A 43653-nucleotide genomic window follows, 5' to 3' on the forward strand; every position below is an offset into this window, starting at 1 on the left:
TCGCCAATCAGTACCAATAAGGTACCACAAGTGGTACTATTGCGGTACTGATTGAGAGGAGGCGGCATGCCCGCTATGAACGTGGAGTTCACCGAAGACGAGCTGGCAGCAGTCCGTTCGGCTGCAAGCGACGCCGGATCGTCGATGCGAGCTTTCGCGAAGCAAGCGATCCTGGACAAGGCGCGCAATCGGGAGGGGCTGGTCCGAGCAATCGCCGCTCGCACAGCTGAGCGCTCCGCCGAGCTGAATCGGCGGCTTGCGTGACCGACTTCCCTACGGCCGATGAGGTTCTGATCGCCGCGGAGTACGCATGCGGATTCAGGCCGATCTCTGGCGACCCCGGGCTGTTCGAGTCGTCGATCATGCGCGCATCGGCCACAGTGTTCGGACAAGACGCCTACCCGAGCGTGTGGGATAAGGCGGCCGCCCTGCTGCACTCTCTCGTCACGACCCAGGCACTCGCCGACGGCAACAAGCGAACCGGATGGGCGGGCTGCTGGCTACTGCTGGGGCTCAACGGATACAGCGTGTCCAACACCCTGGACCCGGATGCTGCGGAACAGTTCGTGCTCGCGATCGCTGCGAACGAACTCACCTGGGAGCAGATCTCCGCACGGCTCCCCGAGTTCGCTGCGGCTGGGCAAGAATCCAATTAACGAAGAATTGGAGACGAGATGCAGAAGTTAGTGGGCTTTACTGTCGCAGCTGCGGTGGCGTTCGTTCTCTACGCGCTTCTCACGTATGTGTGGGCTGATAATGGGCGCAGCGTGTCTGGTGTCCTTGTGCAAGCGGCTGTGTTCACTGCCATCTGGTCGGTCCTGATGGGGATCGGGAGCTGGGTTAGTAGCCGATCACGCCGCGCGGCCCTAAGACGACGAGAGGACTCGCAAGTCTGAAATACGAAGGAGCAGCGCTGATGCCGAAGACGATCCCGAGCGTGAACCAGCTCAAGAAGGCCATCGACCCGGAGGTGTGGAAGGTGCGCTACGAAGACCTGCCCAACATCGGTGCTCAGTGGTCGTGGGAGCGCCGACGCGACTCCTCGACCAAGGCCGCTGAGCGTGTGCACCCGCTGCTTTCCGCGCGGGCGTAGTCCAGAATCCGAACGAAGGGAACAAATGTGAAAGGCGATAAAGATCGTAGTCCAGCGTTGCTGGACAGGGCACCTGATGAGCGCTTCGAGACCCCCTCGGCGTTAGGCGTAGGCCCACATCTTGGGTGGGAAGTAGGGACCAACCGACCAGTGTTCTTCTCGCCGGGAGCCTGGTTTCGCGCCGGAATCCTTTCTGCGGCCACTGTGGGGATGGACCCCATAGCTCGTGGCTGCTTTTCGTTTGCAGATGCCCCGCCCGTGACGAGCTTGGGGCTTTACGAACCGGGCCCTATACCCTCAACTGCGTTCGCCACGTCGATCGTAGATCCCGTCGATGATCGCGCCCGCGTAACGCTCGTTGGGTCGGCGCCATACGCGGACGAGTTCGTGCTCACCGTTCGCGGATCGGACACGCCTATACGGTTCCGCATCGGTCTGCCTACGGTCTGAAGTACGAAGGAGATCGACGTGACGAACATCGAGGACACCGTGCAGCTCGACGAGGCCGGGCAGTACGACCCGGCTGCCGAGACCGCGCTGAGCACCGACGAGGTCACGCTGCTGAGGCTGCGTACCGACGGCCCGCGCGGCGTGCTCGCCGTGGACCTTCTCGCGCGCGGTGAGGACGACACGCTGATCTGCGTGACCAAGCCCGGTCCCGGAGAGTTCTGGGGGCGGTTCTTCATTGGCACCGGTTCGCCGCTGCGCGAAGTGAAGGTCCACATGATGGACGGACGCTGGGGCCGGCTCATCGAGACCGCTGAGGGCGACTTCACCACGCCCGAGCCCTTGGGGCCTCACGGTGCCCGCTTCGCGGGACGCCCCTTCACGCTGATGGATGCCAAGGGGCTCGACGGCGTGCCCACCCCCGCAGGCCTGGTCCTGCGGTAGTCCACTAAACGAACCTGCTGGCCGAAAGGCTGCTGAGCGGATGCTGTGGAGCAATCCGCATCTGCAGGTGAAGTCAAACGCGGATCGAGGAATAGTCAAATCCTGTGGATTGCCTAGTGTTAGCGAAGGTGCGTGCCGGCGAGGTTGGTGACGGTGGTCTTGGTGTGGTCGGCCCAGGCTGCCAGGACGGCCGTGACGGCGAGAGCGGTGCCGTAGAGGGTGGTGTGGCCGCCGTGGGCCGCGATGATTTTGCCGTGGCTGAGGTGGGCTTTGTTCTTGCGGGCCAGGGCGAGGAGGTCGATGGCGGCGCGTTCTCCGTGCCATCGTGGGGGTCGGATGACGATAGTTGCTGCCGCGGTTTTGTTGATGCCTGCCGGTGGTGTGGTGAGCCAGGAATCGAGGAGCTGGGCGCCGACGCCGATGACGCCGGCGACTGTGGCTTTGCCGTCGGGTGATTCCGGGGGGACGGTTTCGAGGATCCCTTCAGCGAGGTCGAGATTGTCGGTATCGATGGATTCGGCGAGCAGCCGGAGGGTGGAGGTGCACCAGCTGCGTTGCTCACCGGTCGGGGTGGCGAGCGTGTGGTTGTGACGTGCGACGGCGCGGTCGAGGGCCGCTTGCAGGGTCGCCAGGTCGGTGTCGAGGGCATCGGCGGTGATGTCGATGCCGTCCTCGGCGAGCAGCGGTGCCAACTCACGCAGCATCTGATCGGCCATGCCGGGCATCCACTCGATGGTGGGGCCATCGGTGAGGGGCTGGCCGAACGCACCGAACAATGCATCCGGGTCGAGGTCCCCGAGATCGCCGCGCGGCTGCCAGGGGCGGCCGGCGTTCCCGCCAGGAACGTGGTCGTCGGGGAAGCGGTCTTGCCGGTCGTGGCCCATACTGTCGATCATGGCACGGCCGCAGCGGGGCAGCCACGGCCACGAGGGTCAGGCGGCAGCGTCGTCGGCAGCCGTGGTTTCGGGTGTGGTGGCGGCGCGTTCAACGAGTCGGCCTTGGTCGAAGCGGGCTCCAGCGCGGACGAGGGCAACCAGGTGCGGTGCGTTCACTGCGCGCCAGCGAGTTTGGGCGGCTTGGATGAGTTTGAACGCCATAGCGATCCCCGCCGCCCGTGATCCGGGACCTTTGGTTACCTTGGTGCGCAACCGGACGGTAGCGAAAGTGGACTCGATCGGGTTCGTCGTCCGCAGGTGCACCCAGTGCTCGGCGGGGTAGTCGTAGAACGCCAGCAGTACATCGAGATCGTCGGTGATTTTCGCGGCCGCTTTGGGCCACTTAGCGGCGTAGTCGGCGACGAACACCCGCGCGGCCTTCTCGGCGTGCTCGCGGTCTTGCGCGTTCCAGATCTCCGTCAGCGCGGCTTTCGCGCTGCGCTGCACCGACTTCGGCAAAGCGTTGATAACATTGGCGATCTTATGGAACCAACACCGCTGCTCCCGAGTTTCGGGGAACACCTCGCGTAAGGCCGCCCAGAACCCGAGCGCGCCGTCACCGACCGCCAGCACCGGTGAGCGCATCCCACGGCGCTTGCAGCTGCGGAGAAGATCGAGCCAGGACTGCGTGGATTCTCGGTACCCGTCATCGAGCGCGATGAGCTCCTTCGAACCATCAGCACGCACCCCGATCAGCACCAGCAGACACACCTTCTCCTGCGCCAGTCGGACTTTGAGGTGGATGCCGTCAGCCCACACATACACGTAATCCGTCTCGGCCAGCGATCGAGTGCCGAACGCTGCTGCTTCGGCCTGCCAGTCCCGGGTCAGCCTGGTGATCGTGGCAGGTGAAAGCCCTGCACTGGTCCCGAGGAACTGCGTGAGCGCCGGGGTGAAATCGCTGGTCGAAAGACCATGCAGATACAGCAGCGGCAACACCTCCGCCACCTGCGTGGACTTGCGAGCCCACGCAGGCAGAATCGACGAAGAAAAACGCCGCCGCTCGCCCGTGACCTCATCCACACGTTTGTCGTTGACCCGCGGCGCCTTCACCGGCACCGCTCCCGCTGCCGTCACCACCTCCCGGGCCGCATGATGGCCGTTACGGACCACCAGCCGCCGCCCCGCCTCATCAACCTCCCCGGCACACGAAGCCACGTAGGCAGCGACCTCTGCCTCCAACGCCGCCGCCAGCATCCGCCGCGCACCGTCCCGGACAATCTCATCCAACAACGACCGCGGCGCCTCCGAGTCGCCGGTCTCGCCGGAGCCGTCGCGCTTATTCTCCACCACCGCGAGCACGGGCATGCCCTTCCCGCCAGCCATGACGAGCTGGACTTGATCAGATTCCTGCGACCTCGCAAATCATCCTCCGGGAAGACACACTTCCCGGGGTGATCCACAGGTTCTGATCATTGCTCCGTTTCACTCTGTAGCGGACGGTGTTCTGTAGTGGAGCGGTGTTCGTCTGCGTCAGTGTTATCTGAGCTGTAGCGGACGGTGGTGCGGGTGGTCAGTCGTTGCTGAGCTGTGCTTTCCAGTCGTCTCCGTCGGGGCGGCTCTCGCCGCGGGCTGTGCGGTGGCGTGTGCGTTCCTGAGCGAACCAGGCTTCGACCTAGGGCGGCAGCACAGTGACTCCGTCAAGCGCGTCGACACCTACGCCACCGCCCTGCACCACGGAATGACCGTCGACGGCCTCTCCGAGCTGGACCTGTCCTACACCCCGCCCCTCGGGTCCCCGTGGGACGCTGTGCAGGTCGCCGCCCAGAACTGGGGCCGCGAGCACCAGCTGCAGCACCAACGCAGCGCTCTTACGTTCAATCGGTAGTCATTCCTTCCGACGACAGCGATCATTGACACACCTGACGAGGTCGCAGTCGTAAGGAGGATCCACTGCAACGGGTGCCGCTCGACACCCACGGATGAAACTTCCCTTACGAGAGGGTAGGGTGTGGTGCAGCTTGCGCGGACGAACCCGCGCCGTCACCGCCCATCCGTCGCACCTCTGCTCTGCAGTGCCGTGCGACCGATTCATGGAGGATCCCCGATCTCGATGGCAGTACAGACACGTGCGAAAGAGGCCGTGCAGGGCAGCGATGTCGTTGCGGCGCTACGGAGCCCGAAACGTCTCGAAACCGAGTCCCTCGCCGGTCTCGTCGTCGCATTGGCGCTGATTCCGGAGGCGATCTCGTTCTCGATCATCGCCGGCGTCGACCCGCGGGTCGGCCTGTTCGCCTCCTTCACGATGGCAGTGACGATCGCGATCGTCGGGGGCCGCCCGGCGATGATCTCGGCCGCGACCGGCGCCATCGCCCTGGTCGTCGCGCCGATCGCCCGTGAGCATGGGCTGGACTACCTGCTGGCGACGGTGATCCTCGCCGGCATTTTGCAGGTCGTGCTCAGCGCACTGGGGGTGGCGAAGCTGATGCGGTTCATCCCCCGGTCGGTGATGGTCGGCTTCGTCAACGCCCTGGCGATCCTGATCTTCCTGGCCCAGGTGCCCCACATGACGGACGTGCCGTGGCTGGTGTATCCGATGATCGCCGCAGGCTTGGTCATCATGGTCGGTCTGCCCAAGCTGTCGAACGCGGTGCCCGCACCCCTGGTGGCGATCGTGCTGCTCACCGCCGTGACCATGGCCTTCGGGCTGGGAGTGCCGAACGTCGGCGACGAGGGCGAGCTGCCGAGCACCTTGCCGCAGTGGCTCATCCCCGATGTCCCGCACAACCTGGAGACCCTGAAGTTGATCGCCCCGTACGCGATCGCGATGGCCCTGGTCGGCCTGCTCGAATCGTTGATGACCGCCAAGCTCGTTGACGACATCACCGACACCCACTCCGATAAGACCCGCGAGGGCTGGGGGCAGGGCGTCGCGAACGTCGTCACCGGATTCTTCGGCGGCATGGGCGGCTGCGCGATGATCGGCCAGACCATGATCAACGTCAAGAGCTCCGGTGCGCGGACCCGGATCTCGACCTTCCTCGCCGGCCTGTTCCTGCTGATCCTCGTCGTCGGGCTCGGAGACCTGGTGGCGCAGATCCCGATGGCCGCACTGGTCGCGGTGATGGTGATGGTCGCCGTCGGCACCTTCGACTGGCACAGCATCGCCCCGGCGACACTGCGGCGGATGCCGCGCAGCGAGACCGCAGTCATGATCGTCACCGTCGTGATCACCGTCGCCACCCACAACCTCGCCTACGGCGTGATCGGCGGCGTCATCGTCGCGACCCTGCTGTTCGTCCGCCGCGTCGCGCACTTCACCGAGGTCACTCCCGCCGTCGCGTCCGACGATGCGGGCACCCGCACCTACCGTGTGCGAGGCGAATTGTTCTTTGCCTCCAGCAACGACCTAGTCTACCAGTTCGACTACGTCGACGACCCCGAGCACGTGATCGTCGACCTCTCGGATACGCACGTGTGGGACGCCTCCACCGTCGCGGCGCTCGACGCGATCGAGACCAAGTACCGCAACAAGGGCAAGACGGTCGAGTTCGTCGGCCTCAACCCGGCATCCGCGGAGCGGCACGGCAGGCTCAGCGGCCATCTCGGCGGCGAACACTAGGCTCACGATCATGGCTGACGAACCCGAAGGCGGCCGGCTGCTGCAGATCGGCCAGGTCGCCGAAGCAACTGGACTGTCGCTGAAGACGATCCGGCACTATGACGAGATGGGGCTGGTCGTCCCGTCCGAACGCAGTCCCGGGGGCTTTCGCCTCTACACCGCGGCCGATGTCGGCCGGCTGCTGGTGATCCGCCGCATGAAACCCCTCGGCTTCACTCTGGAGCAGATGCGGGACCTGCTCGCCGCCCTCGACACCCTCGCCGCCCTCGACACCCTCGCCGACCCGGCGGCAACGACAGCGGTGCGGGCCGACGCCACGGCGTTCGTCGACCAATGCTCCGACGCCGCGCAGCAGCGCTGCGCCGAACTCCGCGCCCAGTTGGCGATCGCCGAGGAGTTCGCGAACACACTCACCGCCCTCGCCGGCCGCCACTGACCCACAAGCTCGGCGCGTGACCGCGCGGCCGACCGGGGTGAGCCGCCGGGGTGGCTACGTGCCCGCGAGGACGTCATCGAGATGCATCGACGCGACGTCGAGGGCCTGGGTGGCGGTCCTGTGCCCGAGCAGCACGCTCGTTCCCAGGCCGTTGACCAACGCCACCAGCCGGTACGCCTCCACTGCCGGATCCCGGCTTAAGCTCTCCACATCGGCCTGGCGGAAGGCTTCTTCGACGTCCGTTTCCAGTCGTGTCAGCCCCGCTGCGCCGTCCTTGAGTGCCGGGTCAGTCACCGCGAGCATCGCGAACGAGGTCCCCACCAAGTGAAAGACCCGGCTCGCCTCGTCGTCGGGGATCGCCTCGGCGAGGAACGCATCGAGAACAGTGCGCCCGCCGCCAGCGTTGGCGGCCTGGATGCGGTCGTGCCAACGCTGAATACTCAGCTGCTCTAGATGATTCATCAGCCCTAGGAGCAGGCCCTGCTTGTTCGTGAAGTAGTACTGGACCAGGGTCACCGACATTCCCGCTGCCACCGCTGTGGTGCGCATAGACACCGCATGCAGGCCCTGCTCGGCCGCGACGGACGCTGCTGCCTCAGCGATCTGCCGCCGCCGCACCGCGTGATCAACCCGCTCCGCCATCCGCACCCTTTCGCTCGACACCACCAGACTAATACACTCGTACAATACGAGTGTATTATTCGATCGAGTGTGATTGAGGTAAGTGGATGCGGCAACGATCACGCGAGGCGACCGTGCTGGCGGTGGCCTGTATCGCCCAGTTCATGGTGGTCCTCGACATCTCAGTGGTGAACGTCGCCCTCCCGTCTGGTTGTGACAGCTTGAGTGGGCCCCGGCTCGACGGCTTGACTTGGCCCCGTTCGCGACTCGCCGGTGGTGTTGCGACGGTTTGATCTGGCCCCACTTGATGGTTGCTCGTGAACTGATTTTCACGAGCCGAAACAGGTGGTTGCCAATGATGGGATCGAAGGTGGAGCTGTTCGCGCAGATCCGGCGGGATGCCCGAGTCGAGGGCATGAGTATCCGGGCGTTGGCACGCAAGCATGGCGTGCACCGGCGGACGGTGCGGCAGGCCTTGGCCTGCGCGGAGCCGCCGCCGCGGAAGACTCCGGAGCGCTCGTCGCCGCGGTTGGATCCGTTCAAGGCAGCGATTGATGCGATGTTGCGGTCGGATCTGGATGCTCCGCGTAAGCAGCGGCACACGGCGACGCGAATTCGGGAACGGTTGGCGATCGAGCACGGTGCAACGGGAATTGTCGTATTCGACGGTGCGTGACTACGTACGTGTTCGGCGGGCGCAGATTGAGGTGGAGGCTGGCCGCCGGCGGGAGGTGTTCATCGCGCAGGACCACGCACCTGGGGCGGAGGCGGAGGTCGACTTCGGCGAGGTCTGGGTGATCTTGGGTGGGGTGAAGACCAAGTGCCACATGTTCGTCTACCGACTCTCGCACTCAGGCAAGGCGATCCACCGGGTCTACCCGACTGGCGGGCAGGAGGCGTTCCTGGAAGGGCATGTCAAGGCGTTCCGTGAGCTCGGTGGGGTGCCGACGCGGCATATCCGTTACGACAACCTGACCTCGGCGGTGGTCGCAGTGCTGCAGGGCGGGGACCGGCGGCGGCAGGAGAACCCGCGCTGGACGTTGTTTCACTCGCGCTACGGGTTCGATCCGTTCTACTGCCAGCCGGGCATCGCCGGGGCGCATGAGAAGGGCGGCGTTGAGGGCGAGGTCGGGTGGTTTCGCCGGAACCGTTTGACCCCGATGCCGCAAGTCGAGTCCCTTGATGAGCTCAACGAGCAGATCAAAGCCTGGGAAGCCTGCGACGAGAGCCGCCGGATCGACGGCCGGATACGGACCATCGGCCAGGACTACCAACACGACCGAGTAGCGCTGGCCCCGCTGCCGGTGGAGGACTTCGATCCCGGCCTGATCCTCACGCCGCGGGTGGACCGCTCTGCGATGATCACCGTTCGGATGGTGAAGTATTCGGTGCCGGCGCACCTGATCGGCCGCCGAGTCCGCGTCTCGCTGCAGGCCTCGCAGCTGCTGATCTACGACGGCCGCATCCTGATCGCTCGGCACTCGAGAGTCGCCGGCCGCGGCATCGCGAAGATCGATCTCGATCATTACCTCGAGGTGCTCAAGTTCAAACCCGGCGCGCTACCGGGATCAACAGCGTTGGCTCAAGCGCGGGCTGCTGGGGTGTTCACGCCCGCGCATGATGCGTTCTGGGCAGAGTCCAGGAAGGTCAACGGCGACACTGACGGCACCAGCGAGCTCATCGACGTGCTGCTGCTGCACCGCACACTGCCCGCCGCCGCGGTGATCGTCGGGATCGACGCCGCACTACAAGTCGGGGCCGTGAGCGCGGAGGTCGTCGCCGTCGAGGCCCGCCGCGCCGAAGCCCAGCTGCTCACGAACACCCTGGCCGCCGACGATGACCGGCCGGGTGGGGCCATCGCTGGCCGTCATCACCGTCCCCACACCGATCGGCGTGAGCAACGAGTTGTCAGCCTCACTCAACGCCGCCTCGCCGATCCGGCTGCGGTGATCGCCGGCCTACCACCTGACCGGCGGCCGCTGCCGACGGTGACTGCCTACGACCGACTCCTGCGCCGGCGCACCGCCTCAGATGTCCCACCACCCGCAACCCCGGAAAGGCACCCATGAGTACCACTACCTCGAAATCTCAGACCGCCACCGGCGACTGGATCCGCCACGGCCTACCGCTCTGCCTGATCGGCGACTCCGGAACCGGCAAATCCCACCTACTCATCGGCCTCGGAACCGCCGCCGCCGAACAGGGCTTCCGGGTCCGCTACACCCTCGCCGCCAAACTGGTAAATGAGCTCGTCGAAGCCGCCGACGAGAAGCAACTAGCGAAGACCATCAACCGCTACGGCCGCGTTGACCTGCTCATCATCGACGAACTCGGTTACATGGAGCTCGACCGCCGCGGCGCCGAACTGCTCTTCCAAGTACTCACTGAACGGGAGGAGAAGAACAGCGTCGCGATCGCCTCCAACCAGTCCTTCTCCGGCTGGACCGACACCTTCACCGACCCACGCCTCTGCGCCGCCATCGTCGACCGACTCACCTACCGCGGCACCATCATCGAAACCGGCACCCATAGCTACCGCCTCGCACACGCCGAGGCCGCGACCAGAACTTGATCCCGGTCGCGGCCTCTCGGCAGAGCTGGAAGTGGTTACGCGAACCGCATGACCTCGCTGTAGACGGTCTTTGCATCGTCGAAGTTACGGGAGGAGACGGTCGTAGTCGCGTACGCGACAGCATCGACGCTGCCGATGCAACCCTCAACGCTGATGCGCTTCTCTCCGAAGCGCACGCCGAAGGTCTCGCCGCTCTTCGGCTTGTCGATCTGCTTGGTGCCGGCGGGGAAGTACTTGATCTCACCCGGAGCGGTCTTGATCACCTGATTCTGGCTCATCCCGAGCTGGCCGGAGGTACCAGGATTAACGCTCCCGCCCACGCCGACACCACCAGCAGGAATAGGTCCACCGAGAGCTCCTGCAGCTCCAACTCCGACGGTGGTGTCCAGATGCCCGCCAATCGTCTGATTAGTGCCGATCCAAGACTCGAATCCGCCGTCCTTTACACCGCAGGCGACGACGTAGCCGACCTCAACCGATGCGGACTGCAGATCCTTACCCCCGGTGCTGGTGATCGTGGCCTCACCCTTGCCGTCCACGTACGCAAGCCGCGACTTCTTATCTCCCGCCAGGGGCGGGAACAGACAGTCCCGTATCGCGGGCGTTGGGGACGGCACGCTCGGAGATGGCCTTGTAGGCGGCGAGGACGCGTGCGGTGTCCTCACTGCGTCGCGGGGTGCTCTCGTGCGTCGCGGCGCTGCAGGCGGCGTGCGTGGTGATCTCGGGGCGGCGCTGTGGTTGACGGTGCGGAGCAGGAAGAGCGCGGCGCGGGTGTCGGCGGCTTCGGTGATTGGGCGGGTAATGAGCTGGTGGCGGGCTGCCGGGGTCGCCGCTGGCCATGCGCTGGACGCGGTCGAGTTTGGGTTGCAGGCTCGACCATGCAGGCTCGTCCATCAGCTCCAAGCAGCGCCCTTGGGATCGTCGGTGGTGCCGTCCAGAGCGCGGGTGATGGTGGCGTGGATGGCCTGGCGGTCCAGGCGGTCCTTGACGTAGTCGTAGGCGGGGATGGTGGTGTCCAGGGCGAGGATCCTTGCCATGTACCAGGAGACGACGGAGGTGTCTCCGTCGCGCCACCGCAGGGGTGATGTCACCCTCTTCGGGGTTGTTGAATCGGCGGACCTCGTGCAGTGAGGGCGCGTCGGTCGCGGCGGCGAGCAGGCCGAGGGTGCCGCCGGCTTCGATGGATGGGAGCTGCTGTGGATCTCCGAGGAGCCGAACGACGGCGTCCTGGCTTGCGGCCAGGGCCACGATGCGGTCGAGCTGGTCCCGGCTGGCCATGCCGGGCTCGTCGATGAGGAGCATGTCGCCGGCGCAGACATCGACTTTGCCGAGCTCGAGCATCGCGATGGTGTTGCCGACGATCGCATGCCCGGGGCTGCTGATCTCGGCCGCGAGGATGTCCGCGGCGGCGGCACCCTGATGCGAGAGTGCGACGACGCGGCCGCCACCGAGTTGCCAGACCTCGGCGGCGAGCTTCAATGACGTCGTCTTGCCGGTGCCGGCGGGACCGACACCGACCGCGAGGAGAGTTCCGGTGTGCGTGAAGTGCCGGGCGAGGGCCCGCTGCTCAGCGCTGGGCTCGAACCTTCCCGCTCGTGGACCAGGGCAAGCGCGGCAGCGAAGTCGGTGTCGGTCGACATGTAGACGACCGGCGTCTTGGTGGCCTCGATGAGACGGTTTTCGGTGTTGATGACGCGGGCGCTGGTGAACATCTGCGCGCCCTCGACGGTGAAGATGCGCGCCCCGGAGGCGCGCCGCAGCGTGTCCGGGGTCTGGTTCTCGATCGGGGGTCAGCAGCACCGACAACTGCTCCCCCCATCGCTACCTCGGAGACCCGGTCGGAGAACTCCACGATCTGCTCAGGAGTCGCGTCAGCGGGCAGGACCTCGGCGGCGATCGCCCGGTGCACCGCGGCCTCGACGTGCCAGCGGTTCCACGCGGATTTGTTGTCCGCGAGGCCGTCGACAACCTTGGCGGCAATCATCCTCGGGTCGGCGGTGGCCGGGTCGACGGTGACCACCCGACGAGGCAGCGGCGCGGCATCGGTGGTCTTTCCGAGGGCGCGGTCGACGAGCTCGCGCGTCTGCTCAGGTCCGCCGAGGAGGGTGTCCGCATGGTCGGCCCACTCGGCTCGCATCTCCCCCAGTGACCGCGGGGCTGGCTTGCTGTCGCGGGTCTCCAAGGTCGCCTGCTGCGCGAGCTGATACTGCACCACCTTGGAGGGTTTGCGGCGGTGGTCGCGCTCGTACTCGACGGCGAGCTGACGGAGACGTTCTTCGATCTGCGGGCGGCGTGAGAACTCGTCGCGGACGGCGGCCGGGATGCCAGCGGCCTCGAAGACGGGCTGCGCTCCGTCGCGCTTGACGACGGGCTCGAACTCGACCCGCGGTGGAATTCCTTGCCGCCGAGACGGAGCAGGTGTTCAATGAGATCCGAGAGTCCCTTCCCCTTGAGCAGCGATGTGGACCAAGCTGTTGCGTCAGTTGCCTCCAGCTGGGGTGAGCTCACCGCCCGGCATCCCTCCGCGACGGCAATTCTCGATCCCAGCGTCGTGTCCGACGGTGACCGGGCCGTGACTCTGTCCGACCTGCTGGGTCGGTTGATGCCCGCGTGAGTGGGCTCGTCGGAGTGGATTCTTCCAGCGGCAAGGGCTACCGGGAGACGTCCCGTCCGACGATGCGGTAGACGCCCGCGAAGAAGACGAGCACGCAGATCGCGGCGAAGTACAGCAGCGAGCCGTTGGCACCGCCGAACAGGCTGGTGATCGTGCTCAGCTGGCCCGCGCCGAGCTCGGCGTTACGGAACGGTGCGAGTCGCTGCAGCAGTATGCCGACATCACCCTGTACGAAGGTCACGAAGGTCTCCACGCCGAACCGCCACAGCAGCACCAGTGTGAGGACGAGTCCCGGCCGCGGCACCAGGGAGGCCAGGCCGACCCCGAGCAGGGTGATCAATGCCATGTGCAGCGGCACGCCGACGAGGATCCGGACGCCGGCGGCCGAGAAGACGTCCACCGTTCCCCAGATGTCCGGGTAGAGGACGGGGAATCCGAACAGGAGGATCGCGACGGTGATCGCACTGGTGACCACCGCGATCGCGCCGAAGACGAGGGCCTTGGCGACGGGGAGCAGCCACCGTCGGGGCTGCCGGGCGAACACCAGATCGACTGTGCCGTTGCCGAACTCGGCGGACGTCGAGTACACCGCGCCCGCCATGAGGATGAAGGTGGAGAACATCAGCACCCAGTAGGCGACGTTGTTGGTCTGCATGCCGCCGGCGCCGTTGATCTTGTTCCGGGCGGCGGCCTCGGCGATCGCGAGGTTGATCAGGACCGGGATCAGGACGGCCAGCGGCGCCGCCACCGCAACGGACGGGGCCCGCCACGACAGCTTGGCCAGCTCGCTGCGCACGGCGGCGCCGAGCCCGCTCCGGGACGGGGCCGCGTGGCGACGTTCGATCGTCCGGGTCACTGGGTCTCTCCGGTGCGATCCTCCGCCGCAGCGGGAGTGGTGGTGGACTGCGCGTACGCGACGCTGTCGCGGGTGAGGTCGAGGTAGACCGACTCCAGCGGCCGCGGGCCGGTGGCCCGCGCCAGCAGGTCGTCGCGGGCCTCGTCGCACAGGACCCGCCCGCGCCCGAGCACGACGATGCGGGACGCGGTCACCTCGACCTCCGGCAGATCGTGCGAGGCGACAAGCACAGTGGTTCCGCCCGCGCTGAGGTCGGCGAGCAGGCCGCGCAACCAGAGTAGGCCGTCGACGTCCAGCCCGGTGGCCGGCTCGTCGAGCAGCACCGTCGGCGGATCACCGAGGACGGCGGACGCGATGGACAACCGCTGTGCCATGCCCAGCGAGAAACCGCCGACGCGACGATCCCGGACCGACTGCAGGCCGACCCGCTCGAGGGCCTCATCGGCAGACGATGCGGGCAGCCCGGTCAGGCGCGCCTGCCAGAGCAGATGCGCCCTGGCGGTGTGCGCGGGATGACGGGAGAACGGCCCGAAGCCGACACCGAGCGACCCCGGCCGATGCCGGCCGGCGACCGCTCCGTCGATGAGGATCCGGCCCCGGTCCGGACGGACCAGTCCCGCGACCATGCGCATCACCGTGGACTTGCCGGTACCGTTCGGCCCCAACAGGTACGTGATCGCACCTGTCGGGGCCTCGAAGTCGACGTCGTCGACCACGGTGGTGTCGCCGAGGCGCTTCGTCGCGCCGTAGACACCGATCACGACGTGTGATCAGTAGCCGAAGCTGGGGTTGCCCGTGCAGCCCATCGCGGCGCAGTTGGCCTTCCAGTCGAACTTCCACAGGCCGTCCTCGCGGACGTAGAAGTACGTGTAGGAAGTGGCCGGGAAACCGACGACGATCGCGCTCAGCGGCACGCTGGCCTTCGATCCGTTGACGCTGGCCGGGCCGGTGGTGCGGGCCGAGGCGCCGAGGAAGTCGTACACACCGTTGAAGGACATGACCTTCTCGAGCTCCGGACGGGCCTTCTGGCCGTTCACCGAGACCGCGACCTTCGCGTCCATCGAGATGTTCGGGCTCCAGAACGCGGCGGCCTGCCGCTCGAACTGCGCGGCGGTCGGCTTGTCGGCGCGGACGTACAGATCGCCGGCCGAGGTGTTGCGGACGCCAGTGTCCGCGGACGCGGGGGCGACGGCGAGGGTCGCGGCGGCCGCCGTGGCGACGCCGACGACCGCGAGCTTGATGGAAGTGTGCATGTTTCTGAAACCCTCCTGTTAGATAATTGAGGCAACCCTAAACACAAGGACTTAGGCAATACAAGCCTGACTGTCTGTGCCGACCCTCACAAAGCCCACACACGCTGTACGTATTCGGTGGCCTCGCGGTGCGGTACCGGCGCCAGAACGAGCGTCCAGCCGTCCGGAACCACCGCGAAAGCGGGCCACAGCGAGTGCTCGCCGCGGTCGTTGGTCAGGACGGAGAACAGGGCGTCGGTGTCGTCGAAGGGGTTCATCTCGTCACTCCTCGGTCTTGCGGGCATCGGGTGCGCGCTCGGCGGCGCTCAGGATCGTGTGCAGGGCGTCGAGGACGGCTCCTGCGTCGGCGGGAGAGATCAGCCGAGGCAGGAAGCGCACCTGTACGGACAGCACGGGGCCGCCGGCTCCGGGCCGGAACACCGCGAGCACTTCCAGCGGGAACAGCAGGGGCAGAGCCGGTTCGGGCTGCGCGGGGATCAGGGCCGTGAGGCCCGGATCGAGCACGGGCAGCCAGGGCCCGGACGGCGCCAGGTCGCGCCGACCCAGATAGTTCACCGCCGCCCACCGGGCGCCGCCCTCGTCCGGCCCGGCGGGGACGTGTGTGGTGAACCAGCCGACGGTGCGCGAGGTGTCCGTCCCGTGTCGGGCGTCGTCGCGCCCGTGCCGGGTCAGTGCGAGCGCGGGGGCACCGTCGGGCAGCAGGGCGCAGGCGCGGCGCACCGCGTCGGCGAGGACGGCCTCGACGTCCCGTCCGGTCAGTCGCGCGGACGCGGTGGCGGCGAGCTCGAAGCCGAGCGTCTGTGCGGCAGCGGCGACATCCGCGGGGGACAGGCGGGTGTCGACGCACGCGGGGCCGTCATCGGCGAGGCGGGACGCGTACTGCGCCGCCGTCGAGACCTCGGTCAGCGGCGCGCCGCCCAGCGCCGTCTCCGCGATGTCCTCGCAGAGGATCTGCCAGGACACGCCGTCGGCCAGCAGGTGGTGGATTGCCACCACCAGGAGGTCGTGGTCGTGATCCGGCCGGCGGAGGACGCCCGCGGCGAGCATCCGCCCCGCATCGGCGTCGAGGGACCGCACCGTCCCGGCGATCGCGGCCGGGTCGGTCCCCAGCTCCGCGAGCAGGCCGGCGGCGGACACCGGCGGACCGTCGGCGAGCAGGCGTCCCCCGCTCAGGCGGGCCCGCAGCGCCGGGTGCACGGCGAGGACCGCGTCCAGCACCCGGCCCACCTCGTCGAGCGCGACGCCCGCCGGCACCGCGAACAGCCCGGCCTGGGCGTACCGGGCGTAGCCACCCCCGAGCAGGGTACGGCGCACCAGGGGCAGGGGAGTCAGGTCCACCGCTCCGGAATCGACGTCCGACGGTGCCTCCTGCGCGTCGAGCGCGGCCGCGAGGGTGGCGATCGTCGGATTCGCCATCAAGGTCGCGGGCGACACGGGCAGCCCCGCTCGGCGCAGGCGCCCGACGGCGGCGATCGCGAGGATCGAGTCGAGGCCCAGGTCGAAGAGGTCGGCGTGCACGTCCGTGCCCGCCCCCGGCCAGATCTCCTCCCACACCGCGGCGACGGCGTGTTCCGTCGGCGTGCTCGGCGGGACGCCGGCCTCCGCCGCGGCCAACAGCGCCTCCGCCCGGGCCGTGAGAGCGGCACCGTCGACCTTGCCGTTGCGGGTCAGTGGAAGCCGATCGAGCACGTCGATCCGGGCCGGGACCATGTAGCCGGGGAGGAGCCGCGCGGCGGCGGCCCGCACCGACGGTGCGTCGGCGGAACCCGCGACGAAGCCCACCAGCGTCGCCGAGCCGCCCCGGCGCATCACGACGACGCCGGCCCCGCGCACGCCCGGAGCCGAGGTCAGCGCCGACTCGACCTCGCCGAGTTCGATGCGGTAACCGCGTACCTTCACCTGATCGTCGGCGCGGCCCAGGAAGACGATGCGGCCCCGCGCGTCGAGGCGCACCAGGTCGCCCGTCCGGTACATCCGCGCACCGCCGCCGGCGAACGGATCCGCCACGAACCGCGCGGCCGTCAGGTCCGGCCGGCCCACGTAGCCGCGGGTGAGCTGCGGCCCGCCCAGATACAGCTCGCCGACCGCCCCCGCCGGCACCGACCGCAACCGCCGATCCAGTACGTAGGCCCTGGTCCCCGCCGTCGGCTCGCCGATCCGCGGCGCGCCGGGGGTCACCGCGCCGACTACCGCCTCGACCGTCGTCTCGGTGGGCCCGTAGCAGTTGTACACGTCCGTCTCCGGCAGCGCGGCCAGCCGGTCCCACAGATGCGGCGGGATCGCCTCGCCGCCGAGCGCGAGCACGTGCAGGCGCTCGTCACCGTCGACCAGGCCCGCCTCAGCGAGCTGCCCGAACAGCGACGGCGACGTGTCGATCATGTCGATGCCCTCGTCGCCGAGCACCGCGATCATCGCCTGCGCGTCCCGGATCTCGGCGTCCGAGAGCAGCCGCAGGTGATGCCCCGCGAACAGCGCCAGCAGCGGCTGCCACGAGGCGTCGAAACTCAACGACCAGCCGTGCGCGACCCGCAGCGGCCGGCCCAGCCGCTCCTGCGCCGGCCGGTACATCCGGTGCACGTGGTCGGCGCGGTAGGCGGCCAGCGCGCCGTGGGTGCCCAGGACGCCCTTCGGCTCGCCCGTGGAACCCGACGTGAAGATGACATACGCATCGTCGTCCGGGCCCAGGTCCACCGGCCGTGGGGTGCCCGCTCCGGCGGTCTCCGGCGGCACCACGACCGGCAGCGCGCCGGCCGTGCGCTGCGCGTGTTCGGTGGTCGCGACCACCGCCCGCACCGCGGCACGCTCGAACATCGCGGCGATCCGATCGTCGGGCAGGTCCGGAGCCAGGGGAACGTACGCGGCCCCGACGGTGAGCGCCGCGAGGATCGCGATCACCGCCCGTTCGTCACGATCGGCGAGCAGCCCCACGCGATCGCCGCGGCCGATGCCGGCGGCGGAGAGCGCGACGGCGGCCGACGCGACCCGGCCGCCCAGCTCGCCGTAGCTCAGCACGGTCTCGGCGGTGCTCAGCGCGGGCGCGTCGGGCATCGACGCCACCAGGTCCGCGAACAGGCGCGGCAGCGGGGTGAATCCGCCCGCGACGGACCGCTCGACGCCGGCCGTCGACGCCGAGGGCGGAACCAGATCGCCCGGACGTTCCACCGGCAGCGCGCCGACGGTGCCCGTGGTCGGGAGGGCGCGCAGCACCTGCAGCAGGCGTTCACCCAGCTCGGCGGGGCGCGGGACGGCGTCGAGGCCGTCGACCGCCTCGATCACGACGGTCAGTCGCGGCGCACCGTCGGACGGGTCGATCAGGGCCACCACCGAGAGGGGGTAGTGCGCCAGCGAGCGCATGGTGACGGGCCGGAACGCGGCACCGTCGGACGTGCGGACCGTGGCCGTCGCATCACCGAGCGGCGCGTTCTCGAAGACGAAGAGCGTGTCGAACAGTGGGCCGCCCGATTGTCGGGCGATGTCCGCGAGCGGTACGTGCCCGACCGACCGCATCCGGGCGGCCTCGGCCTGCAGGGCGGCGCACGCGGCGGCGGGGGCGGCGTTCGGGTCGATCCGGACCCGCTGCGGCACGGTGTTGATGAACAGCCCGACCATCGACTCCACGCCCGGCAACACCTCGGGCCGGCCCGCCACGACGGTGCCGAACACCACGTCGTCGCGATCGGTCAGCCGGCCGAGCACCGTCGCCCAGGCGGTCGCGGTGACCGCGGCGGGGGTCAGCCCGTTCGCCCGGCCCCAGTCGAGGACGGTGGCCGTGTCCGCAGCGCTGAGCGTGCAGGTCACGGACCCGGATACGGTGCCCGGCCGGACGGGACCCGAGCCCAGCGTCGTGGGCGACGTCCCGTCGAGGTGCTCGGCCCACGCGGCGAGGCCGACCTCCGGTGATTGCGCGGCCAGCCAGGCGACGTAGTCGCGGAACAGCGGGGCGGGAGGCAGCGGGATGCCGTCGTAGAGGGCGAGCAGCTCGCGGAAGAACAGGGCCATCGACCAGCCGTCGAGCAGGATGTGGTGCGCGGTGAACACCAGCCGCGCGCCGCCGTCGTCGACGAGGACGTGTGTCGCGCGCAGCAGCGGACCGTCCGCGAGGTCGAACGGGGCGTCCGCGTCCGCGCGAAGGAAGGCGTCCAGCTCGTCCGCCGCGACTCGGCGTTCGAACCACGGCAGGACGGCCCGGTCGGGTACGACCTGGACCGGGCGGGGCACGTCGCGATCCCAGATGCTCGCCCGCAGGTGGGGGTGGCGGTCGAGGACGGCCTGCGCGGCGCTGCGCAGGCGGGCGGGATCGGCACCGTCCAGGTCGATCACGAACTGCATGGTGTACACGTCCACGCCGTCGGTGAGCGCGGCCAGTGCGTGCAGGCCCGCCTGCAGCGGGGTGAGCGCGAGGACGTCCTCGATCCGGGGCGCGTCGGAGGTGCTCCCGGACATCAGCGATCCTTCCAGGCGGCGGTGAGGGCGGCGAGCTGATCGGCGTCGAGGCCAGAGGCACTCATCGCCGCCGCACCGGTGGTGCTCACGGGTGCCGCACCGGTGGTGCTCGCGGGCGCTGCGGCATCCGCGCCGTCCGGGGTGGCCGGACCGGGCCCGGCCGCGGTGGCGGCGGCGACCAGCTCGCCGAGCGTCGCGGTCGCGAAGACCAGCTGCGGCGTGACAGGGACGCCGATCGCGGTGGCGCGGGCGGCGAACTGCAGCGAGGTCACGCTGTCGCCGCCGACGGCGAAGTAGTTGTCGTCGGCGGTGATGCCGGGCACGCCGAGCAGCTCGGAGAGGATGTCGAGCAGCTGCGACAGCGCCTCCTCCGCGGAGAGCGCGGATCCTGTTGTCCCGAAATCCGTTCTGGCGCAATCCGCAGCCGCATCGAGCAGCGGGGCCACCGGCTCGGTGCGGACCCCGAGCTCGGGCAGCACGGCGTCGACGCGGGTCGCCGGGTCGACGAAAGCGGCGAGCACCCGGGCCACGGCGTCGGCGAGACGCGCAGCCGTCGCTGCGGTGTAGACCGCCGGACCGGCGATGACGGCACCGTCGTACCCCCCGTCAGGGGTACCGAACAGGCTGACCGCAAGGTCGACGAGGGCGACGTCGAAATCCATCGGTAGGCGGGTGGCACCCAGTCCCGGGGCGACCGTGCGCGGGGCGAGGACAGCGGCGTCGTCGCGGACGTGCAGCACCGTCTGGAACAGCGGATTGCGGCCCGGTCCTCGTTCGGGTGCGACTGCGTCCACCACCAGCTCGAAGGGCACCTGCTGCCGGTCGAAGGCGAGCGCCGCCGCGGATCGTGCGCTGTCGAGGACGTCCGCGAGGGTGGACTCCGGCCGGACCGTCGTGCGCAGCACCACCATGTTCGCGATCAGGCCGGCCATCGCGTCGAGGGCCGGTTCGGTGCGCGCGGAGGCCGCGGTGCCGATGGCGATGTCACGGCCGCCCGCCACGCGGTGCAGCACCACCGCCAGGGCGGCGTCGGCAAGGACGAACTCCGTCGCACCGTGCCGCTGAGCGACCTCGCGCAGCCGCGCCCGCAGCGCAGGCTCCACGTGGAACACTGCGCGATGCCCGCGGGTCAGTGTCAGCTCGGCCCGCCGCGGGTGGTCGTGCAATGCCGGGATCTGGCCCGGCAGGTCGCGCAGGCCAGCCGCGACCGCGTCGACGGCGGCGCGGCCGGACTCCGAGCCGAAGACCTCGGCCTGCCAGAGCGCGTGATCGGCGAACCGGTGCGCGGGCGGGGCCGCGACCGGTGCGCCCAGCGTGCGCGCGCGATACGCCGCGAAGAGATCGTCGACCAGGATCTCCATCGACCGGTGGTCGGTCACCAGATGGTGCACCACCACCTGCAGGACCGTCGCCGTGCCGGTGACGAGGAGCTGCGCACGCAGCATCGGGGCGCCCTCGAGCGGGAAGGGCCGGGCGAGGAAGGCCGCACGTGCCCCGGCGGGATCCTCGGCGACGCGCACGGTGGGAAGCTCCGGAGTCCAGGAGCCGAGGACCCGGGCGGTCGGCACGCCGTCGTCGGTGGAGAAGACGGTGCGCAGACTGTCGTGCCGCGCCACCACGTCGCCCAGTGCCGCGGCCAGCGCCTCGGCGTCGACGGGGCCGTCGAGCCGCACAGCCGCTTCGATGACCCCCGCGCCGGGAGCCGCGTCCACCCCGGCGGCGAGTGCGGCGGCGAACCAGATCGAGCGCTGCGAGGCCGTGAGCGGCACCGTGTCAGGAAGGGTCGCATGCCGGGCGAGCAGGGGCAGCCGCAGCTCGCCGCCCGCGCCGACGTCGATCGCCGCGGCGATCTGCTCGACCGTCGGCCCGTCGAACACCGCCCGCACCGAGAGCTCGATGCCGGATTCGGCGCGCAGCTGCGCGACCAGCCGGGTGACCAGCAGCGAGTGGCCGCCGAGGACGAAGAACGAGTCGGTCGCCGCGATCTCGGTCGCGGGCCGGTCGAGGAGTCTCGCCACGGCAGCGGCGACGGTGCGCTCCGTGGCCGTGGCGGGGGAGCGGCCCCCTGAGGCCGCGGCGCGCTGCGGCGCCGGCAGCGCCGAGCGGGCGAGTTTGCCGTTCGGGCCGATCGGCAGCGCGTCGAGCACGACGTACGCGCTCGGCACGAGGTGCGCGGGCAGCGCGCGCTCGGCGGCCGCGGCCACCGCCGCCACGTCCACCTCGGCGGGGCAGAGGTAGGCGGCGAGGGCCGGGCCCGTCACCGGATCGTCAACAGCGACGACCGCCGCCCCGCCTACGCCCTCGAGCCCGGACAGCACGGCCGCGACCTCACCGGGTTCGATGCGGAAACCGTGGATCTTCACCTGATCGTCGGTGCGGCCGAGGAACTCCAGATCGCCGTCGGCACGCCGGCGCACCCGGTCACCGGTTCGGTACATACGGCCGCCACTGCGCCACGGGTCGGCCACGAACTTCGATGCCGTCGCCACCGGGTCGCCCAGGTAGCCGAGCGCCAGCTGCTCGCCGCCGAGGTACAGCTCTCCCGCGATACCGTCCGGGACCGGGGTCAGCGCACGGTCCAGCACGTAGAGCGCCGTCCCGGGCGTGGGGCCGCCGATCGGCACCGTCTCGCCCGCGCGGGGTTCGTCGACCATTCGGCCGGTCGCGGCGACCACCGCCTCGGTGGGCCCGTAGTTGTTGCTGATGCGTGCGCCGAGTACCGCCCGCGCGCGGTCGGCCACGCCGCCGGGCAGGGCCTCACCGCCGACGGGGATCCAGCGGACCGACCGCCAGCGCGCTGCGTCCGGCAGCATCAGGTAGGTCGCCAGGGTCGACGGGACCATGTGCACGACGCTCACGCGGTGCCGCGCGACCAGCTCGCTGATGTAGCCGAAGTCCGCCGCCCCGCCCGGGCGGCCGATCACGAGCGTGGCTCCCGCGGTGAGTGTGCCGAAGACCTCGAAGACGGAGGCGTCGAAGCTGACGGAACCGGTCAGGAGCAGCCGATCGGTCGGGTCCAGTGATTCGGCCGTCAGGTGGCCGGCCAGGTGCTCGGCGATCGCCGCGTGGGCGACGACCACTCCCTTGGGCCGGCCCGTGGATCCGGACGTGTAGATCACGTACGCCGGATCCTGCGGCCGGGTCCGGGTGATACGGGTGCGGTCGGCGGTGTCGACAGTGCCCTGCGCACCGTCCAGCGCGACCCGGACGGCGGCGGCATCGAGCACGAGGCGCGGCCGCGCGTCGCCCAGGAGCAGCCGCTTGCGCTCCGCGGGGTAGGCGGGATCGACCGGCAGGTACGCGGCCCCGAGCTTCATCACCGCGAGCGCGGCGACGGGGAAGTCGATGCCGCCGCCCAGGTCGAGCGCGACCACGTCGCCCTGCTGCACACCGCGGCGATCGAGCACGCGGGCGAGTACCTCGGCGCGCCGGTCGGCCTCGGCGTAGGTGACCGCGTCCTCGTCGGTGAGCAGCGCGAGCGCCTCCGGCGCGCGGTCGACGGCCGCCTCCCACAGCCCGGTCAGGGTGTCCGGGTGCCCGGCATCGACGGCGCGCCCGCGGCCCGCGGCGATCAGGTCGTCGGCGTGTGGCGCGGTGGTGAGGGGCAGGGTCCGCACGTCCGCGTCGGGATCGGCGACGGTGGCCGCCAGCAACACCGGCAGCGCCGTGAGGTACGCCTCGACGGCCGCCGGGTCGACCCGGCCGCGCCGGAACCGCACCTCGATCCGGCTCTCCGGCGTCCCGGGCGCGGCGCGGATGACAGACGCCTCGAACGGCACCTGCGCGCCGGGCGTCGCCAGCTCGAGCGGCGCGGAGGCGATGCCCTCGAGGTCCGGCCCTGGGACCGCCGCACGAGTGGAGAAGCTCAGCTGCGCGAGCCGGGCGAAGCCGTCGGCGTCGCCGGCCCGCGCAGGGTCGAGTGCGCCGATCACCGCGTCCACCGGCACGTCCGCGAAGGCGAGGGCCGCGGCACCGTCGTCCTGCACGCGCAGGGCGGCGGTCCGGAAGCTCTCGCCCGGACGAGCCGTCAGGCGGCGCACGGTGATGGTCCCGAAGTAGCCGATCGCGTCCTCCGTGCCGGCCGGGCGCGCCGTCACCGGCACCGAGACGGCGGCGTCGTCGGCATCGAACAGCCGCGCCACCAGTACCGCGTGCGCGGTCAGCAGCCACGTGAACGGGGTGACGCCCAGGGCGCGGGCCGCGCCGGCGACCGCGTCGTCGAGGCCGTCCGGCAGTGCGGCCGACGCGCTCGCCGGTCCGACATCGGTCCCCGTATCGCCGGGCAGCGCGACCGGATCCGGCAGCGGGCGCAGCCGCTCCGCCGCGGCGGCCACCCGCTCCCGGTCCGCCGGTGCCGGCGCGACGACCGCACGTCCCGCTGCGGCCGGCGGCAGCGACCGGCCCGCGTAGGCCGCGGCCAGGTCCGTCAGCAGCAGTGCGAAGGAGGCGTCGTCGAAGGCGATGTGGTGCACCACCAGCGCCAGCACGTGCTCGCGGGCGGCGGTCCGGATCAGGTGCGCGCGCAGCAGCGGGTCCCGCGACAGGTCGAAGGGCGCGTCCGCGTCCCGCCGGGCGAGCACTCGGATCCGGCGTTCCCGTTCACCCTCGGTGAGGTCGGTGAGGTCGGTGCGCTGCCAGCCGACCTGCGCCGCCCGGACCGTGCGCCGCGGGCCGGCGCCGTCCTCGTCGAAGACGGTGCGCAGGGCGGGATGCCGCTCGACCACGGCGTGCAGCGCGCCGAGCAGCCGGTCCGCGTCGAGCTCGCCCGTGAGGCGGTACGCGAACGGGATGTTCAGCTCCGTGCCCGACGGATCGCGGCGCTGGCCGAACCACATCCGCCGCTCGGGGGCGGTCAGTGCGGCGGGGTCGGCCGCGACCGACGACGGTGTGGTCGTGAGCCCGGCGGCACGGAGGCGGCGCGCGAGGAGCTCGCGGCGGGCGGTGGTGAGGTCGTTCGTCACTGCATGGTCCTTCGTGTCCGTCGGTGATCCGGGGGCGGATCAGCCGGCCAGGGTCGCGCTGACCTCGGCGAGCGTCGCGCCGCCGAGGATCGCCTCGAGCGGGAGTTCGGCGTCCAGTTCGTCGCGGACCGCGGTGCGCAGCTCCAGGGCCTGCAGGGAGTCGAGTCCCAGGGCGACGAGCGCGACATCGGGGTCCAGCGTGTCCGCGGGCACCGCGAGCGCCCGCGCGAGGTGGTGCCGGAGCACCGCCGCGACATCGGCGCCCCCGCCCGGCGCGGGTCCGGGGGCGGCGTCGGTGGTCACGGTCACGGTCGCGGGGGCGTCGGGCGCTGTCCCGGGGACCGCGTCCGACGGTGCCGGAACGGCGGGGGTGGTGTCCTCGGTGAGATCGGTGAGCAGCGCCGCCGCGCCGAACGCCGCGGCGACATCGCGCAGCCGCGGCAGGTCGACGGCGGTGATCACTGGCTCGGGACCGGTCGAGCGGGCGAGCGCGGCCAGCGCGTCGGGGGCGGCCAGCGGGATCACCCCGGCCGCCGTGACGGCCGCGAAGCCCGCCTCGTCGAGCGGACCGGCCTGCTCCCACAGGCCCCACCGCACGGCGGCGGCCCGTCGTCCGGCCCGCCGGAGCGCGGCGGCCTCGGCCTCGGCCAGCGTGTTCGACGCGGCGTACCAGGCCTGGCCCGCGCCGGGAAGCGCGGCGGCGGCGGAGCTGCAGGTCAGCAGCGTCGCATCCGGCACCGCCTGCGCGAGCGTGCGTAGTCCGCCCACCTTGGCCGCGGCCGCGGCGGTGAAGTCCGATGCATCGAGATCCGTTGCGGCACAACGTCGATATCCGACGGCGGCGTGCACGACGAGGTCGATCGCGCGCCCGGCGCCGGCGAGGGCGGTGGCGACGGCCGCCGGGTCCGTGACATCGCACGGCACCACCGTGACCGCGCAGGCGGGATGGCGGCGGGCGATCCGGGCCAGCGCGTGCCGGACGGTCGTTCCCCCGCCCGAGCGGGAGAGCAGAGTGACCGAGGCGGCGCCGTGGGCCGCCGCGTGCGCCGCGAACGCGAGCCCCAGGTGTCCGGTACCCCCGCTGATCACTACGTTCCGCGCAGTCTCCAGCAGTCCCGCAGGAGGCTCCGTGCCCGTTTCGGTGGGCTCGGCGTCGACCCAGCGTTCGGCGCGCACGGCGCCGGACCGCAGGGCCAGACGCGGCTCGCCCGCCACGTGCAGCGCGTGGATCGCGGTGCCGGCCTGCGCCGCCGCGTCGGCGCGCGGATCGAGATCGAGGTGCCGGACCTCGACGCCGGGCAGGTCCGCGCCGAACGCGCGGAAACCGACGGCGATCGCCGCGGCGGCACCGTCGGGCCCCGGGTCGGCCGGGTCCGCGACGACCGCCCCCGCCGTGACGGCGGCGATCCCGGCCGCGGGCTGTACTCCGGCCCACCAGCGGCGATCGGCGAGCAACTCGCCGACGGCGGCGATCGTCGTGTCGGTCTCCGCGGATCCCGGGACGAGGACCACCGCGATCTCGTCGTCACCGGCGCGGTCGCTACGGCGGGCGGGTGTCCCGTACCGGGCCGCGGCGTCGAGGAGGGCGGCGGCCAGGTCGGCGTGCGCCCCGGTGGGGTCGATGATCGCGAGCGGTCGCGGTGGCGCGCTGACCGGTGCGTCGAGATCGGTCCAGACGGTGTCGAGGACACGCGTGCGGGGCCGGACGGGCCCCGCGGTCGCGGGCCGGCCCGGGAGGGCGGCCCACAGGCGTTGCCGGGACAGCGGGGCCGCGGGGAAGCCGGGCGGCAGTTCCTCCGCGACCAGTGTGCGCTGGACGTCGAGGTCGCGGGCGTGGGTCACGAGCACGTCGGCGACCGCGGAGGAGAATTCCGACAGGTCGGTCGCGTCGCGCCGCGAGCTGCCGGTCACGGTGGCGCGGGCACCGGCGTCGGCGATGTTCTCGTGCAGTGCGAGCTGCAGCGTGGGGTGCTCGGCGAGCTCGATCAGCCGGTCGGCGCCCGCGTCGAGTGCGGCCCGCGTCGCGAGGTCGAACCGGACCGGGTTCTTGAGGTTCCAGAACCAGTAGTCGAGGAAATCGGTGTCGGCGGGGACGGCCTCGCCGAGCGTGCCGCCGATGAGCAGGTGCTCGGTGGGCAGGAACGCGGGATGGTCCATCACGCCCATCCACTTCTCCCGCAGGTGCCACATGGAGCCCACGAGCGAGGTGTGCGCGGGGTACTCGACCCGGATCTCGCGGGCGAAGATCCCCCGCTCGGTGGCCTGCGCGACCAGCCCCGCCACCACGTCGCGCTCACCGCTGACGCACAGCACGTGCGCCGAGTTCACCACGGACAGTTCCGCGAAGCCGACGGTCCGGGCCAGCATGGCCGCGCACCGCTCGCGGTCGGTGCCGAGCACCGCCATCGAATGCCCGGTGGGCGCGTTGTCGCGGACCGCGAGGGCGCGCCGCGTGACCAGCCGCAGCCCGTCGGCGAGGCCGACGGTGCCCGCGGCGACCGCCGCGGCGATCTCACCCTGGCTGTGCCCGACGTGGATCCGCGGCTCGATGCCGGCTGCCCGCCACATCGCGGCCAGGCCGAGCGCCTGCATGAAGATCGCGGGCTGGACCACCTCGACGGGGACGGGCCGGCCGCCCTGCTCCCACTCGCCGGTGCCGAGCAGGTAGTCGCGGGCCGACGAGCCGAAGACCTCCAGCGCGATCGCGTGGATCTTCTCGACCGTGTCGCGGTACACCGCGGACTCGCGGTGGAACAGCGCGCCCATGCCCCGGCGCTGGCTGCCCTGGCCCGGGAAGACGAACGCCGGCGCGCCCGCGGCGGCGACGCCCGTGTGCAGGCCGGGAACGGCGGTACCGACCGGGCGCACCGGGTCCGCTGCCAGCGCGTCGAGGGCGGTGACGAGCTCGCCGCGGTCGTCGGTGTGCACGATCGCGCGGTGCCGCCGCAGGTCGCGCGTCGCGACCAGCGCCGCGGCGACGGCGGGCAGCGGTACCTGCGGGTGCTCGGTGAGGTAGCGGCGGAGCTGCGCGGCGGCGGCGGCGAGGGAATCGGCACCGTCGGCGCTGAGCACGAAGGCCGGGAGGCCGTCCGGGAGCAGGGGTGCACCGTCGATCCGGGGACGGAGCCCCGGCGTCGAACCGGACCGGGAGAGGGTCGGGGAACTCATTGCGTGCCTCCCGCGGTGATGAGGGCGTGGGCGTTGGAGCCCGCCACGCCGAACGAGGAGACCGCGGCGATGCGGCGGCCGTCGGCGGCGGGGCGGAAGGGCTGCGCGGCGTGCGGCAGCGCCAGCGCGCCCGCGCCCCAGTCGTGCCGCGGGGTCGGGGGATCGGCGTGCAGGGTGGCGGCGACCACGCCCGCGCGGGCGCACAGCACCGCCTTGGCCAGCCCGAGGACGCCGGCCGCGGCCTGCGTGTGCCCGGTCGCCGACTTGATCGATCCCAGCCAGCAGACCCCGGCGCGGCCGTACGCGGTGGCGAGGGCGGCCAGTTCCGCCGGATCCCCGAGCGGCGTGCCCGTGCCGTGGCCCTCGACCATGCCCACGTCGTCCGGGTCTACGCCCGCGACGGCGAGGGTGTCGGCCACGAGCGCGGTCTGCGCCGCCTCGCTGGGCACCACGATCGGGCCGCCGCCGCCGTTGTGCGAGACCCGGGTCGCCAGCACCTCCGCCAGCACCGGGCGCCCGGCCGCCGCGGCGTGCGCCGCGGTCTCCACGACCAGCACCCCCGCGCCCTCACCCCAGACGGTGCCGGCCGCGCCGGCTCCGTAGGCGTGCAGCACGCCGTCGGGGGCGAGCGCGTGGTTCTTGGAGAACTCGTAGAAGGCGGCGGGCGAGCCCATCACGCAGACGCCGCCGACGAGGGCGAGCTCGCAGTCGCCCGAGCGCAAGCCGGCGATCGCCACGTGCAGCGCCGTCAGCGAGGACGCGCAGGCGGCGTCCACGGTCATCGCGGGGCCGACGGTGCCCAGATGATGCGCGATCCGCCCGGCGACGGCGCCGAGCGCGGCCCCGGCGACCCGGTGCCCGGCGTACTCGTTGACCTCGGCCGGGGACGGGCCGTACTCCATCGCCGATGCGCCGAGGTAGCAGCCCGTCCGGGTGCCGTGCAGCGACCGCGGTGCGATGCCCGCGTGCGCCAGCGCCCGGTGCGCGACCCGCAGTGCGACCCGCTGCTGCGGGTCCATCGCGATCGCCTCCCGCGGGCTCAGCCCGAAGAACGCCGGATCGAACTCCGCGGCCGCGTCGAGGAACCCACCGCGGTCGGGGACCCGCTGGTAACCGCGCCGCTCGTGCAGCGCGAAGATCTCGCCCAGGTCCCAGCCACGATCCCGGGGGAAATGACCGGTGAGGTCCTCACCGGTCTCCAGGGCGTCCCACAGCTGCTCGACGGTCTCGACGCCGCCGGGCGCCTCGAGCCCGATGCCGGTGATGACGATCCGGTCGGCCGCGGTCGGCGCGCTCACGCGCGGACTCCGGACGGGGCGAGAAGCCGGACCACCGCGGGGATCTGGGCGTCGACGAAGAAGTGCCCGCCGGGCAGCAACTGCACCGCGGCACCCGCGGTGGTGTGCGCGGACCACTGATGCAGGTGCGCGGGCGGGACCGCCGGGTCGTCGAGGCCGCCGAGTGCGGTCACGGGAGCATCGACGGTGACTCCCGCCCCGCACGTGTACGCGTCGAACGCCGCGAAGTCGGCGCGCATGGCGGGCAGCGCCATCCGGGCGATGGCGCTCTCGGCGAGCACGGCCGGATCGCTGCCGTCGAGCAGCGCGGCGCGGGCGAGCAGGGCCTCGTCGGTCGACGGGTGCGGGGGCAGCTCCGCGATGCGGCTCGGGGCCACGCCCGCGGAGGGGACCAGGTGCGCGACGGTGATGCCGGCGGCCTCCAGCGCCCGGACGGCCTCGAAGGCGACGATCGCGCCCATGCTGTGCCCGAACAGGGTGAGCGGGCCGCCGTCGAGCTGCGGTCGCAGGTCGGCGACGGCGCCCTGGGCGAGCCCGGAGAGCGAACCGGGGTGGGGTTCGGCGGCGCGGTCCTGCCGTCCCGGGTACTGCACGATCAGGACGCGGGCGCCTGCCTCGGTGAGTGCGGCGGACAGGAGTCGGTACGCGGAGGCGCCGCCCCCGGCGTGCGGGAAGAGGACCACCGTGCGGGCCGATTCCGGTCCGGCGGGATGGAACTGACGTACCCAGCCGCGGTTCGTGCTCATCGTCTGGCCTCCTGGATCTCGCTGCCCGGATGGGCGACTATACTCACCGAAATAAGGTGAGGATATCTTACTTCGTAAGGGGTTCTGTGGCCGAATCAGACAGCAGCACACGGACTCTGCCCCGCCAGCGTCCGGACCCCTCGCCGGCGCACGCCGCCGTGCCGGGCCCGGTCGTGCCGGTGCTGCACGGCCGGTTCGGGCTGCGCGTCGTCGATCCGGAGGGCACCGATCCGCAGCTGATCGCGCGCTGGATGGCACTGCCGCACCTGGTGGCCACCTGGGAGCAGCCCTGGTCCGCGGCACAGTGGGCCGAGGACGCCCGGCTGCGCCTGCGCGGGGACTACTCGGTGCCGGTGATCTTCACCGTCGACGGCGCCGACGCCGGCTACGTCGAGCTGTACCGCGTCACGCGCGACGAAGTGGGCGGCACCTACGACGCCCACCCGCACGACATGGGCTTTCACATCGCCACCGGCGAGACTGGTCTCATCGGCCGCGGCGTGATCACCGCGTTCATCACCGAACTCGCCGACGGGGTGCTCACCGCCGAGCCGCAGTGCCGCCGCATGGTGGGCGACCCGGCGGTCGACAACGCGCGGATCCACCGCGCGCTCACCAAGGCCGGATTCGTCCACCGCGACACCGTCGATGTGCGGCCCGGACGGCGGATCAGCCTGTTCATCCGGTCGCGACCGGACGACTGACGGTGGCGCCCGGCACCGCTCCGCCCGCTGCCCGGCCCGCTCCCGCCGCCCCGTGCGAGCTCGCGCCGGAGACGGTGCCGAGCACGCGGTCGGACAACTCGCCCAGGCAGCTGAGGTTGGCGAAGCCCGGCCCCTGCGCGAAGCCCGCGAGCGTCGGCAGGTGCAGCTTCTGGGTCACCCCGGACACCGCCAGGTCGTACCCCATCGCGGACTCCACCCGGGCCGTGCTCACGGGGCCGCCGACGGCCGATTCCAGGAGGTCCTGCGCCGCCGGGTCGAGGAGCGATCGGAACCACAGCGGATCGCCGCCGGTGGCGTCGACCACGAGGTCGTAGGCGGGCGGCGTGTACGGCGCGGTGGCCCGCAGGCACAGCTCGATGCCGCCGCCGGCGGCACCGTCGGGCCCGACGCGCCGCAGGCCGACGACGCGGCCCGGCACGTGGTGCACGCGGTTCTCGGCCAGCAGCGCCTCCTGCACCCGGGCGGAGAAGACGCCCCGGTCGGTCCGCCGGATCACGTCGCGGCGCTCCTGCTCGCCGAGCATCGCCCACCGCGACGGATCGCTGTAGAGCGCGTTCTCGAAGTAGCTCTCGCCCCGGGTGAAGAGCGTCGGGGTGGGGGAAACCACGGTGATCGCGAAGACGTCGTGCCGCACCAGCTCGTCCAGCGCCGAGGCCGCGGTCTCGCCACCGCCGATCACCGCCACCCGCGCCCCCGGCGGGAGCGCGCGCGCCGCAGCGGCCGCCCAGAAGTCCGCCACCGACAGCACCGCGGGATCCACGAGCAGGGCCCGGCCGCTCGACCCCGGGCCGGTGATCATCACCCGCGTCGCGGCCCGCCGCTCGCCCGAGGCCAGCCCGACGGACCAGCCGTCACCGTCCGGCGAGAGCGCGACGACGGTGTCCCGCACCGGCTCCATCCCGACGCGCTCGGCCACCCAGGCCAGGTACGCCGCCCACTCCGTATGCGTCGGCGCGGGCCCGCCGCGGTCCACCCAGTCGGCGTACGCACCGCGATCGGTCAGGTGCGCGGTCCACGACAGCAGCAGCATGCCGCGATCCACCTCGGCATCCACGGCACCGCCGCCCCCGCCCGCGATACGGCTGCGGTACGGGTAGCCCACGTCCTTGAGCGGGCTGGTCCCGAGCCGGTGCGCACCGTCGGTCCAGCCGCCCGCGGCCCGCCAGTTCCCGGCGACCCCGAGGGGATCGACGACGGTGATCGACGGCGCCGGCAGTCCGTTCGCCCGCAGCACCGCCGCCTTGGCCGCGACGGCGACCGCCTTCGGTCCCGCGCCGACGATGAGCAGATCCGTCATGCCCGGTCCCCCTCGGGGGTGTCGGAGGCAGCGGCCTCGGCGGTCTCGGCCGCGATGAGTTCGGCCAGTTCGTCGGCGCCGAGAGCGGACACCTCGAGATAGACCTCGGCGACCGCGTCGAGGCGGGCGGGATCGTCGTGTTCCGCGACGGCCGTCGCGATCCCGGCGACGGTGCGCCCCGCGAAGACCTGCGCGATCGTCATCGCGGGCGCGTCCAGCCAGTCCCGGATCGCGGCCACCAGCGCGGTCGCCTGCACCGAATCGCCGCCGAGCGCGAAGAAGTCGTCGTCCACCCCCGGCGGGTCCGCGGGGTCGGCACCGATCACCTCGATCACCAGGGCGAGCAGTGCGCGTTCCAGCGCCGACCCGGGGGCCCGAGCGGGGGCGCGCTCGGCATCACCCGCGAGGAGCGCGCCGATCGCCGCGCGATCGGTCTTGCCGTTGCCGGTCAGGGGGAAGGCGTCGAGCACGCGCACCCGCGCCGGCACCATGTAGCCGGGCACGGCCGCCGCGACGACCGCGAGCACCGCGGCCGGGTCGAGCTCCGCGGGAGAATCGCCGGTCACCGCCGCGACCAGCTGCGCCCGGTGCGCCTCGCCCACCACGCGGACGATCGCACCGTCGACCCCGGGAGCCGAGCGCAGCGCCGACTCGACCTCGCCGAGCTCCACCCGGTGGCCGCGCACCTTGACCTGATTGTCGGCGCGTCCGAGGAAATCGATCCCGCCGTCCCCGTCGTAGCGTCCGCGGTCGCCCGTGCGGTACCAGCGGACACCGTCGACCTCCACGAACCGGTCCGCGGTGCGCTCCGGGTCCCCGCGGTAGCCGAGCGCGACGGAACGGCCGCCGATCCACAGCTCGCCGGGCACGTGATCGGGCCGGTCGCGGCTGGCACCGTCGACCACGCGGCACCGCACATTGCGCAACGGGCGCCCGTAGGGCACGCAGTCCCAGTGTGCCGGCGCGGGCCCGGTGACCTCGCGGACGGTCGAGTGGATCGCGGCCTCGGTAGCGCCGCCGAGGCCTGCGAACCGGGCCGCGGGCGCGACGGCGCGGGTGCGCTCGATCAGGTCGACGCACACCCTGTCGCCACCGAGCAGCACGGCGCGCAACGCGGGCACGCCGGTGGCGCTCCCGTGGGCGCGGGCCAGCAGCAGGTCCAGCACCGCCGGTACCGCATTGACGACGGTGACCGCGTGCCGGACCGTCAGGTCCAGCCACGCGGCGGGGTCGGCCTTGGCCTCCTCGGCCATCACCACCACGGCGCCGCCCACCGACAGCGGGGCGAACAGGTCGAAGACCGACAGGTCGAATTCGAGCGCGGACACCCCGAGGGTGCGGTCGGCGGGGCCGAGCGCGAACCGCTCGACGAGGTCGTCAATCGTGTTCGTCGCGGCGTCGTGGGAGACCTCGACGCCCTTGGGCACGCCGGTCGAGCCGGAGGTGTACAGCACGTACGCCACCTCCGCCGGATCGGTGTCGGCGGGGTCCGGCGCGGCCGTGTCCCGCGCGAGCGCGGCCGCGAGGGCCTCGCCGTCGAGCAGCATCCGCGCGCCGGAACCGGCGAGGATCGCCGCACGCCGGGCGGGCGGCTGCGCATAGCCCACGGGCACGTAGTGGGCGCCGGCGGCGAGCACGCCGAGAACCGCGATGACCTGGCCGGGGCCCTTGGGCAGGTGGATCGCGACCGCATCGCCGGCGCCGATCCCGTCCGCCCGCAGCGCGCCCGCGACCCGCAGCGCGGCGGCGGCGAGCTCGCCGTAGGTGAGCGGTGCGCCGTCGCCGAGCACCGCGGGGGCATCGGGCCGGGCTGCGGCCGCCGCGAAGAACCGGCCGTGCAGGGTGCGTGGCGGCGCGTCGTGCGCGGTGGCGTTCGCCTCGGCGCGGCGCCGCACCTGGTCGGCGGGCAGGCCGGGGGCGGCGGTCCCGTCGGCGAGCGCGCGCAGGCTCGCGCGGTAGTGCTCGAACATCGCGTCCGCCACGCCGTCCTCGAAGGCGTCGGCCCGGATGTCCCAGTTCAGCAGGAGGCCACCGTCGAACTCGGTGACCTGCGCGTCGAGCAGCACCTGCGGGCCCTGCGAGACGATGTGCCCGGCGGTGCCGAAGGTCGCGGTGACCGTGGGGTCGAACAGCTCGCCCAGTCCGATCGCGGAAGTGTACACCACCGGCGCCAGCACCTGCCGGCCCTGCGCACGGCCCAGCATGCGCAGGACCTCCACGCCGCCGACAGTGCCGTGCGCGGCGTTGCGGTGCAGGGTGCGTTGCAGCGCCTCGGCGGTGACGGGAGCGGTTCCGTCGACGTCGAGCAGAACCGAGGAGGTGAAGTCGCCGACCACCCCGTCGATGTCCGGGTGCACCGGCTCGCGGTCGAACAGGGGAAGGTTGAGCAGGAAGCGGTCGGCGGCGCTCCACCGCGCGACGGTGGCGGCGAAGACGGAGGCCAGAGCCATCGCGGGGGTGACGCCGCGGGTGCGTGCCGCCGCCTCGATGGCCGCCTTCCCGGCGCCGTCGACCCGGTGGTGCATCCGCCGCACCCGCAGCGCCGTGCCCGCGCGTCCGGCCGCGGACAGGGGCAGCTCGGGGGCGCCGGGGAGCTCCGGCACCCGCGCCCGCCAGAACCGCTCGTCGTCGGCGCGGACGGCGGCGTCGACCGGAGGCCGGTCCAGGTAGTCGCGGTACCGGTAGTCCGGTGCGGCGATCGCTTCGCCGCGGTACGCGGCCGCGAGATCGCGCATCAGGATCCGGTAGCTGACCGCGTCGGCGGCGATCATGTCGACGTCCACGTGCAGCCTGCTCGCACCCTCCGGCAGCAGGGTGAGGGTCACGTCCCACATCCGGCCGGCCGCGATGTCGAGAAGCTGGTGGGTGCGCTCGTCCCGCAGCCGGTCGAGTTCTGCGCGCACCCGCGCCGCGTCGGCGCCGCGCAGGTCGACGACGCTGACCCGGGTGGCGTCGGGGCCGATGCGCTGGGTGCCGTCGGGCAGGATCCGCGCTCGCAGCTGCGGGTGGGCCTGCGCCACGCTGTGCACGGCGTCGCGGAGCCGATCCGGGTCGACGCCGGCACCGTCGAATTCGACGGACAGGTGCGCCGCGACGCTGCCGAGCTCGGCGGCCTGGCGGCCCGCCCAGTAGGCGTGGGCCATCGGGGCCAGGGCGAAGGCGTCGGTGGGATCGGCCGGGGGTGCCGGCGGTGCCGGGGCGGGGTCGGGTGTCAGGGGCACAGCAGGAGCGGCGGCGAGGAGCGATGCCCACGCCGCGGCGGTGGGCTCGGCCGCGAGGCGGGCGAAGTTGATCGCCACGCCGCGCTTCCGCCAACCCCCGGCCAGCGCCATCATGCGCAGCGAGTCGAGGCCGAGGCCGATGAGGTCGGCGTCCGGGGTCACCTCGTGCACCGGGAGGTCGAGGGCTGCGGCGATCGTCGCCCGTACCTCATCGAGGCCGATCGCCGGTGCGGAGTCGGTTCCGAGGGCACTGCTGGGTTCGCTCATGTGCTCGTTCGTTCCTTGTCGATGAGGGCGGTGCATCAGCGCCGGACCGCCGCGCCCGCGAAGCCGCGCAGCGCGACCGGGAAGGCGAACGCGAGGATGCCGGCGATCCAGAGCGCCGTCGCGAGCAGCGGGACGGCGACGGGACCGCCCTCGGTGAGGCCCCGCATCAGGTCGGTCGCCGGACTCAGCGGCTGCCACCGGACGATCGGCTGCAGCCACACCGGGTACTGGTCGGCCGGCACGAAGCCGGTGCCGAAGAACATCAGCAGCAGGAAGACGCCGCCGAACAACTGCACCATCTGGGTCCCGGCCGTGACCGCCGCCAACGCCAGCACCACGAGCGCGAACGCCGTCCCGAAGGCGATCGGCACCAGGTAGGCGGCCGCCGCGGCGAGCGGACCCTGCGTGAACCGCAGGCCCAGGACCACCGCCATCGCGAGCAGCAGCGCGGTGCTCACCGCGGTCCGGCCCGCCTCGGCGACGAGGCGGCCGGCCAGGAGTGCCGCTCGGGGCACGGGCATCGTCGCGTGCCGGGACAGGACGCCCGACTCCCGCTCGGTGATGAAGCTCAGCCCGGTCGCCAGGCTCCCGTACAGCGCGCTGACCAGCGCGATCAGGCCGGCGTTGGCGTAGATGCTGGTGCCCGCACCCATCGCGGTGACGGTCTTGCCGAGCACCAGCTGGAACATCGCCAGCAGGAACGCCGGGAACGCGATGGCCTGCACCAGCACGACCGGACTGCGCGACCACGCCCGCAGCAGTGCCCCCGCCACCACGAGGGTCGCGGGCGCCAGCGGCACGGCGCGGCGGTCGACGGTGACCGTGCCGCTCGTGGTGCCCGACCGCGTGCTCATCGGCGCGCGTCCTTGCGCGCGACGAGCACACAGGCGAGTGCGCCGACCACGACCAGCGCGGCGGCCCAGATGAGGGCCGCGGTCGGGTCGCCCGAGTCACCGTCGGCCAGGCCCCGCAGGGCGTCGGCGAAGACCGACACCGGCTGGTTGCGCACCACCGGCTGGATCCATTCGGGGAAGGCCGCCGCCGGGACCAGGCCGGTCGACGCCATCACCAGCACGACCTGGGGGAGCATCAGCAGTTCGCCGATCCGCTCGGGTGCTGCGGTGACCGAGCCGAGCGCGTCGGCCAGCGCCGACAGCGCCAGCGTGACCACCAGGACCAGCGCGAAATAGCCGACCGCCGGCACGAGCCCGTGCAGCCGGAACCCGAAGACGGCGGCGATCGCGGTCGCGGTCGCGATCGTGATCGCCGCCCGCGCGCCGATAGCGAGCAGCCGTGCGAGCGTGGGCGCGACCCGCGGCACCGGGAGCGTCGCGAGACGCTCGGTGGCGGCGGTGGCCCGGTCCTGACCGGCGCGCTGTCCGGCGACGATCGCCGTGAACAGGCCGGCCTGCAGCGTGATCACGGGCGCGAGGTACTGCGCGTAATCGCCTCCGGCGGCCTCGAAGGAGCGGTGCAGCGGCGTGTAGAAGCACAGAAAGAACAGGACGGGCGCGGCGATCGCGAACACCAGGTCGCCCTCGCGCACGCCGCCGCGGACCCCGCGGGCCGCCAGCACCCGCGTCGCGCGCAGCAGCGGCACCGAGGTCCGGGGGTGCTCCACGATGCTCACGCCGTCACCTGCTCGGGATCGTCGTCGATCAGCTGGAGGAAGACCTCGTCGAGGCTCGGCGGCCGCAGTCCGGCGGAGACGAGCGGCACGTCGGTGAGCAGCCCGAGCACCGCGAGCAGCGTCGCCTGGCCGTCGGGAGCGGCGACCACGACGACGCCGTCCGCGGCGCGGTGCGCGTCGTGGCCGCGTGCACTCAGCCGCGCTACGACCCCGTCGACCCGGCCGGGTTCGACGAGGACGATCTCGCAGCGCGATGCACCGGCGCGGTGCTTGAGCTCGGCGGGGCTGCCCTGGGCCAGGACCCGGCCCGCGCCGAGCACCACCACGTCGTCGGCGAGCTCGTCCGCCTCCGCGAGGTACTGGGTGGTCATCAGCACGGTGATGCCGTCGGCGCGGAGCGCCCGTACCGCGTCCCAGACCGCGGCGCGGCTCTGCGGGTCCAGGCCGGTGGTCGGTTCGTCGAGGAAGAGCACTCGCGGGCGCGTCACCAGCGCGCAGGCGATGTCGACGCGGCGGCGCATACCGCCGGACAGTGCGCCCACCCGCCGGTCCAGGAACTCGCCGAGCCCGTAGGTCTGCGCCAGCGCGGACGTGCGGCCGGCGAGGTCGCCGCGCCGCAGGCCGGTCAGGCGGCCGAACAGCGCGATGTTCTCGCGCACCGTCAGGGCCTGGTCCAGCGCCGCGAACTGACCGGTCAGCGAGATCGACTCGCGCGCCCGGGCCGCGTCGCGCACCACGTCGAAGCCCGCCACCTCCGCCCGCCCGGAATCGGGGGTGAGCAGGGTGGACAAGATCGAGACCGTGGTGGTCTTGCCGCTGCCGTTGGGCCCGAGCAGGCCCAGCACGCTGCCCTCGGGGACGGAGAAGCTGATCGAGTCCAGCGCGGTGACCGCGCCGAACGTGCGTCGCAGCCCCTCGATACGGATCATCTCGTTCATCGCGCCGCCCTCCGGACGAGGTACGGGGCGACGGAGGCGAGCTTTTCGCAGGTCTCCTCGAACTCGCGTTGCGGATCGGACTGGGCGATGACGCCCGCTCCGGCCTGCAGCCATGCACCGTCCTCGGTCGAGAACAGCGAGCGCAGTACCAGCGCCGCGTCCAACTCGCCGTTGGACGAGGCGGTGACCACCGCGCCGGCGTAGGGGCCGCGGGGGTGCGGCTCGAGCCGGGCGATCGCGTCCACCGCCGGAGCCTTGGGGATGCCCGACGCGGTGACCGCGGGGAACAGCACGTCGAGCGCCTCCCACGCGGACACGCCGGTCGCGAGCTTGCCGATCACCGTCGAGGCGAGGTGCTGGACGCTGCCGCGCTCGCGGACCGTCATGAACTCGCTGACCATGCGTGTACTGGGTACGGCGATCGCGTCCACCTCCGCGCAGGACAGTTGTACGGACAGGGCGTGCTCGACGATCTCCTTGGCATCGCTCAGCAGCTCGGCGCGCAGCGCCTGCGGGTCGGTCCCGTCCATGTGCAGGGCGCGGGTCCCGGCCAGGGGCTGCGTCTCGACGGTGCCGTCGGCGTGCACCGCACCCACGATCTCGGGGGAGAAGCCGGCGGCCTCCAGACCGGAGAGCCGCAGCAGGAACGAGCGCGCGGGGGTGTTCGAGTCCCTGCCGAGCGCGTAGCTCGCCGGTACGTCGACGGGGAACGGGACCGGCAGCCGCCGGGACAGGATGACCTTCTCGTAGGCGCCGGCACGGATCTCGGCGATCGCCGCGGCGACGCGCGCGCGGTAGCCGTCGTCGCCGGAGCGCCGGACGTCAACCGGGCAGCTCACGGTATCGATCGGGGCGATGGGTGCGATCGCGGCGAGCCGCTCGAGCACGCCGGCGGGCACCCCGGTGCGGTCGACGGTGCCGTCGGCGGCCACGTGGATCTCGAACTCGGGCACGACCAGCTCCGCGAGTACTCCGCTGCGGAGGCCGGCGCTCAGGTGCGAGGTGAACTCGAACGCGGTCCACCCGTACACCCGCCACCGGTGGAACGGCAGCCGGGCCAGGGCCGCGGCGAGGGCGGCGGCGGGTGCCCCGCGGTAGGTCCGGGTGTCGGCGTCGCCTTCGACCGAGACGGTGACATCGGTCGCCGTCAGCCGGATGCGGGCGCGCACCCCGCCGGCGAAGACCAGGCCGGCCGGCGCTTCGTAGACCACGTACTCGTCCGCGAGTCCCGCGGCGGCCCAGGTGGCGCACAGCCGGTGACCCGTGCCGCGGCCGAGTTCGGTGACGGAGGGGAACGGGTCGGCGAGCGGGCCGTCGATCGCGACCGACATCGGCAACCTCCTGGGTCCGGATGGGGCGGGTAATGACGTGGAGCGTAACCCCCTTAGGGGAGCCTGGGCTAATCTCAACGATGTGACATTCGTATCTCCCAGCGCGGCCGACTTCGTGAATCTGCCCCCTCAGCAGCGGCGACGCTATGTCGAGGCGCGCCTGTACGAGGGGCTCCCGTTGTGGAGCGCGATCCTCGGAACCGGACGGACCGACCCGTCGCTACCCGCCGTCCTCGACGAAGAGCGCTCCCTCACCCGCGCAGAACTCGACTCCGCGTCCGCGGCGCGCGCCGCCGGCTTCGCCGGCGAATTCGCCCCCGGCGATGTGGTGGTGCTGCACCTGCCGAACACCGTCGAGTTCGTCGTCACCCTCCTGGGGCTGCTCCGCGCCGGAGTGCTGCCGGTGATGGCACTGCCCGCGCACCGGATCGCCGAGATCGAACACCTCGCGGCCACCTCCGGCGCCGTCGGTTACATCTGCGCGGACGACCGGACCGGCTACGACTACCGCGATCTGGGCACCGAGCTGCGCGGCCGGGTGCCCGCCGTCCGTTCCGTCCTGGTCGACGGTGCCCCCGGCCCCCACCGGGCGCTCGTCGACGGTGCACCGTCGGACAGCCCGGACGTGCGGCCCGATCCCACGACACCCGCACTGTTCCTGATCTCCGGCGGCACCACGGGCGCGCCGAAGCTCATCCCGCGCACGCACGAGGACTACCTGTACAACGCCCGTACGGCCGCCGCGGTGTGCGGGCTCGGCCCGGACGACGTGTATCTGGTCGCACTGCCCGCAGCGCACAACTTCCCCCTGGCCTGCCCGGGCCTGATCGGCGCGTTGCTCACCGGCGGCCGCGTGGTGCTCACGCGCGATCCGAGCCCCGACTCCGCGCTGGAGCTGATCGAGCAGCACCGCGTGACGGTGACCGCGCTGGTCCCGGCGTTGGCGCAGCTGTGGACCGCCGCGCGGGCCTGGGAGAGCGCGGACGTGACGAGTCTGCGACTGCTCCAGGTCGGTGGGGCGAAGCTCGCCGAGCCCGACGCCCGCGCCGCACAGGAGGCCTTCCCCGGCACCCTGCAGCAGGTCTTCGGCATGGCCGAGGGGCTGATCAACCTCACCCGGATCGGCGCGGACCCGGACGTCGTCGCCACCACGCAGGGCATTCCGATGAGCCCGTTCGACGAGCTGCGGGTGGTCGATGAGGACGGCGAGGACGTGCCCGAGGGCACCGTCGGCGAGCTACTGACCCGTGGCCCGTACACGATCCGCGGCTATTACCGGGCCGGTGCCGCGAACCGGCGCGCGTTCACCTCCGACGGCTTCTACCGGTCCGGCGATCAGGTGCGGATCCGGCCGGACGGCTCGATCGAATACGTCTCACGCATCAAGGAGACCATCGTGCGCGGCGGGGAGAACATCTTCCCCGACGACATCGAGGAGGCCCTGCTCGCGCACCCGGCGGTCCGCGAGGCCGGGGTGATCGGACTCCCGGACCCCGTGCTGGGGGAGCGGACCTGCGCCGTGCTCGTCACGGACGGGCGGCTGCTCACCCTGGCCGAGGTCAGGGACCATCTCACCGGCCGGGGTCTCGCGGCGTTCAAGCTGCCGGACCGGGTGCGGGTCATCGACGACCTGCCGCTCACCGCGGTCGGGAAAGTGGACAAGAAGGCGTTGCGCGGCCTGCTCAGATGACCCGCGCAATGCTGCCCGAGCCGGATGCGGAATCCCCATGGGGGAGCGGTCGCGCCACACTGTGAAGCCAGACCCGCAACGGCCGGTCCGGGCGAGCCGGGCACCGTCGAACCCGCCTTATGGGCACTGATCAGGTCAGTCCCCATCCCTGCGGCGATCACGTGGGGCGAACTCTAGCCTTCGAATCGAGCGAGATCGGGAATACGGGCGCAGTGAGAGGATTGCCACCCCCACAACGAGTTTCAGCGTGCTCGGCGTGTACGCCGTGCTCGACGCGGTTGATGACGCCTACCCTGGCCTCCTCGACTACTACGCGACCATTCGGAGCGAAGGCGTGCCCGGTGACCGCTCGTCAACACTTGCCAGCCGGTCGGTGGTCTGGACCCGCTGATCAGCCCGTCGAGTGTCCCAGGGGATTATGCATCCAGTGCAATTATGGCGCTTCGAAGTGTCATAACGTGGATTATCGGCGAATTGTGCTGCACTCCAACAGGATTCAGAATCCAGCTGGCGTATGCAGGCACAGAAGTTCATCGTGAGACGTCACGACAATCGTCCTAGAGGGGAAGGTTGGACCGCGTGAAAAAGCCCAAAAGATGACGACATCACGTTCTGCATGTCGGCGCGCGCGGCCCGCAGGCGCGCTGTCGAGGCGATGGGCTCGCCCAGCAACACGGTCGGCCGGTAGTTGCCCCTAGCGGCCACCTCTGCCGCATCGTGCTGATGCGGTTGTTTGAGACTCATGCGCACCCCGTGGTCCTTGATGTTCTGGCAGGTTCCTTCGCCTGCATACTGTGCAAGCTCGCGCGGCGCGAGAGGAAATCAGCGCGAAGAATTTTGCGCATCTGGCTGGACCAGCCTTATGGAGTTCTCTCGTTGCATCGCACGCCGGACATATTTTCCTTCGATCTTATTGCCGCCGATGGTGCCTGAAATATACAGCAAGTCATGACTGACTTGATTTGTCGTTATCTTTACGCGTGGCCCATTGCCTCCGGCTCGGAGGTTTAATTCGACTCCTGTCTGCTCAAGCCGCCAGGCGACAGTATGACCAGTGGAATCCTGGGAAACGAGGGTATCGTAGCGTTTGCTCGCGGGAGCTAAAGCGGGGTTGGTGTCGCTGCCGCGCAGCGTGATAGACATATTCGTCCAAGGGCGATCTTCGACGCGTGCAGGTGAACCATTAATTGTGAACTCGTTGGCGCTCCATACTCCATCTAAGTCGCTCCGAGGAGTGTGCAGAATGTATAGTCCGATTGCGCCAGCGGTGCCGTGGTTGATTATAATAAGGCTCGCTGCCAGCCATTTCACTATTGTTCCAACGACCGATATGCCAGCGCGGCCTGAACCGCTAGCTGGCCAAAGCGTCAGTGGCGGGACGCCCGGCTGGTTCGTTAGTGCGTACCAGAGATTTCGCCAACCGGGGGCAAGGACTACAAATGCTGCAATGGTCAAAGCACTGGCCACGATCTTTACCGGTACGTCATAGAAAAGGTTTAGTAGTAGAACTTGGACAGTTGCGATGATGGCCAGGGTGGCCCCGAAGAGCCATGTGCGACGGCACAGCAAGAGTATGCCAGAGACCAGCTCGACTAGGCCAACAGCTACCGAGTAGGGCGTCGAGGCTCCCATGAAACCCCACAGCGTGTGGAACAAGCTAGTATCGCCGACGAGTTGTAGCTGATATGCAGGCAAGGCCATGTACCCCATCTGCGTCGGAAGAACCTTAGCGAGCCCGTAGATGATCAAAGATAGTGCAAGCCCTACGCGGGTGAATACATGGAGCAGACCAGCGAGGCCGCGATAGTTCTGATGGGAACGGTCCAGTGCTGTCCAGGCCGCTGTGATGATGACAGCGAGGATCGCCCAGCCTAAGAGCATGTACCACTGCCATGCCTGGTCGCTGCCCGTACCGATAGCGACGGAGTCTCCACGGCTAACGTAACTGCCAATCTGGGAAACAACCCACTGCACTCCGGTAATGCGCAGTATTGGTGCAAGGCCAGCGTTACTGTAAATTACAAGAATAAGCAGCCCAGATCCCAGAGTGAATAGCAGTCGGAAACAGATCTTCTGTGCTGCCGACCACTGGGGAGTCAAAACAAGAGTTTCAGGATCGCTTGAAGCGTGTTCGGCCGGACCTAAATTCTTGCTATTCATCCTTTGGGATTCACCTTCGCGATAGGTTGACAATTACATCAAAGAGCGGCTCCGAGAGCTTAGTAGCGCTGTTGTGCGATGCTGTTCCGCTGACGTGTATCCCCAGTGCCCTTGCGCTTCGATACAATGGCGACCCGCTCTGGCCGCCGAATGTATCAATTGTATACTGAAGGTACTGGGGGGTCTCATTGTCAATCATTCCTGAGGCCGACCACTGCGTGCCGTAAGGCTTGTCGGCGGGATACCCTGTTATCGTCGCCTGCTGTCCTAGAGAAGAGCTGATAGAAGTGGACTTTGTCATACCTAGCCACCCGACGGTGCTTCCAATCGGCTCGGCAAGTTTGATTACCGCCCAGTCGCGGCCTGACTTGATGTTGTAGTATTTATCGGTCCATATTTCACGTGCTTGTACGGTGCCCCATGGGTTCAAACTCCCGTTTCGAGCAGGGCTAAATGCGAAATTTCGTACGATTCCGTCATCGAACAAGTTGTGTACGCAGTGACCTGCTGTTACCAACGTGTCGGCCGATGCTAGCCAGGCCGAACAGACGTATCCGATTAATACCCCAGAGTCGTAAGTCGCCTGACCTATCGCGCGATAGGGGAACGCTCTAGTATTTTGAATCTGCCCGCGATCGTCAGGCCCGATGATGGTTCGAGCATCGAACTGCGAACCGGGCGAAGGAGAAGTCTCTGATAGCCCACTAGGATTGACTAATCCGGACGAGTCAAGCGGGTGATCGACATCTGCTGCACCGCTAGCAACTTTCCATCCGATGGGTGCAACCATATCGTTTTCAACAGGCGCCGCTAGAGCCGGAGAGGCTGCTGTATACGACAAAAACGATAAGCACAGTAGCGCTAGCGTAGCAGCGCCAATCACGATCTTGCGCATATAAAATTCCTGTTTTAGGCGGTCGCTGAAGATTCGCATATCAGGCATCA

32 protein-coding genes and 4 pseudogenes are annotated in these 43653 nt (G+C 70.7%); 13 read left to right on the forward strand and 23 right to left on the reverse strand.

The features are described 5' to 3' along the window. Nucleotides 1–66: 66 nt before the first annotated feature. From TPAU_RS21475 to TPAU_RS21485, 4 genes are all read left to right on the forward strand, one after another. Complete coding sequence (locus TPAU_RS21475) at nt 67–264, forward strand: hypothetical protein (protein ID WP_013128847.1); 198 nt, start codon at nt 67–69, stop codon at nt 262–264. Beyond that, entirely contained in the window at nt 261–656 is a 396-nt protein-coding gene (locus TPAU_RS21480) for a type II toxin-antitoxin system death-on-curing family toxin (protein WP_013128848.1), read from the forward strand. Before TPAU_RS21475 ends, TPAU_RS21480 begins: the two co-directional genes overlap by 4 nt. A 260-nt stretch (nt 657–916) precedes the next feature. Then, nucleotides 917–1093: a hypothetical protein gene (locus TPAU_RS23280; RefSeq protein ID WP_013128849.1), complete on the forward strand. Its 177-nt coding sequence runs from the start codon at nt 917–919 to the stop codon at nt 1091–1093. Between the two features lie 468 nt (nt 1094–1561). Beyond that, entirely contained in the window at nt 1562–1984 is a 423-nt protein-coding gene (locus tag TPAU_RS21485) for a hypothetical protein (RefSeq protein WP_013128850.1), read from the forward strand. Nucleotides 1985–2103: 119 nt separating this feature from the next. Here the strand turns inward: TPAU_RS21485 and TPAU_RS21490 are convergent, their stop codons facing one another. Both TPAU_RS21490 and TPAU_RS21495 read right to left on the reverse strand, forming a co-directional pair. Then, entirely contained in the window at nt 2104–2868 is a 765-nt protein-coding gene (locus tag TPAU_RS21490) for a hypothetical protein (protein WP_041944233.1), read from the reverse strand. Nucleotides 2869–2916: 48 nt separating this feature from the next. Beyond that, a complete protein-coding gene (locus TPAU_RS21495; protein WP_041944585.1) occupies nt 2917–4221 on the reverse strand; it encodes an IS256 family transposase in 1305 nt (434 codons plus the stop codon). Between the two features lie 337 nt (nt 4222–4558). Here TPAU_RS21495 and TPAU_RS21500 point away from each other — a divergent pair. From TPAU_RS21500 to TPAU_RS21510, 3 genes and pseudogenes are all read left to right on the forward strand, one after another. Continuing rightward, nucleotides 4559–4747, forward strand: a pseudogene (locus tag TPAU_RS21500) (CoA-disulfide reductase); the annotation flags it as partial. Between the two features lie 225 nt (nt 4748–4972). Then, nucleotides 4973–6481: a SulP family inorganic anion transporter gene (locus TPAU_RS21505; RefSeq protein WP_013128851.1), complete on the forward strand. Its 1509-nt coding sequence runs from the start codon at nt 4973–4975 to the stop codon at nt 6479–6481. 10 nt (nt 6482–6491) lie between these two features. Further along, nucleotides 6492–6917: a MerR family transcriptional regulator gene (locus tag TPAU_RS21510; protein ID WP_013128852.1), complete on the forward strand. Its 426-nt coding sequence runs from the start codon at nt 6492–6494 to the stop codon at nt 6915–6917. A gap of 54 nt (nt 6918–6971) precedes the next feature. Here TPAU_RS21510 and TPAU_RS21515 read toward each other — a convergent pair whose 3' ends face one another. Further along, nucleotides 6972–7559 carry a TetR/AcrR family transcriptional regulator gene (locus TPAU_RS21515; protein ID WP_013128853.1) on the reverse strand — a complete coding sequence of 196 codons (588 nt, stop codon included), beginning with the start codon at nt 7557–7559 and terminating at the stop codon, nt 6972–6974. Nucleotides 7560–7896: 337 nt separating this feature from the next. Between TPAU_RS21515 and istA the strand changes: the two are divergent. Beyond that, nucleotides 7897–9607: pseudogene (gene istA, locus TPAU_RS21520) on the forward strand (IS21 family transposase). Nucleotides 9608–9630: 23 nt separating this feature from the next. Further along, nucleotides 9631–10110 (forward strand): annotated as a pseudogene (locus tag TPAU_RS21525) (ATP-binding protein); the annotation flags it as partial. Nucleotides 10111–10145: 35 nt separating this feature from the next. On the opposite strand, the gene TPAU_RS22635 reads toward TPAU_RS21525, so the two are convergent. Both TPAU_RS22635 and TPAU_RS23665 read right to left on the reverse strand, forming a co-directional pair. Next, nucleotides 10146–10649 (reverse strand): MspA family porin, encoded by a 504-nt coding sequence (locus TPAU_RS22635; RefSeq protein WP_245537957.1) that lies wholly within the window; start codon nt 10647–10649, stop codon nt 10146–10148. A gap of 19 nt (nt 10650–10668) precedes the next feature. Beyond that, a complete protein-coding gene (locus TPAU_RS23665; protein WP_160160301.1) occupies nt 10669–11910 on the reverse strand; it encodes an AAA family ATPase in 1242 nt (413 codons plus the stop codon). A gap of 103 nt (nt 11911–12013) precedes the next feature. On the opposite strand from TPAU_RS23665, the gene TPAU_RS23670 reads away from it, so the two are divergent. Next, entirely contained in the window at nt 12014–12259 is a 246-nt protein-coding gene (locus tag TPAU_RS23670; protein ID WP_041945397.1) for a hypothetical protein, read from the forward strand. Between the two features lie 18 nt (nt 12260–12277). Here TPAU_RS23670 and TPAU_RS23855 read toward each other — a convergent pair. The 10 genes and pseudogenes from TPAU_RS23855 to TPAU_RS21590 all read right to left on the reverse strand — a co-directional run. Beyond that, nucleotides 12278–12505: pseudogene (locus TPAU_RS23855) on the reverse strand (relaxase domain-containing protein); the annotation flags it as partial. A gap of 256 nt (nt 12506–12761) precedes the next feature. Then, a complete protein-coding gene (locus tag TPAU_RS21550) occupies nt 12762–13580 on the reverse strand; it encodes an ABC transporter permease (RefSeq protein ID WP_013128856.1) in 819 nt (272 codons plus the stop codon). Beyond that, the gene (locus TPAU_RS21555; protein WP_013128857.1) at nt 13577–14341 is read right to left on the reverse strand and encodes an ABC transporter ATP-binding protein; all 765 of its coding nucleotides are present in this window, start codon (nt 14339–14341) and stop codon (nt 13577–13579) included. The genes TPAU_RS21550 and TPAU_RS21555 overlap by 4 nt, the downstream gene beginning before the upstream one ends. Nucleotides 14342–14350: 9 nt before the next feature. Next, nucleotides 14351–14833 (reverse strand): MTB12 C-terminal domain-containing protein, encoded by a 483-nt coding sequence (locus TPAU_RS21560; protein ID WP_013128858.1) that lies wholly within the window; start codon nt 14831–14833, stop codon nt 14351–14353. An 86-nt stretch (nt 14834–14919) separates the two neighbouring features. Continuing rightward, nucleotides 14920–15090, reverse strand: coding sequence for an MbtH family protein (locus TPAU_RS21565; protein WP_013128859.1), 171 nt, complete (start codon nt 15088–15090; stop codon nt 14920–14922). A gap of 4 nt (nt 15091–15094) precedes the next feature. Beyond that, nucleotides 15095–19276 (reverse strand): non-ribosomal peptide synthetase, encoded by a 4182-nt coding sequence (locus tag TPAU_RS21570; RefSeq protein WP_013128860.1) that lies wholly within the window; start codon nt 19274–19276, stop codon nt 15095–15097. Further along, on the reverse strand, nt 19276–24237 hold the full coding sequence (locus TPAU_RS21575) for a non-ribosomal peptide synthetase (RefSeq protein WP_013128861.1): 4962 nt from the start codon (nt 24235–24237) through the stop codon (nt 19276–19278). The genes TPAU_RS21570 and TPAU_RS21575 overlap by 1 nt, the downstream gene beginning before the upstream one ends. 39 nt (nt 24238–24276) lie before the next feature. Then, entirely contained in the window at nt 24277–27405 is a 3129-nt protein-coding gene (locus TPAU_RS21580; protein WP_013128862.1) for an SDR family NAD(P)-dependent oxidoreductase, read from the reverse strand. Beyond that, nucleotides 27402–28703, reverse strand: coding sequence for a beta-ketoacyl [acyl carrier protein] synthase domain-containing protein (locus TPAU_RS21585; protein WP_013128863.1), 1302 nt, complete (start codon nt 28701–28703; stop codon nt 27402–27404). Before TPAU_RS21585 ends, TPAU_RS21580 begins: the two co-directional genes overlap by 4 nt. Further along, nucleotides 28700–29449, reverse strand: coding sequence for a thioesterase II family protein (locus tag TPAU_RS21590; protein WP_013128864.1), 750 nt, complete (start codon nt 29447–29449; stop codon nt 28700–28702). Before TPAU_RS21590 ends, TPAU_RS21585 begins: the two co-directional genes overlap by 4 nt. Nucleotides 29450–29535: 86 nt before the next feature. Here TPAU_RS21590 and TPAU_RS21595 point away from each other — a divergent pair, with 86 nt between their 5' ends. Then, entirely contained in the window at nt 29536–30153 is a 618-nt protein-coding gene (locus tag TPAU_RS21595; RefSeq protein ID WP_013128865.1) for a GNAT family N-acetyltransferase, read from the forward strand. Here the strand turns inward: TPAU_RS21595 and TPAU_RS21600 are convergent. Genes TPAU_RS21600 through TPAU_RS21625 form a run of 6 tightly spaced genes read right to left on the reverse strand, consistent with a single transcriptional unit; the run spans nt 30128 to nt 38858 of the window. Beyond that, nucleotides 30128–31471: a SidA/IucD/PvdA family monooxygenase gene (locus tag TPAU_RS21600; protein ID WP_013128866.1), complete on the reverse strand. Its 1344-nt coding sequence runs from the start codon at nt 31469–31471 to the stop codon at nt 30128–30130. The two genes, TPAU_RS21595 and TPAU_RS21600, sit on opposite strands and share 26 nt — an antisense overlap. Then, a complete protein-coding gene (locus TPAU_RS21605) occupies nt 31468–34959 on the reverse strand; it encodes a non-ribosomal peptide synthetase (protein ID WP_013128867.1) in 3492 nt (1163 codons plus the stop codon). The genes TPAU_RS21600 and TPAU_RS21605 overlap by 4 nt, the downstream gene beginning before the upstream one ends. Before the next feature lie 35 nt (nt 34960–34994). Continuing rightward, nucleotides 34995–35813, reverse strand: a complete 819-nt coding sequence (locus TPAU_RS21610) for an ABC transporter permease (protein ID WP_013128868.1) — start codon at nt 35811–35813, stop codon at nt 34995–34997. Next, entirely contained in the window at nt 35810–36589 is a 780-nt protein-coding gene (locus TPAU_RS21615; protein ID WP_013128869.1) for an ABC transporter permease, read from the reverse strand. The genes TPAU_RS21610 and TPAU_RS21615 overlap by 4 nt, the downstream gene beginning before the upstream one ends. Next, entirely contained in the window at nt 36586–37527 is a 942-nt protein-coding gene (locus TPAU_RS21620; protein WP_013128870.1) for a daunorubicin/doxorubicin resistance ABC transporter ATP-binding protein DrrA, read from the reverse strand. Before TPAU_RS21620 ends, TPAU_RS21615 begins: the two co-directional genes overlap by 4 nt. Next, nucleotides 37524–38858, reverse strand: coding sequence for a salicylate synthase (locus TPAU_RS21625; RefSeq protein WP_013128871.1), 1335 nt, complete (start codon nt 38856–38858; stop codon nt 37524–37526). Before TPAU_RS21625 ends, TPAU_RS21620 begins: the two co-directional genes overlap by 4 nt. 82 nt (nt 38859–38940) lie before the next feature. Between TPAU_RS21625 and TPAU_RS21630 the strand changes: the two genes are divergently transcribed. Then, nucleotides 38941–40548: a (2,3-dihydroxybenzoyl)adenylate synthase gene (locus TPAU_RS21630; protein ID WP_115330047.1), complete on the forward strand. Its 1608-nt coding sequence runs from the start codon at nt 38941–38943 to the stop codon at nt 40546–40548. Nucleotides 40549–40795: 247 nt separating this feature from the next. Next, the gene (locus tag TPAU_RS23285) at nt 40796–40939 is read left to right on the forward strand and encodes a hypothetical protein (protein WP_013128873.1); all 144 of its coding nucleotides are present in this window, start codon (nt 40796–40798) and stop codon (nt 40937–40939) included. Between the two features lie 431 nt (nt 40940–41370). On the opposite strand, the gene TPAU_RS22655 is transcribed toward TPAU_RS23285, so the two are convergent. Further along, nucleotides 41371–42708: a hypothetical protein gene (locus tag TPAU_RS22655; RefSeq protein WP_013128875.1), complete on the reverse strand. Its 1338-nt coding sequence runs from the start codon at nt 42706–42708 to the stop codon at nt 41371–41373. A gap of 10 nt (nt 42709–42718) precedes the next feature. Beyond that, entirely contained in the window at nt 42719–43642 is a 924-nt protein-coding gene (locus tag TPAU_RS22660; protein ID WP_160160302.1) for a trypsin-like serine peptidase, read from the reverse strand. Nucleotides 43643–43653: the final 11 nt, after the last annotated feature.

The sequence above is a fragment of the Tsukamurella paurometabola DSM 20162 genome, from assembly GCF_000092225.1.
In the GTDB taxonomy this organism is placed as follows: domain Bacteria; phylum Actinomycetota; class Actinomycetes; order Mycobacteriales; family Mycobacteriaceae; genus Tsukamurella; species Tsukamurella paurometabola.

Coding starts and splice junctions, on each gene's coding strand:
- TPAU_RS21590 (WP_013128864.1), bottom strand. CDS start 29,449: ATGAGCACGAACCGCGGCTGGGTACGTCAGTTCCATCCCGCCGGACCG.
- TPAU_RS22655 (WP_013128875.1), bottom strand. CDS start 42,708: ATGAATAGCAAGAATTTAGGTCCGGCCGAACACGCTTCAAGCGATCCT.
- TPAU_RS21605 (WP_013128867.1), bottom strand. CDS start 34,959: ATGAGCGAACCCAGCAGTGCCCTCGGAACCGACTCCGCACCGGCGATC.
- TPAU_RS21610 (WP_013128868.1), bottom strand. CDS start 35,813: ATGAGCACGCGGTCGGGCACCACGAGCGGCACGGTCACCGTCGACCGC.
- TPAU_RS21475 (WP_013128847.1), top strand. CDS start 67: ATGCCCGCTATGAACGTGGAGTTCACCGAAGACGAGCTGGCAGCAGTC.
- TPAU_RS23280 (WP_013128849.1), top strand. CDS start 917: ATGCCGAAGACGATCCCGAGCGTGAACCAGCTCAAGAAGGCCATCGAC.
- TPAU_RS21515 (WP_013128853.1), bottom strand. CDS start 7,559: ATGGCGGAGCGGGTTGATCACGCGGTGCGGCGGCGGCAGATCGCTGAG.
- TPAU_RS21560 (WP_013128858.1), bottom strand. CDS start 14,833: ATGCACACTTCCATCAAGCTCGCGGTCGTCGGCGTCGCCACGGCGGCC.
- TPAU_RS21620 (WP_013128870.1), bottom strand. CDS start 37,527: ATGAACGAGATGATCCGTATCGAGGGGCTGCGACGCACGTTCGGCGCG.
- TPAU_RS22660 (WP_160160302.1), bottom strand. CDS start 43,642: ATGCGAATCTTCAGCGACCGCCTAAAACAGGAATTTTATATGCGCAAG.
- TPAU_RS21625 (WP_013128871.1), bottom strand. CDS start 38,858: ATGTCGGTCGCGATCGACGGCCCGCTCGCCGACCCGTTCCCCTCCGTC.
- TPAU_RS21565 (WP_013128859.1), bottom strand. CDS start 15,090: ATGAACCCCTTCGACGACACCGACGCCCTGTTCTCCGTCCTGACCAAC.
- TPAU_RS21580 (WP_013128862.1), bottom strand. CDS start 27,405: ATGAGTTCCCCGACCCTCTCCCGGTCCGGTTCGACGCCGGGGCTCCGT.
- TPAU_RS21600 (WP_013128866.1), bottom strand. CDS start 31,471: ATGACGGATCTGCTCATCGTCGGCGCGGGACCGAAGGCGGTCGCCGTC.
- TPAU_RS21510 (WP_013128852.1), top strand. CDS start 6,492: ATGGCTGACGAACCCGAAGGCGGCCGGCTGCTGCAGATCGGCCAGGTC.
- TPAU_RS21570 (WP_013128860.1), bottom strand. CDS start 19,276: ATGTCCGGGAGCACCTCCGACGCGCCCCGGATCGAGGACGTCCTCGCG.
- TPAU_RS21505 (WP_013128851.1), top strand. CDS start 4,973: ATGGCAGTACAGACACGTGCGAAAGAGGCCGTGCAGGGCAGCGATGTC.
- TPAU_RS21490 (WP_041944233.1), bottom strand. CDS start 2,868: ATGGGCCACGACCGGCAAGACCGCTTCCCCGACGACCACGTTCCTGGC.